Here is a 55184-nt window from a genome sequence, read left to right on the forward strand (position 1 = left end):
CCGCCGGCGACACCAGGGCCGATCTTGGCCATCTCCATAAGTGAATCCCACAGGCGGTCTGAATTGACGCGCATGTTCTCGCCAGGTGCTGCCACGGCGGTCTCCTCATCTTTTCAGGGCTTTACCGGTTGCGGCGAGCCCTTATGTTCCCGTGGTCAAATCCAGGCTTGGTTTTTTCTGGTGCCCTTCGATCAGCCGTTGCCTTTGGCGGTGAACTGGCTGATAATTTGACCGGTTGGTAAACATTACAACTTCCGTTGCGGCACTCAAGCCGGAAAAACAAAAAAACGAAGTTGTTGCCCAAGAAGATGGCTAGGCCAGATTTTGGGCAGATCGGTCTTTGTGCGACGGGACGCGCAGAACCGGCAGGGGGACAGATGGTACTACCGAGAGCGGCCAGGACCCAGAGGCGGACACGCATCCAGGAAGAGAAGGAAGAGCGCATCCTCGAGGCGGCGCTCGAAGTCTTCTCGGCCAGTGGTTTTCGCGGCGCGACCGTCGATCAGATTGCCGACGTCGCCGGCATGTCGAAGCCGAACCTGCTCTATTATTTCCGCACCAAGGAGGCGATGCACCGGGCGCTGATCGATCGGGTTCTCGACACCTGGCTCGACCCGTTGCGTGCCTTCGACGCCGAGGGCAACCCGGTCACCGAGATCCGCAGCTACATCCGGCGCAAGCTGGAAATGGCGCGTGATTTCCCGCGGGAGAGCCGGCTCTTCGCCAACGAGGTGCTGCAGGGCGCGCCCCATATCGAAGATGAACTGAAAGGGCCTTTGAAGACGCTGGTCGACGAGAAGGCCGAGGTGATCCGCGCCTGGGCCAAGGCCGGCAAGATCGCCAAATGCGATCCCTACCATCTGATCTTCGCGATCTGGTCGACGACCCAGCACTATGCCGACTTCGACGTGCAGGTGCGCGCCGTGCTTGGCCAGAGCAACGCCGGAGAGGGGCGGTTCGAGGACGCGGCGCGGTTCCTCGAACGGCTGTTCGTCGACGGGCTGCAGGTCAGCGAGCAGCCCGTCGCCTGAACCTCTGCGTTCGTCAATCCGGCAACAGCGCCATCAGCAGCAGCCCGCAGGCGGTCGTCAGCGCGCCCGCGAGCACGGGCAGGCTGGTCCAGCCGTGGCCGAGCAGGCCTTCCAAAAGAATGATGAAGCTCGGCGTCAGGTAGCCGTAACCAAGCACCTTCGAGGCCGGCAGCCGCATTGATGCGTATTGCAAAAGCAGGAAGGTGATCGCGGTCGTTACGACGGCAAGATAGAGGATCGCCATCCAGACGACCGGCGGCAGGCTGGCGAAATCGGCGGTGACGAGGCCGACGCCGCCCGGTACCAGCAGCCAGGGCACGGTGAAGACCGCAACCCAGAAACCGAAGGCAAGCGGGCTTTCCTCGCGGCCGAACTTGCGGATCAGCGGCACATAGACCGCATGGCAGACGACGCCGACAAAAAAGATCAGTTCGCCCTGGCCGACATCGAAGGCGAGGATTGCGCCGACATCGGCGCGAAAGATCACCCAGACGGCGCCAAGGGCGGCGATGGTGAGGCCGGCGAGCACGCCCGGGCGTGTGTGCTGCCCGAGCAGCAGATAGGCAAAGCCTGCGCTCAAAAGCGGCATCAGCGTAAAGACGGCACCGGTGGACACCGGATTGGTGAATTCCAGCGCCTTGAACATCGTCAGCATGTAAACCGCGATCAGGCCGCCGAGGATGACGAAGCGCCACGATTGCTTGGGAAAATGGAAGGGAACGCGGGCGTAACCGAAGGTGAGCAGACCGAGCACGACGACGGTCAAGAGGTAGCGCCACAGCGTCAGCGGTCCGGCGCCCATATGCTGGGTGGCGAGCCCGCCGAAGGAAAAGGACCCGGCGATCAGGACGGCGAAGGTCATCATCGCAACATGCGCCTTCAGCTTCTCTATGCCCTTTGCATGAACCTGATGAGCCGTCTTCGGGGATACGTCCTGTTTCATGCGGGCTTCCGGATTGGGGCGACGGCGAGAGCGGGAAGGATCCCCACTATTAGATCATTTCAACGCTTCATTGAAACCGTGAAATGACGCATTGCCTTGATGCCATGCAACGTCTGATGTGAAAACTGTTTCACGCTTTCAAGGGGTTGGACTACGCGTTCGACGGTGCCGGCTGCAGGGCCGTGGAGATTTGGGCTGCCTCCGCGACGATCCAGGTCTCAAGCGTCGCCTGTCGCCCCCTCAGGCTGATGTCGAGGCGCTCGTGCCCGTCGAGCGAAAGGCCGGCCCGGTTGATGAGCTCGGCCGAGACGGCAAGCTGAACGTCGTGTTCCTTGGCAAGGCCCTCGAGCCGGCTTGCGGTGTTGATCGTATCGCCGACCGCGGTCAGGGACGTTGCCTGGCCATAGCCGATTTCGCCGATGATGGCGGGGCCGGCGTGCAGGCCCATGGCGATGCGCAGCGGTTCGTCGAGTTCGCCGCGGAAGGTCTGGTTGAGCGTTTCGATGCCGGTGGAAATCCGTGCGGCTGCGGCGAGCGACTGCCGGCACGCTTCGGTGTAGGTGCTCTTCAGGCCGAAGATCGCCAGCGCGCCGTCGCCGATGAACTTGTCGATGACGCCGCCGGAATCCTCGACGGCCTCGCCCACCATCTCGAAGTAGCGGTTGAGCAGGAACACGGTGTCGAACGGCAGCTTGTGCTCGGCGATGCTGGTAAAACCGCGCAGGTCGCAGAAGAGCACGGCGATCCGCCGCTCGCGGCCTTCGCCGCCCTCGCGCCCGATCTGCTTCTTGATACCGAGGCTGTCGCTGTCGAGGATGGGTACGACGGTGACGTTGTGAACCGGGCGGAACTGGCAGGCAAGGCGGACATTGTCGGGCGCGCCGATGCGCGTCAGCGTCGCGAGCTCCGCATCTTCAGGGCCAGGCTGACCCTCCAGTCCCTGAATGACGCGCACGCGACAGGTCGAGCATCGGCCACGGCCGCCGCACACCGACACATGGGCGATGCCCGCGGCCCGGCTCGCCTCGAGCACGCTGAAGCCAAGATTGACGCTTGCGACCTTGCCGTCGGGATAGCGCACGCGGATCCGGCCGCCCCTCGGCAGCGCCCTCAGCACCAGCGTGCCGGCGATGAGCCCGGCGAATCCGAGGTAGAGGCCGAGACGGATGTCGTCGAGAAGGGTCAGATCGATTTCGGATTTCGCGCGCGCTCGGTCGCCGTAGCCGCCATGTTCGGCATACTCGGTTTCAAGGGAACGGGCGCCGCTGACAAAGCCAAGCAGCGCGAAGATCGGCACGAGGATCGCGACTGTGTAGAGCAGGATTTCGTAGCGCGGAAACCAGGTGCGGCCGCGCATCCAGAACCAGGCACCCAGGCACCCGTGGCCCCAGGCGAGCAGGAGTGCGGCCGACTGCCTCATCGCATTGGTCGAGCTCGACCAGAGGGCTCGCAGCATCGTCGGGTAGTCCGTATCGACGCCGGTAAACAGCGGCTCGACGCGGGCGGCGGTGACATGGCCGATCAGCAGGAAGGGCAGGCTGAGGCCGAAGACGATCTTCAACGCCTCGCGGGCGGGCATCCGCAGCGTCTGGCGGCGGTAGAGGCTGTCGAGTGCCATGGCGAAATGCAACAACAGCGCGCCGTATAGCAGAACCGTGCCTGGAACGCTGTGCCAGATGAGGTTGAAGGCCTTGCGGGCCGTTTCCATCGCCTCAATGGAAATCAGGCCGAGCGCGTGATTGAAAAAGTGCGCCAGGATGAACGAGCCGAGGATCGCCCCTGAAACGAGGTGATATCGCTTGCGTCGGTTGGCCGAGATAATCGTCAAGCAGTTCGTCCGGCTCTGCCGGCACTTTGTCCGGCTGCAGTTGGGAACATGTGGGTCTGCGCAACGGTGCCCGATTGGGCGCGCCCGCAGAGTGATTTCTCCTTATTATCCAGATCGACCGGGCCGACAACTTACCATTCCTACACAATCTGTTTCGTTTTTGTGTCCAGTCCGTTATCGGCGCGCGCCGCTTGCCCGCCGTGTCGAAAGCGGTCGGCAAAAACGAGGGCAGGCCTTACGCCATCATCGGCGCCAGCCGCTCGGCAAGCGTGTCGATCATCAGACGCAGTTTCGGCGGCATGTACTGCGTGCGCGGCCAGACGAGGTGGGCGCCGAAGGCAAGGGCTGGCACGTCGGTCAGGATCCGTACGAGGCGCCCGGAGGCGACGTGCTCACGCACCAGCCAGCAGGGCAGCCAGGCCAGGCCGAACCCGTTTGCCGCCGCATCGGCGATCGAGGTGAGATCGTCGAGCTTCAGGCGAGCGGGCGGGGTCACCTGCCGCGGGGCCATCCCCCTGATCGGAAAGGACCAGGACAGCGCGTCGCTGCTGCGCCGGTAGAGGATCGCCTGATGGCCGATCAGGTCGTCGATGCTCCCGGGCGTGCCGTGCTTGCCGAGATAGGCGGGAGAGGCGCAGACCGTCATTTTCTGGTCGGCGATCTTGCGCGTCATCAGGCCGGGATCATCGGGCAAGGGGCCTGTCCGAATGGCGAGATCGAAGCCGTCCTCGACGAGATCGACCCTTCGGTCGCTGAAATTGACGTCGAGTTCGAGTTGCGGGTGCTGCTCAAGCAGGTCCGACAACAGGGGCATGATGCATTGCCGCCCGAACACCACGGGCATGGAGATCCTGAGCCGGCCGCGGATTTCCTGCTTGCCCGATTCGAGCAGCGCTTCGCCGGTGCGGATCTCGCTCAGCGCCCTGAGGCAGCTTTCGTAAAACAGCTGCCCCTCGGCCGTCAGGCTCTGGGTACGGGTCGTTCGGTGAAAGAGGCGGACGCCAAGCCTTTGTTCGAGCTTGGCAATCGCCTTTCCCACCGCCGAGCGCGAGAGGTTCAGCCGCTCGGCCGCCGCTGAAAATCCGCCAGCCTCGGCCGCTTCGACGAAGGCGGAAATTCCTCCCAGGCGCTCCATGATTGTATCTCCTTGAGAACCAATATGGCGAAATCTTATCGCAACTGGAGAGAATAATTCAACGCTATGGTTGCTTCATCAGATCAATCCCAGTGAAAGGAAAGAGCCGTGGCGAGACTGATGAAGGAATGGGCGATCGACACTTTCGGCGCAAAGAACCTCAAGATCGCCGAACGCGCCGTGCCGGAGGCGGGGCCGGGTGAAGTGCTGGTGCGCACGACCGCCGTGTCGCTCAATTTCCGCGACAAGCTGGTCCTGGAAAACGGCATGGGCATGCCGCTTGCCTTCCCCTTCGTGCCGGGGTCCGACATGGCGGGCGTGGTCGAAGCGGTGGGGCGGGGCGTGACCCGCTTTGAGCCGGGCGACCGCGTCATCTCCGTCTTCGATCCGACCTGGATCGACGGCCGGAAACCGGGAACCGCCCGTCACCCGACGTCGTATGCCCTTGGCGGCCTGAACCCGGGTGTCGCCTCGCAATATGTCGCTTTCCCCGAGGACTGGTTCGTTGCCGCGCCCGAGAGCCTCGACGACGGCGAAGCGAGCACGTTGCCCTGCGCCGGGGTGACGGCCTGGTTCGCGCTGGTCGAGAAGGGCCGCCCAAAGGCCGGCGACCGTGTCGTCGTGCAGGGCACCGGCGGCGTGTCGCTGTTCGGGTTGCAGATCGCCAAGGCCCATGGCGCCGAGGTCATCGTCACGTCGGCGAGCCAGGACAAGCTCGAGCGTGCGCTGGCGCTCGGTGCCGATCACGGCATCAACCGACTGAAAGAAGACTGGGCGGAGCGTGTCCTTGAGATCACCGGCGATCACGGCGCCGATCATATCCTGGAGATGGCCGGCGGCGCCAATCTCGGCAAGTCGCTGCAGGCGGTGGCGGTGCAGGGCCGGATTTCGGTGATCGGGGTGTTCGAAGGTGCGGAGATCTCGGCTCCGGTGACGCCAGTTCTTTTGAAATCGCCCGTCATCCAGGGCATCGGCGTTGCCCATCGCCGGGCGCTGGAGGACCTGGTCGGAGCGATCGACCGGACAGGGATCAAGCCGGTCATCGATGCGCGCTACCCGTTCGAGCGCTTGAAGGACGCGCTGGCGCATCTCGATCGCGGCCCGTTCGGCAAGGTCGTCGTCGAGTTCTGACGGTACAAAAGAGAACGCCGCCGGATATCTGTTCCGGCGGCGTCTCCTGCAGTGGCGTGAGCCACTTATTCGGCGGCCTGGCGGGCCATCGGGTTGTTCGGGTGGGTCGTCCAGTTGGCATAGTTCGGATCGACCGGCTTGCCGGTGCGCTGGTCGAGCGTGCCGGCCGGCAGCTCTTCCATGGTGATGCAGTTTTCGACCGGACAGACGTTGACGCAAAGATTGCAGCCGACGCACTCGTCTTCCATCACCTCGAAGTGACGCACGCCGTTGACGAACTGCGTGATCGCCTGGTGCGAGGTGTCCTCACAGGCGATGTGGCAGCGCCCGCACTTGATGCAGGCATCCTGGTCGATCTTGGCCTTGGCGATGTAGTTGAGGTTCAAGTACTGCCAGTCGGTGACATTCGGCACGGCGCGGCCGGTGATGTCGTCGAGATTGCGGTGACCCTTGGCATCCATCCAGTCGGAAAGGCCCGAGATCATTTCCTGGACGATCTTGAAGCCGTAGGTCATCGCCGCGGTGCAGACCTGCACGTTGCCGGCGCCAAGCGCCAGGAATTCGGCCGCGTCGCGCCAGGTGGTGATGCCGCCGATGCCGGAGATCGGCAGGCCGTAGGTTTCCGGATCGCGGGCGATCTCGGCGACCATGTTGAGGGCGATCGGCTTCACCGCCGGGCCGCAATAGCCGCCATGGGTGCCCTTGCCGCCGACCGTCGGGTTGGGGGCGAAGTTGTCGAGATCGACCGACACGATCGAGTTGATCGTGTTGATCAGCGACACGGCGTCGGTGCCGCCGGCCTTGGCGGCGCGCGCCGGCTTGCGGATGTCGGTGATGTTCGGCGTCAGCTTGGTAATAACAGGCATGCGTGTGTACTGCTTGCACCAGCGCACGACCATTTCGATATATTCGGGCACCTGGCCGACGGCGGCACCCATGCCGCGTTCGGACATGCCGTGCGGACAGCCGAAGTTGAGCTCGATGCCGTCGGCACCGGTCTCTTCCACCAGCGGCAGGATCGCCTTCCACGCCTCTTCCTCGCAGGGCACCATGATCGAGGCGATCAGCGCCCGGTCCGGCCAGTTCATCTTCACCTGCTTCATTTCGCGCAGGTTCACATAGAGGTCGCGGTCGGTGATGAGTTCGATGTTGTTGAGCCCGAGAAGCCGACGGTCGGCTCCCCAGATCGCGCCGTAGCGCGGGCCGTTGACGTTGACGACGGGCGGGCCTTCCTCGCCGAGCGTCTTCCAGACGACGCCGCCCCATCCTGCCTTGAAGGCGCGCTCGACGTTGTAGGCCTTGTCCGTCGGCGGGGCGGACGCCAGCCAGAACGGGTTCGGGGATTTGATGCCGACGAAGTTGTTGCGAAGATCAGCCATTGGTTTCTCCTCCCGATCTCAAGCGACGGCACTGGCGCGCGGCGCGGCCGCGGCGAACGCCCGGTTGATCGATTCAGCGGCATCGCGGCCCATGGCGACGGCCGAAACCGTCAGGTCCTCGCCGCCGAGAACGCAGTCGCCGCCGGCCCAGACGTTGTCGATCGACGTGCGTCCTTCGGCATCGGCAACAATACGGCCGCCTTCGAGCTGCAGCGCACCGAGGCCGGCGCCGAGGAAGCTCTGGCCGATCGCCTTGAAGATCTGGTCTGCGGCAATGATACCGGTTTCCCCGGTTGCCGTCAGCTTGCCGTCTTCAAGCGTCGTGTACTCCAGCTCGATGCCGGCGACCTTACCGTCCTTCTCGGCAATGCGCTTGGGCTGCAGCCAGTGGCGGATGGTGACGCCCTTGGACGCCGCCAGATCCTGTTCGAACTCGGAGGCGTTCATGTGCTCCTTGCCGCGGCGATAACAGATCGTCACCTCCTCGGCGCCGAGCAGCTTGGCCTGGACGGCGGCGTCAACCGCGGTCATGCCGCCGCCAAGAACGACGACGCGGCGGCCGACCAGGATGTCGGCCTTGGTCTTCGACTGGCGAAGCGCGGCGATGAAGTCGACGGCATCCTCGACGCCTTCGGAATTCTCGCCCTCGAGGCGCAGTGCATTGACGCCGGCGAGGCCGAGGCCGAGGAAGACGGCATCATATTGCTCGGAGAGATCGGCAAGGGTGAAATCGCGGCCGAGAGCCTGGCCGTGTCTCACCTCGATGCCGCCGATCGACAGCACGTAGTCGACTTCCTTCTGGGCGAAGTCGTCGACCGATTTGTAGGCGGCGATGCCATATTCGTTGAGGCCGCCCGACTTGGGGCGGGCATCGTAGATGACGACGTCATGGCCCTTGACGGTCAGCCGATGGGCGGCTGCAAGGCCGGCGGGACCGGCGCCGACGACGGCAACCTTGCGGCCGGAGGCCTCCGCGCGGGTGTAGAACTGCTTGTTCTCGCGCATCGCCGTGTCGGTGGCGTAGCGCTGCAGGCGGCCGATCTCGACCGGGCGCTCCTCGGCGGTGTTGCGAACGCAAGCCTGCTCGCAGAGCGTTTCGGTGGGACAGACGCGGGCGCACATGCCGCCGAGAATGTTCTGGTCGAAGATCGTCTTGGCCGATCCGATCGGATTGCCCGTCGATATCTGCCGGATGAACAGCGGGATATCGATGGAGGTGGGACAGGCCGTCATGCACGGCGCGTCATGACAGAAGTAACAGCGGTCGGAAGCAACAAGGGCTTCGTGCTTGTCGAGCGCCGGATGCAGGTCGGAGAAATTGCTCTCGTACTCCCCGAGCGGCAGGCGGCCGCCGAGGATCCCAGATTGTGTCGTTCCCATTTTTGGCTCCCAATGTTTTCTCAGGATGATGGAACGGTAACACGCTTTATTTTTTTATCAAACGGTAAAAGATTGGAGCCGAAATGACCCGAAAGCCTTGTGATCCGGGACTTTGGGCCGGACCCGTCGTGCGTTGTTCTTCGTCGCTGTTTGACATGGCAGTGCAAATAGTGGCAGCAAATTAGAGCGGGGTGAGGAAAAGTGTGCGCGGTTTTCCGCCCGCACCCCGCTCTACTTACGAGGGGCGATCAGGATGCTTTTGGATCGACAGGATCCAAAAGCATCCTGATCGAGGGGGAACGGAGAATAGATATGGCGCGCAGGGGCGAGGCGAACAACAGGCTTGACGATGCTGCCCGGGCGGGCTGGTTATACTATGTCGCCGGCCGCACCCAGGACGAGATCGCGACCGTCATGGGAATTTCGCGCCAGTCGGCGCAGCGGCTGGTATCGCTCGCCATGTCCGAGCGGCTGATCAAGGTTCGGCTCGACCATCCGATCGCCGCCTGCCTCGAAGCCGCGGCAGGCCTGCGCGACAAATATGGCCTGAGATACGTGGAGGTGGTGCCGAGCGACCCGGGTTCCACCTCGACGACGGTCGGCATCGCCGAAGCCGGCGCTGCTGAAATCGAGCGTTGGCTGAAGTCGCCGGAGCCGCAGGTATTGGCGATCGGCACGGGACGCACTCTAAAGGCGGCGGTCGACCAGTTGCCGCCGATGGAATGTCCCCAGCACCGAATCGTCTCCTTGACCGGCAACATCGGTCTCGATGGTTCCGCCGCCTATTACAACGTCATCTTCAGCATGGCCGATGCGGTGAAGGCCCGCCATTTTCCGATGCCGCTGCCGGTGCTTGCCGCCTCTGCCGAGGAGCGCGAGGTGCTGCACAGCCAGAGCCTGGTGCAGGTGGCACTGAAGCTCGGCGCCGAGGCCAATGTCGCTTTCGTCGGCGTCGGCGAGCTCGGCCCCGATGCGCCGCTCTGTCAGGACGGGTTCCTGGCACAGGACGAAATGGCTGGCCTCACGAAAGCCGGGGCGGCTGGCGAGATCTGTGGCTGGATGTTCGACCACGATGGCGCGCTGCTTTCGGGCAGTTTCAACGAGCGGGTCGCCTCGGTCCCCCTGCCTTCGCGCGACAAGGCCTCGGTCATCGGCCTTGCCAAGGGCCGGCGCAAATACGATGCGCTCCGGGCGGCAGTGAAAGGCGGCATCATCAACGGTCTCATCACCGATGAGGCGACGGCGAGCTATCTCCTCAACGCCTGATCGCAGCGCGTGCTTTTGAAAAGGCCGGCCTCGTGCCGGCCTTTCGCATGTGCGAAAAGAAAAAATCGGCAATCAAAACAATCTTCTAATGTTTCTGTGTGCGGCGCAGCAACGAATGCGCATTGACAATTCGTCACGAGAAATGAGTAATTGCCCATGAGCAAGGCAAATGCTCATTTTCTTCTGGGAGGAAGTCGATGAATTTGAGAACTTTCCTGCTGGGCACGTGCTCGGCAGTCGCGATGTCGGGTCTGGCCCAAGCAGAAACCCTGACGATTGCGACCGTGAACAACGCCGACATGATCCGCATGCAGAAGCTGACGGATGATTTCACGGCCAAGAATCCGGACATCCAGGTCGAGTGGGTGACGCTCGAGGAAAACGTCCTGCGCCAGCGCGTGACGACGGATATCGCCACCAAGGGTGGGCAGTACGACATCATGACGATCGGCACCTACGAAGCGCCGATCTGGGCGAAGCAGGGCTGGCTGGTGCCGCTCGACAACCTTGGCGCCGACTATGACGTCGACGACCTGCTGCCGGCGATCCGCTCGGGCGTGAGCATCGACGGCAAGCTTTATGCGGCACCGTTCTACGGCGAAAGCTCGATGGTGATGTACCGCAAGGACCTGTTCGAAAAGGCCGGGCTCACCATGCCCGACGCGCCGACCTGGGACTTCATTGCCGACGCGGCTCGTAAAATCACCGACAAGAACGCCGAAGTCTATGGCATCTGCCTGCGCGGCAAGGCCGGCTGGGGCGAGAACATGGCCTTCCTGACGGCGACCGCCAACGCCTTCGGCGCCCGCTGGTTCGACGAGAACTGGAAGCCGCAGTTCGACCAGCCGGAATGGAAGAACGCGCTCGACTTCTACGTCAAGCTGATGAACGACGCCGGACCGCCCGGCGCCTCCTCCAACGGCTTCAACGAGAACCTGTCGCTGTTCCAGACCGGTAAGTGCGGCATGTGGATCGATGCGACGGTGGCCGCATCCTTCGTCACCAACCCGAAGGAATCGACCGTTGCCGACAAGGTCGGCTTCGCGCTCGCTCCCGACACCGGGCTTGGCAAGCGTGGCAACTGGCTCTGGGCCTGGAACCTCGCGGTCCCCGCGGGCTCGCAGAAGGTGGCAGCGGCAGAGAAGTTCATCGCCTGGGCAACCGGCAAGGACTACCTGAAGCTCGTCGCCGACAAGGAAGGCTGGGCCAACGTTCCTCCGGGCACGCGCACCTCGCTCTACGCCAACCCTGATTACCAGAAGGCGGCGCCGTTTGCGAAGATGACGCTCGACTCGATCAACGCGGCTGACCCGAAGAACCCGGCTGTAAAGCCCGTTCCCTATGTCGGCGTGCAGTTCGTTGCGATCCCGGAATTCCAGGGTATCGGCACGGCGGTCGGGCAGCAGTTCTCCGCAGCACTTGCCGGCCAGACGAGCGTCGACCAGGCGCTTGCCAGCGCCCAGCAGCTCACCGAGCGTGAGATGACCAAGGCCGGCTACATCAAGTGAGGCTCCCAAGGGCCCGGGGTGCTGGCCGAGAATGGCTGGCGCCCCGGTATTTCTCCTCCGGGGCGCTCTCCCGGGGGATGTTACGCGGCGCGTGCGGTGACCCCACGCGCGCCCGGTCCGAGCTCTCGATAACGCGTTGAATTCCATCATTTGGGGGACGCCATGGCGACCTTGCACACACGCTCCGCCGCGCGGCTGATGATCGCGCCTTCGGTGCTTCTGCTTCTGGCCTGGATGATCGTTCCCCTGGCCATGACGATCTACTTCTCGTTCCTGCGCTACAATCTCCTGATGCCGGGCATGGAAGAGTTCGCCGGGTTTTCGAACTACAGTTACTTCCTCACCGATCCGGCCTTCTTCCAGGCGATCTTCAACACGCTCGCGATCGTGCTCGGGGTGCTGTTCATCACCGTCGTCGGCGGCATCGCGCTGGCGCTGCTTCTCGACCAGCCGATGTTCGGGCAGGGGATCGTGCGCATTCTGGTGATCGCGCCCTTCCTGATCATGCCGACGGTGGCAGCGCTCATCTGGAAGAACATGTTCATGAACCCGGTCAACGGGCTGTTCGCGTGGATCGCGAAGCTCTTCGGGCTCCAACCCTTCGACTTTCTCGCCAATGCGCCGTTGATGTCGGTGATCCTGATCGTCGCCTGGCAGTGGCTGCCCTTTGCGACGCTGATCCTTTTGACGGCGTTGCAGTCGCTCGACGAGGAACAGAAGGAAGCGGCACAAATGGATGGCGCCGGCGCCTTTAGCCGCTTCATCTATCTGGTGTTGCCGCATCTGTCCCGCGCCATCACCGTCGTCATCCTCATCCAGACGATCTTCCTGCTCTCGGTCTTTGCCGAGATCCTGGTGACCACCAATGGCGGCCCGGGCACGCAGAGCACCAACCTGACCTTCCTCGTCTATGCGCAGGCCCTGCTGCAATTCGACGTGGGCGGCGCGTCCGCCGGCGGCATCATCGCCGTCATCCTCGCCAACATCGTCGCGTTCTTCCTGATGCGCATGATTGGCAAGACGCTGGAGGCTTGAGAACCATGGCACGCAACGTCTCCACCCAAAGAAAGATCGTCGTCACCGTCGTCGCCTGGACGATTGGCATCCTGATCTTCTTCCCGATCCTCTGGACGTTCCTGACGAGCTTCAAGACCGAGGCGGAAGCGATCGCCTCGCCGCCGTCGCTGTTCTTCTTCGACTGGACAACGGAGAACTATCACGAGGTTCAAAGCCGCTCGAACTACTTCCTGCACTTCATGAACTCGGTCGTCATCTCCTTCGGCTCGACGCTGATCGGGCTCATCATCGCCATTCCATCCGCCTGGGCGATGGCGTTCTCGCCGACGAAGCGCACCAAGGACGTGCTGATGTGGATGCTCTCCACCAAGATGATGCCGTCGGTCGGCGTGCTGGTGCCGATGTATCTGATGTTCCGCAACACCGGGCTGCTTGATACGCGCACCGGCCTCGTCATCGTGCTGACGCTGATCAACCTGCCGATCATCATCTGGATGCTCTACACATACTTCAAGGAGATCCCCGGCGAGATCCTGGAAGCCGCCCGCATGGATGGCGCCTCGCTCTCCAAGGAGATCATCTACGTGCTGACGCCGATGGCGATCCCCGGCATCGCCTCGACGCTTCTGCTCAACATCATCCTTGCCTGGAACGAAGCGTTCTGGACGCTGAACCTCAGCGCCGCCAAGGCAGCGCCACTAACGACCTTCATCGCCTCCTATTCAAGTCCGGAAGGCCTGTTCTACGCCAAGCTCTCGGCCGCCTCGACCATGGCGATCGCCCCCATCCTCATACTCGGCTGGTTCTCGCAAAAGCAGCTCGTGCGCGGCCTCACCTTCGGCGCGGTCAAATAAGGGATACGACAATGGGAAGCATTACACTCAGCAAGGTATCGAAGGTCTTCGGCGCCCATGCCGTCATCCCGTCGATCGATCTCGACATCAACAACGGCGAGTTCGTCGTCTTCGTCGGACCGTCCGGTTGCGGAAAGTCGACGCTGCTCCGGCTGATCGCCGGTCTCGAAGACGTCAGTGACGGCGATATCGTCATCGACGGCAAGAACGCCACCGAGCTGCCGCCGGCGCAACGGGGCCTCTCGATGGTTTTCCAGTCCTATGCGCTCTATCCACATATGAGCGTGCGCTCGAACATCGCCTTTCCCCTGAAGATGGCGGGCGAAGACAAGGCGGTGATCGACAAGAAGGTAACGGACGCCGCCCGCGTCCTGAACCTCACCGACTATCTCGACCGCAAGCCTCGCCAGCTTTCGGGCGGCCAGCGCCAGCGCGTCGCCATCGGGCGTGCGATCGTGCGCCAGCCGAAAGCGTTCCTGTTCGACGAGCCGCTGTCGAACCTCGACGCAGCGCTGCGTGTCAACATGCGGCTGGAAATCAGCCAGCTGCACCAGGACCTGAAGACGACGATGATCTACGTCACCCACGACCAGGTGGAGGCCATGACCATGGCCGACAAGATCGTGGTGCTCAACCGCGGTCGCATCGAGCAGGTGGGCTCGCCGCTCGACCTCTACCACAAGCCGGACAATCTGTTTGTCGCCGGCTTCATCGGCTCGCCGCGCATGAACATCGTCACCGGTCCTGCAGCCGCCGCCTACCAGGCGCACACCATGGGCATTCGCCCTGAACATCTGGTGCTTTCGAAGGACAGCGGCACCTGGCAGGGCACGGTCGGTGTCGCCGAACACCTCGGCTCCGACACGTTCCTGCACGTCAATGTCGACGGTGGTGTCGGCACGGTGACGGCGCGGGTCAGCGGCGATTTTGCCGTCACCCACGGTGACCGCGTGTTCCTGACGCCGGATCCGCAGCGCGTGCACCGGTTCGATGACAAGGGGCTCGCAGTTCGATGAAACGGCTCGAGGGAAAGAGCGCGCTGATCACCGGGTCGGCGCGAGGGATCGGTCGCGCCTTCGCGGAGGCCTATATCGGCGAGGGCGCCACGGTCGCGATCGCCGATATCAACATCGAGCGGGCGCGCGAGACGGCGGCCGAGATCGGCGCCGGCGCCTATGCGGTCGAGATGGACGTCACGCAACAGGCCTCGATCGACGAGGCGATCGCCGCCGTCGTCCGGCAGGCGGGTGGGCTCGACATCCTCGTCAACAACGCCGCACTCTTCGACCTTGCGCCGATCGTCGAGATCAGCCGTCAGAGCTACGACCGGCTGTTTGCGATCAATGTTTCGGGAACGCTGTTCACGATGCAGGCCGCAGCCCGGCAGATGATCGACCAGGGCCGGGGCGGCAAGATCATCAACATGGCAAGCCAGGCGGGCAGGCGAGGCGAGGCGCTGGTTGCGGTCTACTGCGCCACCAAGGCGGCCGTCATCAGCCTCACCCAATCTGCCGGCCTCGGCCTCATCAAGCACGGCATCAATGTCAATGCGATCGCACCCGGTGTGGTCGACGGCGAGCACTGGGACGGCGTCGATGCGCTGTTTGCCAAGTATGAAAACCGCCCGCTCGGCGAAAAGAAGCGGCTCGTCGGTGCCGAAGTGCCGTTCGGGCGCATGGGAACGGCAGAGGACCTGACGGGCATGGCGATCTTCCTCGCTTCGGCCGAGAGCGATTACGTCGTGTCGCAGACCTACAACGTCGACGGCGGCAACTGGATGAGCTGAGCCTGCGCCAGCCGGTGAAGCTTCGAAAAGGATACGGGATCATGACGACCAAACTCTCCCTTGCCGCCCTCGATCAGATCAGGGCCAGGGCCGGCGTGCCCAGCTACGACCGGTCGCAACTGACGGCGGGCATCGTGCATTTCGGCGTCGGCAACTTCCACCGGGCGCATCAGGCGGTTTATCTCGACGATCTCTTCAACGCCGGTCACGACCGCGACTGGGCGATCGTCGGCGCCGGAGTTCTGCCCTCGGATGCGGCGATGCGCGGCAAACTCGCGGCGCAGGATTTCCTGACGACGGTGGTCGAGCAGGACAACAACCGCACCGGCGCCCATGTCACCGGCGCGATGATCGACTACCTGGAGCCCGGCGACATCAAGGCGATCGTCAGCCGTCTTTCCGATCCGGCGATCCGGATCGTGTCGCTGACGATCACCGAGGGCGGCTACTTCATCGACCCGGCGTCGGGCGTCTTCAACCCGACCCACCCTGCGATCGTCGCGGACGCTCAGGACCCGGCTGCGCCGAAGACGGTGTTCGGGCTCATCGTCGCCGGCCTGAAGGCGCGCCGGGCTGCGAACGTGCCGCCTTTCACGGTGATGTCCTGCGACAACATTCCGGGCAATGGAGAGGTCACCCACGCGGCGGTCTCCGGACTTGCCCGCCTCGTCGAACCCGCCTTTGCCGACTGGATCGACGCCAATGTCGCCTTTCCGAACAGCATGGTCGACCGCATCACGCCGGCAACGGGCGCGCGCGAGATCGGCATCGTCGCCGACGACTATGGCATCGAGGATGCCTGGCCGGTGTTTTGCGAGGAGTTCAAGCAGTGGGTGCTTGAGGACCATTTCCCGCTCGGCCGCCCGGCGCTGGAAAAGGTCGGCGTCCAGTTCGTGCCCGATGTCGCGCCCTACGAACACATGAAGATCCGCATCCTCAACGGCGGCCACGCGGCGATTGCCTATCCCGCAGCACTTCTCGACATCCATTTCGTGCACGAGGCGATGGAGGAGCCGCTGATCCGGGCCTTTCTCGCCAAGCTCGAGCACGACGAGATCATTCCGGTCATCCCGCCGGTGCCGAACACCGATCTCGGCGACTATTACAAGCTGATAGAGACGCGCTTTTCCAACCCGAAGATCGGCGATACCATTCCGCGGCTCGCCCAGGACGGCTCCAACCGCCAGCCGAAATTCATCCTGCCGTCGACGGCCGACCGGCTGGCGCGCGGCGAGGATGTCGTCGGGCTGTCGCTCGTGTCGGCGCTGTGGTGCCGCTATTTCGAAGGAACCTCCGACAGCGGCAAGGCGATCGCCTTCAACGACCAGAGTGCGGACCGCCTGCACCAGGCGGCCGTTGCCGCCAGGGACGACCCGATGGCGTTCCTGGCCCTTGGCGATATTTTCGGCGACGTCGCGCGCTCCGAGCTTTTCCGAAGCCGTTTCGCCCATGCATTGAAAACGCTGCGGGAAAAGGGTACGCGGGCTACGCTCCAGCTTTATCTGGACGGACAGCTCGGGGGATGAAGGGCAATGGCGGACGCGGCGTCGAGGCTGGTGATCTTCGATTGCGACGGGGTGCTCGTCGATAGCGAACCGATCTCGCTCGAAGTGCTTGTCGACGTGCTGTCGGCCGCCGGCGTTACCATGACCACCGAGGAGGCGACCGAACGCTTTCTCGGGCGCAGCCTGAAAAGCATGTCGGCCATCCTGCACGACGAGTACGGGCTTGCGACCGACGACGCCTTTCTGGAAGGCATGCGTCTTCGCCTCTACCAGCGCTTCCGCACCGAGCTGCAGCCGATCGCCGGTATCCGGCGGGCGGTCGAAGGGCTCGAAGGCGCCTGTTGCGTCGCCTCCTCCAGCCAGCCCGAACGCATCCGGCTGTCGCTCTCGGTCACCGGGCTGATCGACCTCTTCGAGCCCAACATCTTTTCCGCCACCATGGTCAGGCATGGCAAGCCGGCGCCGGATCTCTTCCTGCATGCGAGCCGTCAGATGGGCTATCGGCCGGACGATTGCATCGTCGTCGAGGACAGCCCGGCGGGCATCGAGGCGGCGAAGGCCGCCGGCATGCGGGTGTTCGGCTTTGCCGGCGGCAGCCATGCACGCACCGACAAGCATCGGCAAAGTCTTGCCGCTCTCAATCCCGACGTGCTGTTTGACGACATGGGCGAATTGTTACAGTTTGTCGGTCGGTAACAGGGATGAGATGAGAGCGGGACGAGGAGACATGTGCGCGGCTTTCCGCCCGCATCCCGTTCTCAGTCATGACAATCGATCACGGTTGCGAACATGGGCCGCACCGGTCCGAAACCACCGTGATCCAGGGGGCGGGGACTTCCATTGATGCGTGAATTCGTCGTTGCGGTCGATGTCGGGACCGGCAGTGCGCGTGCCGGTATCTTTGACGGCAAGGGCAGGCTGCTGGCGCGCGCCGACCTGCCGATCGCCATGAACCGGCCGGAAGAAAACCATGCCGAACATGATTCCGAGGATATCTGGCGGGCCGTCTGCGGCGCGGTCAAGGCGGCGCTGACAAAGGCCGGCGTGGCGGCGGACCATGTCGCGGCCATCGGCTTCGACGCAACCTGCTCACTGGTGGTGCGCGACCTTGAGGGCAAGCCGCTTTCGGTCAACCGCAAGGGCGACGGACGCTGGGATACGATCGTCTGGCTCGACCACCGGGCGCTTGCCGAAGCTGATTTCGTCACCTCGACCGGCCACCCGGTGCTCGACTTTTCCGGCCGGGTGATGTCGCCGGAAATGGAAATGCCGAAGCTCATGTGGCTGAAGCGCCATTTGCCGGATCAGTGGCGGAAGGCCGGCTTCTTTTTTGATCTCGCCGACTATCTCTCCTGGCGGGCGACGGGCAGTGCCGCCCGGTCGCGCTGCACCCTGACGGCCAAATGGAATTACCTGGCGCACGAGAAGCGCGGTTGGCAGCCCGACTATCTGGCAAGGATCGGTCTTGAGGATCTGATCGAGCGGGGTGGGCTGCCCGAAGAGACCTTGCCGATCGGTGGATCGGTCGGCAGCTTGAGCGCTGCGGCTGCAGCCGAACTCGGCCTCGACGAAGGATGCCAGGTGGCGCCGGGGCTGATCGATGCCTATGCCGGAGCGCTCGGTGTCGTCGGCGGATTCATCGGCAAGCCGGAAAAGCTCGAACGGCAGCTCGCCCTGATCGCCGGCACGTCGAGCTGTATCGTCGCCTTTTCCAAGGAGATGAAGCCGGGCTTCGGCATGTGGGGGCCCTATTTCGAGGCGGTGCTTCCCGGGGCGTGGCTGATCGAGGGCGGACAATCGGCGACCGGCGCGCTGCTCGACCACATCGTGCGACTGCATGGCGGTGGTCTGGAGCCGACGGCCGAGACCCATGGCCGGATCATTGCCCGCGTGCAGGAGCTCAGAGCCGAGCAGGGCGTGGCCTTTGCCGACCGGCTGCATGTCCTGCCCGATTTTCACGGCAACCGTTCGCCGCTCGCCGATCCGCACGGGCTCGGCGTCATCAGCGGCCTGCCGCTCGATTCCTCCTTCGATGCGCTTTGCCGGCTCTATTGGCGCACCTGCGTCGCGATCGCGCTCGGCATCCGCCACATCCTGGAGATGATGCGGGAGGTCGGCTACCAGCTCGACACGCTCCACGTCACCGGTGGCCATGTGCGCAATGCGCTGCTGATGGAACTCTATTGCGACGTCACCGGCTGCCGCGTCGTGGCTCCGGATGCGCCGGACGCCGTGCTGCTCGGAACGGCGATGGCGGCCGCCGTCGCTGGCGGCATGCACCCGGATCTCGCATCCGCGGGCGCGCAGATGGCATCGGGCGGGAACGAGCGATTGCCCAATGCGGCGGTCCGCGACGCCTATGACCGCGACTATCGCCGCTTCCTAGCGCTCTATCGCCACCGCCAAGAGCTCGACGGTATGGAATGAGGCAAAGTGACAGGGAGCGCGGCCGGCGATGGAACCTTTTTCGCAGCCGTGCATTCTCTCTTTGACCGGACGGTGGCGCGCATCGCCCCCAATGCGGCGCCGGAGGCAGACCGCCGGCCTACAACTCACACTCCCCGAGTGAGTTGCACATACCAGCCAGTGCCTTCCCTCGGCACTGGCTGTTGTGTTTCCGGGGCTCCCCATCGCAGCAATATTTGAAAGCGGGCGCAACGCCTTGGCGAAGACGGCACCGACAAAAAAAACGCCGGTGGGCGTGCCACCGGCGCGAGTTGAAGCGGCGATCCGACCTGTCAGGCCGGGCTGTCAGGTCATTTCGCCGTTCTTCTGGAGCAGCGAAATGACCTGTCCGCTCAGGCCGCCGCCTTTGTCGATTCGTTGAAGAACAGTGCCTGGCTGATCAGGGCCTTGACCATGTCCGGGTTGAACGGCTTGGTGACGAGGAAGGTCGGTTCCGGGCGTTCACCGGTCAGCAGTCGTTCCGGGAAGGCGGTGATGAAAATCACCGGGATGGCGCTGGTCTTGAGGATGTCGTTCACGGCGTCGATGCCGGAACTGCCGTCAGCGAGCTGGATGTCGGCAAGCACCATGCTCGGACGGGTCTTCTTGTAGAGTGCGATCGCCTCGTCGCGCGTGCGGGCAATACCGGTGACGCGGTGGCCGAGGCTTTCGACCATCTGCTCGATGTCGATCGCGATCAGCGGCTCGTCCTCGATGATCATGATATCGGTTGCGACCTGGCGCGAGATTTCCTGCGAGGCGCGGTCGAGCAGGCTGCCGACCTTGTCAGTGGAAACATCGAGAACTTCGGCTGCTTCCTCCGGCCGGAATCCCTCGACGGACACCAGAAGGAAGGCCTGGCGGGCAAGCGGGGATACCGTGGCCAGATTGATCGAGGCGCGCTGTTCCCAGGCAAATGGCGAGACAGGCTCCGGTACAAGCACGGACGACGAGCCGAAGAGCGAGGTGAAAAGGCGGAACAGCCCGACACGGTCGTTGCTCGCCTCGGGGAAAATCGACGTGTCGGCGATCAGCGCTTCGAGCACGGCGGCGACATAGGCGTCGCCCGACGTCTGCGAGCCGGTCAGAGCGCGCGAGTAGCGGCGCAAATACGGCAGAAGCGGTGCGATCCGCGTGGACAATGTCATAGGGTGAACTCCCTCAGGTATCTTATTGCGGTGACGTTGCGACAACGTTCATCGTAAAAAAAGGTTCCGCGAGGGAACATTTCATTTTTCAGCTGCGTTAAGGCGACAATGGACACACGAAGGCGATAGTTGAAAATGATACATAAAAAAGGGGCAGGGCGGGCAGCCGGCACGACCTTATGGACAGAGGACCCAAATGCGCAGATCGCAGCCAAGCTGAAAGCGCTCTATCAGTCCGTACAGGAAGAGGCGATTCCCGCCCGATTTCTCGATCTTCTGGAAAAACTCGACGCAGCCGAGCAGCAATCGGCGCTGCAGGGCAGGGAGTGAATACCGGAATGTCGTCTGAAAATAATGATTTCAAGAGAGAGATGCTGGCCGCTCTGCCGAGCCTGCGCGCCTTTGCCATGTCGCTGATCGGTCGCCATGACCGCGCCGATGACCTGGTTCAGGACACGATCATGAAGGCCTGGGCGAAGCAGGATCACTTCGAGATGGGCACCAACATGAAGGCGTGGCTGTTCACGATCCTGCGCAACGAACTCTACAGCCAGATGCGCAAGCGCGGTCGGGAGGTGCAGGACAGCGACGGCCATTTCACCGAGTCGCTCGCGCACCACCCCGAGCAATACGGCTCCCTCGACCTGCAGGACTTCCGCAAGGCGCTCGAGACCCTGCCGCCGGACCAGCGCGAGGCGATCATTCTCGTTGGCGCATCGGGCTTTTCGTACGAAGAAGCCGCGACGATCTGCGGCTGCGCGCTCGGGACAATCAAGAGCCGGGTCAATCGGGCGCGTCAGCGCCTGCAGGACATCCTGCAGGTCAAGGGTGAAAACGACTACGGGCCAGACGAGACGTCTGCCCCGATCACCTCGCGCGCTTTCGTTTCCTGAACGAACATTTCGCTGGGACACCGTTGCAAAAGCAGCGGTGTCCTGCTTTCACTGGCGGGTGAGCCCGAAGCGAACGACCGTGATGGTAACGGCTGACGGATGCGCAGCCGATGATTTTGGGTCTGGACGTCCCAAGCCAAGCGGGATGTGGCGAGTGTCCGCAGACTTGCTCATCCCGGTCAGATTGGGGACTGAGACCAAATGCGCGTTAGGACAGAAACGACCGACCCGCTGGCGACGAGGCCGCTCGACGCACCTGAACGGCTGGGCGTTCTGCATGCGACAGTGCCCGACATGTCCGTGCCGGATCAGGATTTCGACGGCATCGTGGAAATCGCTGCGGGGCTTTTCGATGCCCCGATCGCACTGGTCACCCTGATCGATCGTGAATGGCAGTGGTTCAAGGCCGCGATCGGCACCGTCGAGACACGCGCGTCTTCACAGGACTCGTTCTGCGTTCACCTCGCCGCTGCCGGTGAGGAAGCCGACGCTGGCCTCGTGGTTCTCAACGCGGCGCTGGACCCACGCTTTATGAACCGGCCGATGGTCGCCGGGCCACCGTACCTGCGCTTTTACGCGGGCTCGCCGATCGTGATCGATGGACAGACGGTCGGCACCGTGTGTGTTCTCGACGTCGAGCCGCGCGATGGCGTCGCCGGGCCGCTCGTGCAGCAATTGCGCCGCCTGGCGGATCTGGCGGCGTCCCTGTTCAAGCTCAAGGATGAGGCGCGGCGACGGGCGCTCAAGGAGGCGGCCCTGTCGCGCGAGGAGCAGCGTCATGCCATGGCGCTCGAGGCGGCCAACATCGGCAGCTGGTTGTGGGACATCCGCTCCGGTACGATTGCCGGCAACAGCGCCATGAAGCGCATGTTCGGCTTGCCTGCCGCTGCTTCTGTCGGTGCCAGGGAGATTTTCGGCGCCATCAGTGTGGAAGACCGCGGGGCAACGTTCTCCAAGCTTCGCCAGGCGATGAAGGCCGACGAGGAATATGACGGCATGTTCCGCATCGGTGATACCGGCCGCTGGCTGCTCGGGCGGGGCCGGGTGCACGAGCGTGACGCCAAGGGCAATCCCCTGACCTTCATCGGCGTGACCATCGACGTTACCGACCAGCAAACCTCGGTGCAGCGGACTCGGCTCCTGCTGAAGGAACTCAACCACCGGGTCAAGAACACGCTGGCGATGCTGCAGTCGCTTGCCCGCCAGACGCTCCGCCAGACCAGCGATCCGGCCGAATTCATGACCGCGTTTGCCGGCCGGCTGCAGGCGATCTCGGAGGCGCACGGGTTGCTGTCGGATCACGAGTGGGGCACCATCCGGCTCGCCGACCTGATCGCCAAGCAATTGCTGCCGCATGTCAATTGCTATGCCGAGCAGATCGAGATCCACAAGGACGAGATATCCCTCGGACCAGACCAGGCGGTGGGCCTCGGGCTGGTTCTGCACGAGCTTGCGACCAACGCCGTCAAGTACGGGTCGCTGTCGGTGCCGAAGGGAAAAGTGGTGCTGACGGCGCGCAAGATGCTCGAGGACGGAGACCAGGTTCTTCACCTCACCTGGACGGAAGTCGGCGGGCCGCCTGTGCGCGAGCCCAAGCGCCGCGGCTTCGGCTCGATCCTCATCGAGCGCAGCCTCGACAAGGTTTTGGGAAGTTCGGTCAAGGTCGAATACCTTGCGGCCGGCGTTACCGCGCTCATCCGGTTGCCGCTTTAGCGCCGAAACCGCTTCCAACTCTGTACAGGCGGTTATGCCGAGGCGCTTGCACCCCGGGCGCGAAATTCGGTGCCCTGGTCAAGGGCACCAAGGTCAATGTCAATCGTCGTCGCGCCTTGCGCGCCGCTTGCCGGTGCCGACGAGCGCGCCGATCGCAATGGCTGTGGCGACGGCAAGGAGCGGTTGCTTGCGCAAAATGCCGGCTGCGGCAAGCATCGTGAGGTTGGTTTGCACTTGCCTGCGTCGCCTGCGTTCCTCGGCGAGACGTCGGTCGCGCTCCTGCAGCATCACCGAAATGCCGAACAGCACCAACGCGGTCACCGCCAGCGCAATGGCGATCGCGGCAGCGGCGGCGATCGGTGAGTATCGGTCGCTCAGATACAGAAACGTGGCCGCAAGGCCAAACACATAGGCCGTGGCCAGCAGCAGGCCGATGATCGCCCACAGAAAAGCGTTGCGTTTCAGGCGAGCGGTCGTTGCGCCGATATCGGCGGCCAGGAGCGCTGAAAGTGCTGCCGTCAATGGTCCCATGCAATACCCCCGATCATCGGCATGAATGGGCGGTTTGGCCGCCGCCCATCTGCCCAAGTGCCCACGGTGTTCAGCGGCGAAGAAGCGCTGCGACCGCGAGCCCGATCAGGGCGGCGGCGCCCAGCGTTGCGATCGGGTGTTCACGAACGGCCTGGCGGACCTGCTTTTCGGTCCCGGCGTAGCGTCCACGAATTTCCGCCAGCAGTTCCTCGCCATTGGCCAGAAGCTCGCTCACGCTCGCTTCCGCCTGTTCGCGCGCATCCTGCGCCTTGCTGCGGGCCTGTTTCGTGGCCGCCGAGCCGCGATCGGCAAGCAGGGCGACCAGCGTTGCCACATCATCGCGAAGCTCGCTCAGCTGTTCCTCGACGGAAATATCGGCAAGTTTGCCGTTCTTCGACGAACGCGAACTCGAACCGGAGAAAAGACCTGGTGCCATGATGGGTACTCCCTTTCACACAGGCGCCGGCCGCAAGCGGTCGGCGCTACCTTGAGGAACCGGCGGGCACAACCACAGGGCCCGTGCCGGCGTTCGGGAGAACAACGCGCGACTGCGGAAATTGTTTCGATAATTCTTGATGTTGGGGTTTGAGCGACGAACCGGAGAACGCCCGCATGGGCGCCGGCCCCCGCGGAGGGCTCAGAGCGATGCCGTTTGTGGCAGAACGAACGGCACGTGCGCTGCAGGTACGGCGCCGACCTGCATGCGGCAACCGAAAACCGCTTCCATCGTCTCGTCGGTCAAGACCTCGCGCGGCGTGCCGCAGGCGCGGACCTTGCCGGCCTTCATCATCACCATGCGATCGGCGAACATGGCCGTCAGGTTGAGGTCGTGCATGACTGCGATGACGCCGCCGCCGCGCTCGCAGAAACGGCGCGCCAGCTGCATGATGCCGAGCTGATGGCGGATATCGAGGCTCGATACGGGCTCGTCGAGCAGAAGGTAGCGCGGCTCGCCGTCGCTCACCGGCTCGGTGATCTGGCAAAGCACCCGGGCAAGCTGCACGCGCTGCTGCTCGCCGCCGGAAAGCTCCTGGTAGAACCGCCCGGCAAAGCCGGCGAGATCGACGGCGTCCAGCGCCTCGGCTGCGATCCGGTCATGAACGGCGGCGTCGGCGTTCGCGCCGGCGGAGAGCCCCAGCCGGACGACCTCCCGCACCGTGAAGGGAAAGGAAATGACGGTCGACTGTGGCAGCACGCCACGCATGGACGCCAGTTCCCACGGCTTCAGGCCGCGCAGGTCGCGGCCATTGATGCGGATCGTGCCGCCGGCCGGCGCCAGTTCCCCGGAAATCGCCTTCAATGTCGTGGTCTTGCCGCAGCCATTGGGCCCGACGATCGCCGTCAGCGCTCCGGGCAGGGCTTCCAGCGAGACGCCGTTGATGACCTGGCGTCCGCCGAGGCGAACGGTGAGATTGGAAACGTGGATCATGACGTCGTTCACAGTCCCATATTCGAGCGGCCGCGCAGCAGGATCCAGAGGAAGAACGGCGCGCCGATGAAGGCTGTGACGATCCCGATCGGCAGTTCCGCCGGGGAGACGATGGTGCGCGCGATCATGTCGGCCAGGATCAGAAGCGTGCCGCCCAGGAGTGCCGAGGCCGGCAGAAGATAGCGATGATCGGGGCCGATGACGAGACGCAACAGATGCGGCACGACAATACCCACGAAGCCGATGCCGCCGCTGACGGCAACCGACGCGCCCGTGGCTGCCGCAACGCTGACGATTGCGACGTTCTTCAGCCGCTGGACCGGGATGCCCATATGGAAGGCAGCCGCCTCGCCAAGCGTAATCGCATTCAGCCCACGCGCGAGAAACGGCGTCACCGCGAGGGAGATGAGGATGATCGGGGCCGAGGCAAGAATCTTCGTCCAGTTTGCGCCGGCCAGGGAGCCGAGGCCCCAGAAGGTGAGGTCGCGTAACTGCTTGTCGTCGGCCATGAAGACGAGCACGCCGGTCACGGCCCCCGTCAGCGCAGCCAGCGCGATGCCGGCGAGCAGCAAGGTGGCGATCGACGTCTGGCCACCTCGGGTGGCAATGCGGTAGAGCAGCAACGTCGTGACAAGCCCGCCGGCGAACGCCGCGACAGGCAACGCGTAGAAGCCGAACAGGGCAAACAGCGGTCCGAAGGTCGCCGTGCCAAGCACGATCAGCAGGACGGCGCCGAGGCTCGCGCCCGAGGAGACGCCGACAAGTCCCGGATCGGCAAGCGGATTGCGAAACAGTCCCTGCATGACGACGCCGGAGACGGCGAGCGATGCGCCGACGAGCATGCCGAGCACGGCGCGCGGCAAGCGGATGTCGAGAATGATGATGCGGTCGCGCACGCTCAAGGCCTGATCGGCTTCGCCGATCAGCCAGTACCAGACGTTCGACAGCGACGCGTCGGCGGCCCCGGTCATGATCGAGCCGACGAAGGTGGCGGCAGCAAACACCACGAGCACAACGATCAGCAGGCGCGCCAGTCGCGAACGATTGCCGGCCTGCCACTCGCTGCGAATACCGGCGGCGAAAGTCGTCAGGCGCATGCCGTTACCCAATGCCTCACTGCGAGGCATTGGCCTTCTTTCCGTAGATTTCTGCGTTCAATTCGCGCACCGCGCTGGCCGTGCGCGGGCCGAAGCCGAGCAGATGCAGGCCGTCCATGCGCACGAGCGCCTTGTCCTTGGCGGCAGGCGTGAGGCTCAACGCCGGCAGCGCGAAGAGTTCGGCGGCCTTGGCAGAGTGTTCGCCGCCGCGATCCATCATCAGCACCACATCGGGCTTCGCCTCGATGATGGCCTCGTCGGTCAGCGCCTTGTAGCCGGGAAAGGTGCCGACGGCGTTGACCGCGCCCGCGAGCTCGATGATGCCGTTGGCTGCCGTGCCCGTGCCAGACGCCATGACCTTGCCGCCCTGGGTGCTGAGGACGAAGAGGACGCGCTTGCGCTCGTTTTGCGGCCGGGCTGCAGCCTCGGTAACAGCGGCGTCGAGGTCGGCTTCGACGCTCTTTGCCAGCGCTTCGGCCTTGTCCTGCGCACCGAGGAACGCGCCGACGGCGCGGATTTTCGCGGGGATGGCGGCCTTGTCATAGGTGTCTGGCACGCTTTCAAAGGCGATGTTCGCCTCCTTGAGCACTGCGAGGGCTTCCGGTGGGCCGCTGCCCTCGACGGCGATGATCGCGCTCGGATTGACAGCGATGATGCCCTCGGGCGCCAGCTGGCGCATGTAGCCGACATCCGGAAGCTTTTTCGCCGCTTCCGGATAGGTGCTCGTGGAGTCGCGACCGACCAGGCGGCCTTCTTCTCCAAGGGCGTAGACGATCTCGGTAATCGCTCCACCGACCGACACGACGCGCGATACGTCGGCCTTCTGCATGGTCTCGGCCACGGCCGGCCGGATGAAGGACGGCGAACCGGGCACGAACGCCGGCAGGAGGAAAGGCGCCGACAAAGCGAAAACCGTGAGCGCCAGATCCCGGCGACGAAGCCGGCGGAAGTCGAGACCGTTAATCATGTTCGGTATCCTCAGGCGGCAACCGTGGTGTCGAGGCGCGACATGCCCTCGGCGATCGAACGCCATTCCGGGCGTTCAGCGAAACCTTCCTTCCGCTTGCCGAAGAACTGTATGATCATTTCACCCTTGGCGTCGAGCGCCTCGATCGAGGTGACATGACCATCGGCGGTCGGCTTGCGGACGGCCCAGAGCTCGGCGATATGGTCGGTGCGCAGATGCAGGTGGAAGGTCGGATCCATCACGTTCAGCCAGGGGCCCATCATCGCGATCTTTTCGATCGGGCCGGAATGGATCTGGATCATGCCGCGATTGCCGACGAAGCACATGATCGGCAGTTCGACCTTGGCGCTCTCCTGCATCATGGTTTGGAGGCTGGATGGGTCGAGCTTCCAGGCGAAGTCCTCGCCGATGTTGGTGAGCGCCTGGCGGCGGCCGATCTTCAGCTTGCGCAACATGCCGTGGAACTGATGCGTGTCCGTCATCTTCGTCCAGCGATCGCGCAGTTCCTCGATGTCGACGACCGTTTCCGGCTTATCGTCGCCGGCCGGGATGCTCGCGTCGGCGGTGAAGTCCTGGGTCTGATCCTCAAGGCGGAAGTCCTCGACGATCTTGTCATAGGCCGCGACATCAGATGCGGCGCGCAGATGCACCTTGTGAACGGCATTGCCCCACTTGTCGAAGAACTGCAGGCTCTTGCGGGCTTCGCCGCTGTCGTCGGTCTTGGTGACGGCGAAGGCGTGGGCCCAGGCGCTCGGGAAGACGCGAAGGTCGATCTGTTCGCCAAGCACGATGCTGGCCATTTCGCCGGTGGTGATCTTCTCGTAGACGCCGATCTTCTCGTGCACGGCGCTTTCATTGCGGGTCAGCGCCATAACCTCGCCGAGTTCCTCGACGCGCGACAGGAACCGGTTGGCGTCGGCATCGATGCGCACGGCGGTCAACCCACACTCGGCGGCAACGAGAGCGGCTTCAGAAACGCCGAGCTGGGCTGCGATATCACGCTCGCGCATCTTCGGGTTTTCGGCGCGGTAGGCGCGGATTTCGGAAGGGGTAGGGCGAAGGCTCTCGGTCATGTTCGTCTGCCTATTTGTTCAGGATCAGTTTGCCCTGGCGGGTGATCTTCATGCGATAGATCGCGCCGTCGTGGGAAATGAGAATCTCGTTTTCAGAGCCGAAGAGCTCGCGACTTTCGATCATCCGTTGCGCGCGTGTCGCCTGGGTCGGCGGGTCGATCGGGCGGGCGGGATTGTTGTCGTTGGTCACTGCGGTTCGGCCGTTTCGAGTGTGCAGGCTGCGTTGATTTCCCCGCATTTCCTGCCGTGCAATTCGATTACTATCTTGACTTCATTACTCATATTTATTTATGGACGCAATACCGGACTTATATTCTCAAGTTAGTTGTTGCCGGCTTGTGGACAAGGGCGTGCGGACGGCGTTCGGTGGTGCGCTCAATCCTTTGGAGTGGTGTCGTTATGAAGTTTTCCAGCCTCCCGATTGTTTCCGCTGTTTTGCTGGCGCTCGTTGCCGCAAGCCCTGCCAAGGCGCAGGAGGCCGCAGCGACCGGAGGTCTGACGATCGAACTCAACGAGGTCGCCCCGTCGCAAAAAGGCTGCAAGCTTACCTTCGTCGCGGGCAATGCGTTCGCCCAGTCGCTGAGCAAGGTTTCCTTCGAGTTCGTGATCTTTGATCAGAAGGGGCTCGTCGAGCGCATGGCCGTGCTCGACTTCCGCGACCTTCCGGCCGGCAAGACCAAGGTTCGCCAGTTCGATCTTCCCGGAACCAATTGCGATGCGGTGAAGAGCCTTTTGATCAACGACGCGCCGGCCTGCGTCGGTGACGGGGTCGAGCCGGCCGCCTGCATGACCGGGATCAAGACCGGTTCGAAGTCGGCAGTCGAACTCAAGGGTTGAGGCGCGGCCGCGCACTCTGAGCAGGATTTGCGCCATGTGGGGCGCGAAGGTTAGGCAGTCATGAAGCGTATCGTCATCTGGACCGGGGCCGCGGTTTTCTCGCTTGCAACGCATGGCGTCGTGCTTGCGACGTTGTTCGGGTCCTCGCCGCCGGAGGACGAGCCCGCCCTGATGATTGGCGGCGTGACGACCGAGGTCGCCATTCTCGGTGACGCGTTCGCGGACACGCTGCAGGCCGGCGACCCCTCCGAGATTGTCGAGCCGACCGAAGACCTGCCCGACGAGGTGAAGCCGGAAGAGATCACGCCGATCGAGGACGTTACATCGACCACCCCGGAAATCGTCGCCGAACAACCGCACGATTTGGTTGCCACGGAAGCAGACGTCATTCTGCCGGCCGAGGAGATGCCGACCTTGCAGGTGGCCGAAGCGGTCGTGACCGCGAGCGTCGCGCCGGTCGAAACCGTCGTGCCGGAAGAAAAGCCGGAGATCGAGGAGCCGAAGAAGGAAAAGGTTGAAAAGCCTGAACCGAAGAAAGAGCCGGTCAAGAAGAAAAAAGTGACCCGCAAGAAGACCGGCGAAAAGGGGGAGCAGGCGCAAACCCAGGTCAAGGGACAGGCGGACGGCCAGATCAGCGGCAACACGACGGCGGCCACCGGCCAAGGGCAGGCGGCAGCGGTTATCGGGAATGCCGGCGTGGAAAACTACAAGGGCAAGGTCCGATCGAAGGTTCAGCGCGTATTTCTGAGGAAGTCGCGCGGGATCCGCAGTGGCGAGGGCAGTGCTGCGACCGTCGCGTTCGTCGTCGCGGCCAATGGCGGCCTGGCAAGCGTCAACCTTGTCCGCAGCTCCGGGTCCGATCGCCTCGACAAGGCTGCCATCGATTCGGTCCGCAGCGCCGCCCCTTTCGCGGCGATCCCGGCCGGTTCGGGCAGGAGCAGCTGGAGTTTCACCGTTCCCATGTCCGTCAACTGAGGGTAGCGCGCGGTCCCCGCTGCGCGCTGACGGAGAGGTGATTTCGGCCTCTAAAAAATATGATGAAAAAACTCATGTTTATACTTTACTCTGTTTCTCAAGTTTAATAGGTTGCCCTCGTCACGCAGCCGATGGGGCGTGTGTCGAGAGATGTCCCGATGCGACCAAAGGCCCGTGAAGGCTTGTCGCACGATCAGACGGAGAGGATTGCATGCGCGGCAAGCGTCACCAGAATGCGGCAAAGAATGGCAAGGGTCGCTCGGGCTCGGAACCGGCAGACACCCGCCAGCAGGCCGGAAAGGCGACGCTCGAAGGGCGCAGCTTCCTTTATGTCGGCGGCCGCGATTGTCAGGTGGCGCACTTGCGCGAAATCGCCAGCTCCTTCGGCGCCGAACTGCTTCATCACGACGGCGGCCTGCGCGAGGCGGTCTCGCGCATCGACCGGGTGCTTCCCTCCGTCGACTGCGTCTTCTGCCCGATCGACTGCATCAGCCATGACGCATGTCTTCGTGTGAAGACCGGCTGCAAGAAGTGGGGCAAGGCCTTCGTGCCGCTGCGCAACGGCTCGAAGTCGAGCCTCGAGCGGGCGCTGCAGGACCTGACCACCAGCCGCGACGAGCGATAATCTCCCTTCAAGCAATTCCAAGCAGACAAGAGCTTTCCAATGAACGAAGAACGTCCTGACCTGTGCATGATGATCGGTCTGCACAAGCTGGCCGCGCAGCAGGGCGATGGCCTGGTGCCCGAACTCTACGAGATCCTGACGCGCCGTGCGCGCATGCTGGACGAACATGCGAACGTCGCCGAGTTTCCGGCGTGGCAGGCCCGCCCGCCGGTGCGCGATCCGCTCGGACTTGCGGAGCCGAAGGAAGGCACTATTCTCGCCTTTCCCGGTGCCGCCAACGACGCCAACCGGAAAAAAGAAAGCGCCTAAAGCGCATCGCGAACTTTCAGATTTGCGCTCGCTTTAAGTTGTTGATTTGTCGCATGTCGTTATCGCAAGAGAGCTGCACACTTTTGCGCGACGTGCTCTAGGAGCTCCCGATGTTTGTCGCCATGAACCGTTTCCGCATCGCCATCGGCCATGAAGAGGCTTTCGAAGCCGTGTGGAAGGGGCGTGACTCCAGTCTTTCGGACATGCCGGGCTTTGTCTCCTTCCATCTGTTGCGCGGCGACAGCGTGGCGGAGGAGGGCTATACGCTGTTCGTGTCGAACTCGGTCTGGAAGGACAGGGACGCATTCTCGGCCTGGACGAAGTCTGAGAATTTTCGCGCCGCCCACAGAAATGCCGGCGACAACAGGGCAATGTACCTCGGCCCGCCGAAGTTCGAAGGCTTCTCCGCCGTCGAAGGCGCGTGATCCGGGGCAACCCGCTTTGATTTAATCCTGTTCGTCTCCCGCATGGACCATGCGGGAGGCGAATGCGTCTAGGGTTACGCCGTCTTTTTTGGCATGAACGCGCCGAGCGAGATGGCGAGCCAGCCGGCCATGATCGTCGTGCCGCCGAGCGGGGCCGACATCGGGAACAGGCCGTGGCCTGCGACATGGCGCATGGCGAGATCGGCCGAAAACAGTGCCGTCCCCAGGGCGATCAAGAGAGCCGCGACGGCGGCCGTGCGGAAATTCGGCCAGGCGGCGTAAAGTGCTACGAGCGTCGGTGCATGCGCCAGGCACATGGCGGAAATTCCGGCGAGCAGGCGCGGGTCGGTGCCGTGCGAGGCGCCGGCGGCGCTGACGACGCCGGTCAATCCCATCAGTCCGGCGACAAAGAGCGTCGTTGCGCGAAATCCGCTGTGCGACATCTGACATTATTCCTTGTTCTGCATATGAAAAGCGAGGCGGGTGATCGGCTCGAGGATGATGTCTCTCAGCTTCGGGTGGGCGACGGCTTCCTCGAGCGCGCGGGTGAAGCACAGCAGCCATTCGTCGCGTTCCGCAGGGCCGATCTCGGCGACGAAGTGACGGCGACGCAGCATCGGGTGGCCGCGCTTCTCGACGTAGATCGGCGGCCCGCCGAGCCAGCCGGTGAGGTACTCGTAGAACTTCTCTTCACTGCCCGAAAGATCCGGCGGATGCACGGCGCGGCAGCGTGCCGCTTCTGGCAACGTATCCATCAGCTCATAGAAGCGGCGCGTGAGCGCGCGCACCGTCGGATCGCCGCCGATGGCTTCGTAGAGGGTGGTGGTTTCGGTTTCCGCCATGATCGCGTCCTTCGTTGCTGCGGTCGTAGCGCGCGACGACCTGTCCGACAACGGTTTTCGGGGTTGCCGGTTTGCGGCGTTTCATCGCGGATTGCCTCTGGTCACTTGACAAACCGTCCAGACGGTATCTTTATGCGTCTATGACCGAAGCCCATCGCCGCAAGAAACAGCCGGAGCAGGTGCGCCAGCAATTGCTGGAGGTTGCTGCACGCCTGTCGCACGAGCAGGGGGTTGCCGGCATCACGCTGGATGCCGTCTCGCAGGCGGCCGGCGTCAGCAAGGGCGGGCTTTTGCACCATTTCCCGAACAAGCTCGCGCTTCTCGACGGGCTGTTCGACGATCTGGTGACCCGTTTCGACCGCGAGATCGAGGCGGCGATCGCGAGCGATCCGGTGGCGAAAGGGCGCTTTACACGCGCCTATATCGACGTCTGCTTCGCGCTCGATCCGGCAACCGACGTACCGGGTTGGCGCATGCTGACGATCGCACTCATTGCCGAGCCGCATCTGAAGGCGCGCTGGCGCGACTGGGTGAGGCGTCGGTCCGTGGAGTTCGCCGACACCGATGGCTCGACGGGTTGCGTGCTGGCGCGTTTTGCCTGTGACGGCGTGTGGCTGGCCGACCTGATGCAGAGCCACGAGCTCGACGCCGCGGCGCGGGCCGGCCTGGTCGAAAGCCTGAAGGGGCTATCGGTTCAATAACGCATTCCGTTTCTCAGCGACACGGTAACGCAATCGACGTCTTTGAAAATCACGCAACTGCGGACGGAGGGCCTCCGAGCTCTCTCCCGGAACTGCCCTCGTTCGGAATGGAGACCATCATGAACCCCGCCATGCTCTACAGCGTCCTGGTCGCGGCAATCATCTTCGAGGTGCTCGGCACTTCGGCAATGCAGGCGGCGCAGCATTTTTCCCGGCTGGGGCCGACGGTCATGATGGTGGTCTGCTACGCGATCGCCTTCTTCTTCCTGTCCTACACCCTGCGTTTCATCCCGGTCGGAATTGCCTATGCGGTGTGGAGCGGGCTCGGCATCGTCCTGATATCGCTGGTCGGCTATGTCGCCTTCGGGCAGAAGCTGGATCTCGCAGCGATGCTGGGGCTCGGCCTGATCATCGCCGGGGTGGTGGTTCTCAACCTCTTCTCAAAATCCACCTTCCACTGACGTCCGCCGCTCAAGGGGCCTGCGGCGGCGGCGCCGTGGATTCGCGCAGGATCAGTTCCACCGGCCAGAGTTCGTGCACCTCTTCGGCCGGTTTGCCTGACAGCAGCTGGAGCACCAGGTCGGCCGAGCGCACCCCGGCGGCACGCATCGAGGAACGGGTCGCCGAGAGCGACGGCACCATGTTGTCCGCCGTCAGGTAGGGGAAAACGTCGTCATGGGCGATGACCGAGACCTCGCGACCGATCTCGAGGCCGATCGAGCGGGCCGCCCTGTAGATGCCGAGCGCCGTCATCATCGAGCCCGCGACGAAGGCGGTCGGGCGAGGGGTCTGCTCGAGGAAGGAGCGTGCGAAGCGGAAGCCGAGTTCGTCGGTGAAGTTGCCGTGGACGACCAGCCGCGGATCGAAGGGGATGCCGCGCGCCTCCAGCGCGTCGCGATAGCCCTTGTCGCGGTGAAGCGAAAACGTGCGACCCTGCCGGCCGTTGATCATGGCGATGCGGCGATGGCCGAGATCGATCAAATGCGAGGTCGCGCGGCGGATCGCACCTTCGTTGTCGATGTCGAGCCAGGCATGCGGCACGTCGATGTCGGAGCGGCCGTGGACCAGGAAGGGCATGCCGAGCTTGTGCAGAAGCGCGATGCGCTCATCGTTCGGCTCGGGCGAATGCACGATTACGGCATCGACGCGGCCGCTGACGGCCAGCCGGCTGTAGAGCTGGATTTCGCCCGTCGGGTTCTTGTCGTCGATCGGGCTGACGAGGATGTCGATGTCTTCGCTGCCGAGCCGTTCCGCCAGCCCCCCCATGAATTCGGAGAAATGAAACTCGCCCGACCGGCCCATGACGACGCCGATCGCGCCGGCGCGGCCGGTGACGAGGCGCACGGCGTTGATGTTGGGGCGATAACCGAGGCGTGCCGCCTCCTCGGTGACCCGCTTGCGCGTCTTTTCGCTGACCTCGGGATAGCCGCTCAGCGCGCGGCTGACGGTGGTCGGCGAAAGGCCCAGTTGCTGCGCGAACTCCCTAAGCTTCATTCGATCTGCATATCCTCAACCTGGCCCGCTCCCAGAAATATACACCTTCCGGTGCCGTAACAATCGCTTTGTCGTGCGCGCCAACGGCGTCGGCTGCCTTGTTCGATTTAACCAAACCGTTTTAAATTATGACATCGCCCCTTCGATTTTATGAGTTCTCACGTTTCGCAGCCGAATGGCCTCAGCGCAAACACACTCGTTGAAATATATAGATATTTTCCAATTTTACACAGTCATAACCGGGTTTCCAGCAAGTGGATTGACAGATTTTATGTCTTCTGCCAACTTTTGGTCAGCCAAACCGTTTTCGAATTTGCGGAGGAGCAATCGAGCGGTTGAGGGATGAGGAGGAGCCGAACCATGAAAACCACGCTGAGTGTCTTAAGCTTTTGCGCCGCGATCGTTGCCGCCGATGCGGCAACCGCCGCCGAGATATCGCTGGCAGCCAACACGACGGGCAAGAACGTCAATTTCATCCGCGAGCAGCTCGACATCTTCGAGAAGCAGACGGGACATAAGGTCAGCCTGGTCACCATGCCGCCGTCGAGCAGCGAACAGTTCAGCCAGTACCGGCTGTGGCTCGCCGCTGGAAACAAGGATGTCGACGTCTACCAGACCGATGTCGTCTGGGCGCCGCAGCTGGCCGACCAGTTCGTCGATCTGAGCGAAGCGGCGAAGGACGTCGTCGGTCAGCACTTCCCCTCGATCATCGCCTCACAGACGGTCAATGGCCGCCTCGTGGCGCTGCCGGCCTTTACCGATGCACCGGCGCTCTATTACCGCAAGGACCTCCTCGAAAAATATGGCAAGACACCGCCGAAGACCTGGGACGAACTTGCCGCTGTCGCCAAGGAGATCCAGGAGAAGGAGCGGGCAGCCGGAAAGCCCGATCTCTGGGGCTATGTCTTCCAGGGCAACGCTTATGAAGGGCTGACCTGCAACGCGCTCGAGTGGATCAAGTCTTCCGGCGGCGGCCAGATCGTCGAGCCCGACGGCACGATCTCGATCAACAACGAGAAGGCGGCCGCGGCCATCGATCGCATCAAGGGCTGGATCGGTACGATCTCGCCACAGGGCGTGCTTGCCTATCAGGAAGAGGAATCGCGCGGCGTCTGGCAGACAGGCAATGCCGTGTTCATGCGCAACTGGCCCTATGCCTATGCGCTCGGCAATGGCGACGACAGTGCGGTCAAGGGCCAGTTTGCGGTCGCGCCGCTGCCGACTGCGACCGATGGCGACCTGCCATCTTCCACGCTCGGCGGCTGGAACCTTGCCGTATCCAAATACTCCGACGACCAGGACGCTGCGATCGCGCTTGCGAAGTTCCTTTCCTCGGCCGAGGTACAGAAGCGCCGGGCGATCGAGCTCTCGAACCTGCCGACGGTTGCCGCCCTTTACGACGATCCGGAGGTCGCCAAGGCCCAGCCGTTCATGCCAGCCTGGAAGCCGATCTTTGAAAGCGCCGTGCCGCGCCCGTCGGCCGTCACCAAGGTCAAGTACAACGAGGTCTCGGCCAAGTTCTGGGGTGCGGTCCACAATTCGCTTTCCGGCAACGGCACGGCGGCGGAAAACCTCGAGCTGCTGGAAATCGAACTCACCGAGATGAAGGGCGACAGCTGGTGATCCTCCCGGGGGGCGAGGGGAGTGCCTGTCAGGCCTCCCTTCGCTCCACCTGATCAACCCGCATTCCTCTCCGATCAGCCACCGGCAGCGCGCCGAATGGAAGGGTGAGCACAGACATGACCGATCTTTCTCTCGCAGATCCGCCTTCCGCGCTCGGGCAGCAGACCCGGATCCGCTCCGACCTCAACGCCGAGCGGGTCCGCTCCGCCTGGATGTTTCTCGCGCCGACCCTTTTGGTGCTGGCGCTCGTCGCCGGCTGGCCGCTTGTTCGTACCGTCTATTTCAGCTTCACCAACGCGTCGCTGACCAATCTCGAGGGTGCCGAGTTCGTCGGCTTCAAGAACTATTTTACCTGGATCACGCTGAAGAGCGGACGCACGGTCTATAACGGTCTGCTCGCCGATCCCGCCTGGTGGAACGCGGTCTGGAACACGCTGACGTTTTCAGCCCTTTCCGTCACCATCGAGACGGTGCTCGGGCTGATCGTCGCACTGGTACTCAACGCCCATTTTCCGGGGCGCGGGCTGGTGCGTGCGGCGATCCTCATCCCCTGGGCGATCCCGACCATCGTCTCGGCCAAGATGTGGGCCTGGATGCTCAACGACCAGTTCGGCATCCTGAACGACCTGTTGCTCGGCCTTGGCCTCATCAGCCACAAGATCGCCTGGACGGCCAATCCGGAGACGGCGATGGTCGCGGTTTTGATCGTCGACGTCTGGAAGACGACGCCCTTCATGGCATTGCTCATACTTGCGGGCCTGCAGATGGTGCCGACGGATATCTACGAGGCGGCCAAGATCGATGGCGTCCATCCGCTAAAAGTCTTCTGGCGCTTGACGTTGCCCTTGATCCGACCGGCGCTGATGGTCGCCGTGATCTTCCGCATGCTCGATGCGCTGCGTATCTTCGACCTGATCTACGTGCTGACGCCCAACAATTCCCAGACCAAGACCATGTCGGTGCTGGCGCGCGAGAACCTCTTCGACTTCGACAAGTTCGCCTATGGCGCCACCGCCTCGACGATGCTGTTCCTGATCATCGCGGCGATCACCGTCGCCTACATGTGGTTCGGCCGCGTCAATCTCGAGGGGGGAGAGCGCTGATGGTTACCACCCTTGCCAGGCGTACGGCGTTTTATGCCCTCGTCGCCGCTATCGTCGTCATGGCCGTGTTCCCGTTCTACTATGCGGTGCTGACGAGTTTCAAATCCGGTACCGCGCTGTTCCGGGTCGATTACTGGCCGACCGAAATCTCGTTCGACAACTATGCCGGCATCGTTACGAGCAGCGGCTTCCTGCGCAATCTTGCCAATTCGCTGATGGTCGCGACCATTGTCGTCGCCGTGTCGTTGCTGCTCGCGGTCACGGCTGCCTATGCACTGGCGCGGGTCAGGTTTCGCGGGCGCGGGCTGCTGCTCTTGACGATCCTGTCGGTGTCGATGTTCCCGCAGATCGCCGTGCTTGCGGGCCTGTTCGAGCTGATCCGCGCGGTCGGGATCTTCAACACGCCCTTGGCGCTGATCTTTTCCTACATGATCTTCACGCTACCGTTCACGGTGTGGGTGCTGACCACCTTCATGCGCGACCTGCCGGTTGAAATCGAGGAAGCGGCGATCGTCGATGGCGCGACGCCGTGGGTCATCATCACCCGCGTATTCATGCCGCTGATGTGGCCGGCGCTGGTGACGACCGGGCTGCTCGCCTTCATCGCCGCCTGGAACGAGTTCCTGTTCGCGCTGACCTTCACCTCATCAGACAGTCAGCGCACGGTGCCGGTCGCGATCGCGCTTCTGTCGGGCAACAGCGAGTACGAAATCCCGTGGGGCAACATCATGGCCGCATCGATCATCGTCACTGTGCCGCTGGTGATCCTGGTGCTCATCTTTCAGCGGCGGATCATCTCCGGGCTCACGGCCGGCGGCGTTAAAGGATAGAGCGGGATGAGGAAAAGTGTGCACGGTTTTCCGCCCGCATCCCGCTCCAATCTCGTGGAATCGAGGAGAGAAACATGACTGAGCTTCAATTGCGCAACGTGCGTAAATCGTTCGGCGCCTTCGAGGTGATCAAGGGTGTCAGCATGGACATCCGGGCCGGCGAGTTCATGGTCTTTGTCGGACCGTCGGGCTGCGGCAAGTCCACGCTGCTGCGGCTGATCGCCGGGCTCGAAGAGATCACGACGGGCACGCTTTCCTTCGACGGGCAGGTGGTCAACCAACTGACGCCGTCGAAGCGCGGCATCGCGATGGTGTTCCAGTCCTATGCGCTTTACCCGCACATGACGGTGTTCGAGAACATGTCCTTCGGCATGCAGCTTGCCGGCAAGGACAAGGAGCAGTGCAGGAAAAGGGTCGAGGCGGCGGCCGAGATGCTGCAATTGACCCCCTATCTCCAGCGCCTGCCGCGCCAGCTTTCCGGTGGCCAGCGGCAGCGCGTGGCGATCGGCAGGGCGATCGTGCGCGATCCCAAGGTCTTTCTCTTCGACGAGCCGCTTTCCAACCTCGACGCAGCGCTTCGCGTCGCGACCCGCATCGAGATCGCCAAGCTGCATCGCAGCATGCACAAGACGACGATGATCTATGTCACTCACGACCAGGTCGAGGCGATGACACTGGCCGATCGCATTTGCGTGCTACGGGATGGCGTGGTCGAACAGATCGGCACGCCGCTCGAACTCTACGAGAGCCCAAATTCGGTGTTTGTTGCCGGTTTTATCGGCTCGCCGAAGATGAATTTTCTGACCGGCGCACTTGCCTCATCTTATGATGCCCACACGATCGGCATTCGCGCCGAGCATCTGGAGATCCGGGCGGTAGACGGCAGGTGGTCGGGAACGGTGGTGCATTCCGAGATGCTCGGGTCCGACAGCTACATCTATCTCGATATCGGCGCCGGCGAACCGGTCATTGTCCGGGAAGGCGGCACGTCGCGTCACCGGCCGGGCGAGACGGTTCAGATCTCGCCGGTCGGCGACAACATCCACCGCTTCGGTGCTTCGGGACAGGCGCTTGGCCGCGCCCCCATGAGAGGAGCGGCCTGACCGGCCATCCCCTTAACGAGCGGTTTAACTTCGGGGTCGCCAGTTCGTGGCGGCCCCATCCATCGTAAGAGCACATGCCCGAAAGGGCGGAACACCCAAGGAGTATGACCGTGCCTATCAGAACAGTTGTTTGGGGCGAGAACATCCACGAGCAGACCAACGAGATCGTCCGCAGCATCTACCCGAATGGGATGCACAACACGATCGCGGCGGCGCTGAACACCGAAGGCGGCATCGAGGCGACGACGGCGACACTGCAGGAGCCGGAGCATGGCTTGAGCGTCGAGCGTCTCGCCAATACCGACGTGCTTTTGTGGTGGGGCCACAAGGACCATGGCGCCGTCAGTGACGAGATCGTCGAGCGGGTTGCCAAGCGTGTCTGGGAGGGCATGGGCCTGATCGTGCTGCATTCCGGCCATTTCTCCAAGATCTTCAAGCGCCTGATGGGCACCCCTTGCGCGCTGAAGTGGCGCGAGGCCGGCGAGCGTGAGCGCGTCTGGGCGATAAACCCGCGCCACCCGATCGCCGAAGGCATCGACGAGAATTTCGTGCTCGAAAACGAAGAGATGTACGGCGAGCAGTTCTCGGTGCCGGAGCCGCTCGAAACCGTGTTCATCTCGTGGTTTGCCGGTGGCGAAGTGTTCCGTTCGGGTCTCACCTGGCGCCGCGGCGCGGGCAACATCTTCTACTTCCGTCCGGGCCATGAAACCTACCCGACCTATCATGACGCAAACGTCCAGAAGGTGCTGCGCAACTCGGTGAAGTGGGCTTACAACGCCGACAACCGCTATACGGCGATCCACGATGCGCCGAACGTGCCAGTCGAAAAGGCGCTGGAGCCGATCGTCGAGCGTGGCCCGCGGCTGCACCAGGCCGGCGAAGCAGGATACAGGTGAGCATCATGCGTCTTCTTGTTGTTGGAACCGGCGGCATGGCGAACAGCCATGCTCAGGCCTTTGCCAAGATCGACGGCGTCGACATGGTCGGCGCCGTCGATGTGGATCCCAAGCGTGCAGAGGCCTTCGCCGAAAAGCACGGCATCGCCAACGCCTTCACCTCGCTCGACGAGGCGATCGCCTGGGGCAAGTTCGATGCGGCGACGAACGTGACGCCTGACAAGGCGCACCACCCGACGACGCTCGCTCTCATCGCCGCCGGCAAGCACGTGCTTTGCGAGAAGCCGCTTGCCGAGAACTACGCCAAGGCGGCGGAGATGGCTGATGCCGCCGAGCGTTCCGGCCTGGTGACGATGGTGAACCTCACCTACCGCAACGTCGCGCCTTTGCAGAAGGCACGGGCGATGGTGCTTGCCGGCGATGTCGGCAAGCTGCGTCATCTCGAGGCGTCCTACCTGCAGAGCTGGCTCGTCTCGAAGGCCTGGGGCGACTGGGCGACGGAATCGCAATGGCTCTGGCGCCTCTCGACCAAACACGGCTCAAACGGCGTGCTCGGCGATGTCGGCATCCATATCCTCGACTTTGCCGGCTACGGCGCCGGGACCGATGCGTCGCGCGTTTTCGCGCGGCTGAAAACCTTCGACAAGGCGCCCGGCAACCGCATCGGCGAATACGACCTCGACGCCAATGACAGCTTCGTCATGACGGCGGAGTTCGGCAACGGCGCGATGGGCGTCGTCCACGCCAGCCGCTGGGCGACCGGGCATCTGAACGAATTGCGTCTGCGGCTCCATGGCGACAAGGGCGCGCTCGAAGTTGTGCACACGCCCGATGGCTCGACGCTGCGCGCCTGCCTCGGCGCCGATGTCGAAAAGGCGACCTGGCGCGACGTCGATGCAGGCACCGTTCCGACAAACTACCAGCGTTTCGTCGCCGCCGTGCGCAAGGGCAAGACCGAGGAGCCCGGGTTCCGTCACGCGGCGAACCTGCAGAAGGTGCTCGACCTCGCGATGGTGACGGAAGCCGAGCGGCGCGAGCTGCCCGTGTAGGGCGTCCTGCCTTCGCGTCGGATCACTTCAGGGCAACAGGGACGCTCTAGATGCTAGAGCGTCCCTGTTGCGTTTCAACGAACTCACGCCGCCCTAGCGGTAATGACGGTCGGGGATGTTGCTTTTGGCAGCTCCCCCGCTTTCCGGCGGAACCCAGGGGGTGACCGAGCCGACGGTGTTTTCCATCGATTGACCCAGACGCTGCAACTGCCCATCGTAATTCCTGCGGGTGTTGGGATCGAAGATCATGATCGGCGTTGAAACCGCAAGGCTCGCAGCATTGCCCACCGTCTGCGTGGCGCCGAGCGTGACGGCGCCGATGCGTTCGCCGAGCCCGACATCGGAATCGGTCACCGTCTGTCCGGCGATCAGCCGGTTGCCGAGCAGGCGCACGACCTCGGGGCTTTCTGCGAATTTGCCATGGTTCAGCTTGTCGCCGCCCTTCAGCGCCGTCAGGTCGATGACGCTGATGCCGGCCTGTTCCAGCTGCGTGCGATAGGGTTCGGCGGTCGGATCGATCTGGCCAAGCCGGTCGACATTGCCGGAAATGCGCCTCGACAAGGTCAGCGCCCGGTCGTCGCGCGATACGAACAGCGTGAATTTCGGCCGCTTCGTACCCATGGCGCGGATCTGCTGGCCGAAGACGTCGACGTCGAGATCGGGCGACGCGAGGATGACGTCGGTGATCTTCGGCGCAATGCGGCCGTCGCGGATCGCCATCTGGCGCAGCGCCTCGACCGTGACCCACGAGCCCATGGAATGGGCCATGACCGTGATCTCGCCGACCTCAGGATTGCTTGACGCGCGCCGAAGCAGCTCCTCCAGCGCATCGCGCGAATAGTTGGTGCTTTCCTTGTCGTAATTGTAGTCGAAGATGCTGGCGCGCGAGGGCCAGGTGAAGATGACTGGTGCGACGTCGGTGCCGCTGTCGTGCACGATCTGGGCAAAACGATAGACGGCGTCCTCGTAGCGGTTGTTGAAGCCATGAACGAAGATCAGCACGCGCCGGGTCTTCGGCAGATGACCTTTCACCCAATTCTGGACGTCGTTGCCCTCATGGAGCGGCGTGACGCTGACGGTGGAAAAATCGCGCTCCGGATTGGCCGGGAGCTTCGTTGGCCATTGCACCTGGCCGACCTTGCGGTTTTTCTCCGGGGGAATCGAGACGGCGATTTCCGTCAGCGAAAGCTCGGCCGAGCGTTCGCCGCTGAAAAGCACGCCAGGCTCTGGGGAGGGAGCACGGGTGGTGGCCACCAGCAGGTCGACCTTGGAGGCTCCACCTGTCGTGCCCGAGGGCACGAGAACGCCAACGGGGCGGCCGGCACAGGCCGCAAGGGTAGCCGCCAGGAGCAGCGTCGCGGCGACGCGGACCCAGCGCCCCTTCGAGCCCGCGATAGAAAACGAACGCACCACCGACCTCCCTATGCCGCATCATGCAGCGCGATGTCCGACCACGGACCTCGTCATCTCCTTGCATCAGAAACGTCGGATTTTCATCCCTCGGCATGCGTTCGAAGCGTGGTGCCGCCCCGTTTGCCGGCGGCTATGCGGCAATCATGCAACATTTCGCTACAGGCAGGCCTGGGTAAAACCCCCGGATATTCATTGAAAAGGCTTTGGGCTTTCACTAGCATCGCGACGACTTCTCTCAGGTGTCGTCCAAGATGACGCATCCGATCTCCCTGAAATGAAAAAGGAAATTCAGGAATGCAGGCGGTTTTCGATGGCCACAACGACGTGCTTCTGCGCCTGTGGCAGAACGCCCGAAAGGGCGGCGATCCGGTGCGCGAATTCGTCGACGGCATCGACCAGGGCCACATCGATGCGCCGCGCGCCAAGGCGGGCGGTCTCGTCGGCGGCCTCTCGGCGATCTACGTTCCCTCAGGCGATCTGATCCTGCAGCCGCCGGACGAAAACGGCTATTACCAGACGCCGCTTTCAGCGCCGCTCGAGCACCTGCCGTCGCTCGCGATCGCAATCGAACTTGCGGACATCGCCGTGCGGCTGGATCAGGCCGGCGCCTGGAAACTCTGCCGCTCGACCGCCGAGATCCGCAAGGCGGTCGAGAAGGGCGTCTTTGCTTCCGTGCTGCACATGGAAGGCTGCGAAGCGATCGGCGCCGATTTGTCGTCGCTCGAGACCTTTTATGCCGCCGGCCTCAGGTCACTCGGACCCGTCTGGAGCCGGCACAACGTCTTCGGTCACGGCGTGCCTTTCTCCTACCCGATGTCGCCGGACACGGCGCCGGGGCTGACCGATGCCGGTTTCGAGCTCGTGAAGGCCTGCAATCGCCTCGGCATCCTGATCGATCTCGCGCACATCACCGAGAAAGGCTTCTGGGACGTGGCAAAGACCACCGACCAGCCGCTGGTCGCCAGCCATTCGAACGCGCATGCGCTGACGCCGGTCGCGCGCAACCTGACCGACAAGCAGCTCGACGCCGTCAGGGAAAGCAAGGGTCTCGTCGGCCTCAACTACGCGACGACGATGCTGCGTGCCGATGGCCAGGAAAGCGCGGCAACGCCGCTTTCCGACATGGTTCGCCACGTCGACTACCTGGTCGAGCGCATGGGCATCGATTGCGTCGGGCTCGGTTCGGATTTCGACGGTGCGACGATCCCCGAGGAGATCGGCGACGCTGGCGGCAATCAGGCGCTCGTTGCAGCGCTTCGGAGCGCCGGATATGGTGACGCCGAACTGGCGAAGATATGCCGGGAGAACTGGTGGAGAGTTCTGGGACAGGCTTGGCACGAAGCCGCCTGAATCATGAAGAAGAGCCCGTAAGGGGCATAACGAGGGAACTGCAAAAATGATGCACAAGCTCAACGGACGTCTTCGTCTTCTGACCGCTTCGGCGGCGCTTGCCATGGTGATGGCAGCGACAGCGCCGGCTTTTGCCGAGACGCCGAAGGACACGCTGGTCGAAGCTTTCGCGATCGATGACGTCATCACCATGGATCCGGGCGAAGCTTTCGAACTGACCGCTGCCGAAATCACCGGCAACACCTACAGCCTGCTGGTGCGCCTCGACATCAACGACACCTCCAAGGTCGTCGGCGATCTCGCCGACAGCTGGACCGTGTCCGACGATGGCCTGACCTATACCTTCAAGCTGAAGTCCGGTCTGAAGTTTGCGTCCGGCAATCCGGTGACCGCTGAAGACGTTGCCTGGTCGTTCGAGCGCGCCGTGAAGCTCGACAAGAGCCCGGCCTTCATCCTTACCCAGTTCGGCCTCACGGGCGACAACGTGACGGAGAAGGCCAAGGCTGCGGACGAGCAGACCTTCGTCTTCACCGTCGACCAGCCCTATGCGCCGAGCTTCGTCCTGAACTGCCTGACGGCAACCGTTGCCGCCGTGCTCGACAAGAAGCTCGTGCTCGAAAACGTCAAGCCGGTCACGCCGACCGACGACTACAAGTACGACAACGACTTCGGCAACGAATGGCTGAAGACCGGCTATGCCGGTTCCGGTCCGTTCAAGCTGCGCGAATGGCGCGCCAACGAAGTCATCGTGCTTGAGCGCAACGACAACTATTATGGCGAACAGGCCAAGCTTGCTCGCGTCATCTATCGCCACATGAAGGAAAGCTCGGGCCAGCGCCTGGCGCTTGAAGCCGGCGATATCGACGTTGCCCGCAACCTCGAGCCGGGCGATCTCGATGCCGTCTCGAAGAACGCGGATCTTGGCGCCACCAGCGCGCCCAAGGGCACGGTCTATTACATCAGCCTCAACCAGAAGAACGCGAACCTCGCAAAGCCGGAAGTGCGCGAAGCCTTCAAGTACCTGGTCGACTACGATGCGCTCGGCTCGACGATCATCAAGGGCATCGGCGAGATCCACCAGAGCTTCCTGCCGAAGGGCGTGCTCGGCGCACTCGACGAGAACCCCTACAAGCTCGACGTCGCCAAGGCGAAGGAACTCTTGGCCAAGGCCGGCCTTGCCGACGGTTTCACCGTCACCATGGACGTGCGCAACGGCCAGCCGGTTACCGGCATTGCCGAATCCTTCCAGCAGACGCTCGGCCAGGCCGGCGTGAAGCTCGAAATCATCCCGGGCGACGGCAAGCAGACGCTGACGAAGTACCGTGCGCGTAACCACGACATGTATATCGGCCAGTGGGGCATGGATTACTTCGATCCGAACTCCAACGCCGAGACCTTCACCAGCAACCCTGACAATTCCGACGAAGGCAAGAACAAGACGCTTGCCTGGCGCAATGCCTGGGACGTTCCGGAGCTGACGAAGAAGACCAAGGAAGCCCTGCTCGAGCGCGACAGCGCCAAGCGTGCCGAAACCTACAAGGAACTGCAGAAGACGGTGCTTGGCGAAAGCCCGTTCGTCATCATCTTCCAGCAGACCGAAGTCGCCGGCTACCGCGGCAACGTCAAGGGCCTGAAGCTCGGTCCGAGCTTCGACACCAACTTCGTCGCCGGCATCACCAAAGAATAAGCCGTCTCGAAGGAATAAACCGAAAGGAACGTTCCCTTGAGCATGAGCGGAACAGGGACCGTGGACGGGCGCAAACGCGCCCGTCCCGGCAAGATCGTGGCGGCAGTGCTGCGTTTTCTCGTGGTCGTGCTGACGACCTATCTCGGCCTTCTGGCCGTCACCTTCTTTATCGGCCGGGTGATCCCGATCGATCCGGTTCTCGCCGTCCTCGGCGACCGGGCGCCGTCGCATGTCGTCGAAAGGACGCGCGAGGCGATGGGGCTGAACCTGCCCCTCTACCAGCAGTTTTTCATCTATGTCCGCCAGGCGCTCACGGGTGATTTCGGCGTATCGGTGCTAACGACCAATCCGGTCATGACCGACATCCGCCGCGTCTTCCCGGCGACGATGGAGCTTGCAACGCTCGGAACCCTGATCGGCGCCATCTTCGGCGTGCCGCTCGGCGTGCTCGCCGCCGTCAAGCGTGGCAGTCTTGCCGACCAGATCGTGCGCGTCATCGGGCTTGTGGGCTATTCCGTGCCGATCTTCTGGCTGGCGCTGCTGTCGCTGCTCGTCTTTTACGCGCGGCTGAAGTGGGTCGCCTATCCCGGCCGCATCGACATCGTCTTCGAATATACGTTCACGCCGATCACCGGCTTCTATCTGTTCGACGCGCTCTGGCAGCGGCAATGGGACGTGCTGTGGGACGTGTTCCGCCACATCATCCTGCCGGCCTCGCTGCTCGGCTATTTCTCGCTTGCCTATATCAGCCGCATGACCCGCAGCTTCATGCTCAACGAGCTGCAGCAGGAATACATCGTCGCAGCCCGCGCCAAGGGTCTGTCGGAGACGCGGATCATCTGGGGGCATGCGCTCCGAAACGCCGCCGTGCCGCTCGTAACGGTGATTGCGCTTTCCTATGCCGGCCTGCTCGAAGGCTCGGTGCTGACGGAGACGGTTTTTGCCTGGCCAGGCCTTGGCCTCTACATCACCAATTCGCTGCAGAATGCCGACATGAACGCCGTTCTCGGTGGCACCATCGTCATCGGTTCGGTCTTCATCGGTATCAACCTTCTGTCCGACCTTCTCTACCGGACGCTCGACCCGAGGACGCGCCAGCGATGAGTACCGTTACCCAGACACGTCCGATGACGCGGCGCGAATGGCTTCTGTCCGATCGTCCGCAGTCGCGAACCCAGGCTCGCCTTGGCCGCGCCTACATGACCTGGCAGCGCTTTGCCGCCAACAAGCTCGCCGTTCTCGGTCTGTTGATCCTGTTGGCGCTGGTCTTCGTCGCAGCCTTTGCCGATGTCCTGGCGCCGCATTCGCCCTATATCGGCGATCTCGCCAATGCGCGGCTGATGCCGCCAGGAAGCCCCGGATACCTGCTCGGCACCGACGATCTCGGCCGCGACATTCTCTCGCGGCTGATCCATGGTTCGCGACTGACGCTCGCCGTCGTCCTTTTGGTCGCCATCATTGCCGCACCGGTCGGTCTGATCGTCGGGGCTGTCGCCGGTTATGCCGGCGGCTGGGTCGATGCCGTGCTGATGCGGATCACCGACATCTTCCTTGCCTTCCCGAAGCTGGTTTTGGCGCTTGCCTTCGTCGCTGCCCTCGGCCCGGGCATCGAGAACGCCGTTATCGCCATCGCGATCACCTCCTGGCCGCCCTATGCGCGCATCGCCCGCGCAGAAACGCTGACGGTGCGCAATTCCGACTACATTGCCGCTGTGCAGCTCATGGGCGCGTCGCCGACCCGCATCGTCTTCCGCCACGTCATGCCGATGTGCATGTCGTCGCTGATCGTGCGCGTCACGCTCGACATGGCCGGCATTATCCTGACCGCCGCGGGCTTGGGCTTCCTCGGCCTTGGCGCGCAGCCGCCGCTGCCGGAATGGGGCGCGATGATCGCATCGGGTCGCCGCTTCATCCTCGACCAGTGGTGGGTGGCGACCATGCCCGGTATCGCGATCCTGATCGTGAGCCTCGGCTTCAACCTGCTTGGCGACGGCCTGCGCGATGCGCTGGATCCGCGGGAGAGCGGCCAATGAGTGCGCTTCTGACGGTTGAAGACCTCAAGGTCTCGTTCCCGACCCGCACCGGCCTCGTCGAGGCCGTGCGCGGTGTCTCCTTCACGCTCGGCCGCGAACGCCTCGGCATCGTCGGCGAGAGCGGTTCCGGCAAGTCGCAGACCGGCCGGGCGATCATGGGGCTGACGCCTTCGCACGCCGAGGTCACGGCAAAGCAACTGTCCTTCGACGGCATCGACCTGCTTTCCGCCACGCCAAAGGTGCGCCGAGACCTCCGGGGCAAGCGCATCGCGATGATCCTGCAGGATCCGAAGTATTCGCTGAACCCAGTCATGAGCATCGGCAAGCAGATCGTCGAGACGCTCAGGCAGCATGAGAGCGTCAGCCGCAGCGAAGCCCGGGAGAGGGCGCTCGACATGCTCGCGGCTGTCCAAATCCGTGACCCGAAGCGCGTCTACGATCTCTATCCGCACGAGGTATCGGGCGGCATGGGCCAACGAGCGATGATCGCGATGATGCTGGTTGCCGGCCCGGAGCTCTTGATTGCCGACGAGCCGACCTCGGCGCTCGACGTCACGGTGCAGCTCGAGGTGCTTGGCATTCTCGACAAGCTGGTTGCCGAGCGCGGCATGGGCCTGATCTTCGTGTCGCACGATCTTCGCCTGGTGTCGTCCTTCTGCGATCGGGTCATCGTCATGTACGCAGGCCGGATCGTCGAGGAACTGGCGGCTTCGGAACTTGCCAATGCCAAGCATCCCTATACGCAGGGGCTTCTGAACTGCATGCCGGCGATCGGCTCCGATCGCCATCCCCTGCCGGTCCTCGACCGCAAGCCGGAGTGGGCCCAATGACATCAGCCGTTTCCGTTTCAAACGTCGTCGTTACCTATGACGAGTTCAAGGCGCTGGACGACGTCAGCGTCGAGATTGCGCCGGGCGAATCCTTCGGCCTCGTCGGCGAATCCGGGTCGGGCAAGTCGACCCTGCTGCGCGCGGTCGCCGGTCTTGCGCCGGTGACATCAGGTGCCATCCGCGTGCACGATCGGGTGCTCAAGGGCGCCAAGCGCGACAAGGCCTTCTACCGCGCGGTGCAGATGGTCTTTCAGGACCCCTACGGTTCGCTGCACCCGCGCCAGACGATCGACCGGCAGCTGCTGGAACCGCTCGCGATCCATGGCGTGGCGGATGGCGAACGCCGTATCCTGAGGGCGCTCGACGAGGTCGGTCTTGGCTCCGGGTTCCGCTTCCGCTACCCGCACCAGCTTTCAGGCGGCCAGCGGCAGCGCATCGCCATTGCCCGGGCGCTCATTCTCGAACCCTCGATCCTGCTGCTTGACGAGCCGACGTCGGCCCTCGATGCCTCGGTCCAGGCCGAGGTCTTGAACCTGCTTGAGCAGGTGCGGCGCGACCGCAAGCTGACCTTCCTCATGGTCAGCCACGATCTCGGCGTCGTTACCCATATGTGCGACCGGCTGGCGGTGATGCAGGGCGGGCGCGTCGTCGAACGGCTGTCTTCGGCAGATCTCGTCGCAGGGCGGATCGGTGAGGATTATACCCGCAGCCTGATGGTGGCGAGCAAGGGCTTCCAGCGCAAGGAGGCAGCGCCAGCCGCCTGACGGAAGCATGAGCGGGGCGCTCCCGCTCATTCGTCACCTGCCAGTCGCGCCTTGCCGCGTGTCTCCCGGTCAGGCGCTTGCGCGCCAGACCGAGGTGGAATTGGTGATGACCTTCTCGATGCGGCGCTGCTCGCGCCACTCCCGCCCCATATCCTTGATCACGGGACTTGCCTCGGGTGAGAAGATGTAGTTTCGGCGGTTGGCGACATAGGCTTCCATTGCCGGGTTGACGCCCGAGTAGAACTGCTTCTCCGGATCGCGTGAAAGGTCCATCAGCCCGGCGCAATGCCGCGCAAAGTCTCCCCTGAGGAGGGACGGTGAGGTGGTGAACTTCGGGAAGGTGCGAAACAGCGGGATCTTGATCCCGAACAGATGGGTGTATTCGTTGCGCCGGTGGAAGTGGCCCTTGCGACGGATGTTCCAGTTCTGGTCCGCCGTGTGGAACGACACCTGCGCGATCCTGTCGTCGGAAAATGGCGCAAGCAGCTCGCGGCCCATGTTCTTCAGCGACGTCCAGTCATCCTCGAGATGGAATATGTAGTCGGCGCTCGATGCGGACCACAGTCTTGCGACTGCTGCGCAGAAGCCGGGGCTTTCCGGCTGGAAAATCGTGCCATCGGGGAAATGTTTGCGGAAGATTTCCACGCAGGCGCGATGGTCGTCCTCCGTCCCGAACACGGGGTCGAGATTGAGATAGGCGCCGCGCAGGTCGAGTTTATGGAAAATCTTCTCCGCGAAGCTCTCGAGCGTCTGGGCAAACAGATCCGGGCGCCGCGTCGCGACAATGCATAGGTCAATAGTGGACATAGCACCTCCTTAAGGTGTGCTTTTTTCAACCGTCAAGACCCACGCGTGCTTCAATCTCCCTTCAATCGTGCCGAATTTACGGCAAAGTGGCCGAAGATGACAAAAATGGTCGATTTTTGATGCCCAACCGAGAAAACCGGGCTGGGCGTCCACAGTTTATGACATTGAAAATCAGAAGACTTTGAGCTCGGGAATGGCGACGACGAAGCGGCCGCCCCAGTCGCGGATCGCGGAATTATCGGCGACGATCTCGGCCTTGAGGTTCCACGGCAGGATGACCAGATAGTCCGGCCTTGCATCTTCGATGAGGGTCGGCGCGTGCACCGGAATATGGGTGCCGGGAAGAAGCTTGCCTTGCTTGAGGTCGTTCCGGTCGACTGCAAAGGCGATCTCGCTCGGCGACAGGCCACAGACGTTGAGGAAGGTGTTGCCCTTTGCGGCGGCGCCATAGGCTGCGACCGTCTTTCCTTCGGCCTTTGCGTTGGCCAGGAAGTCCTGGAAGCTTTTGCAGACCGCGGCGATGCGGTCGTCGAAGGCCTGGTAGGTCTCCATCCGCATCAGCCCCGCGAGCGCTTCGGTTGCTCGGATCCTGTCGAGTTCAAGCGTGGTCGCGCGGGTGCCGGATCTGAGCTGGGCGAAGACGCGCAGCGAACCGCCATGCGTGGGCAGTTCCTCGACGTCGAAGACCTTGAGCCCGGAGCTTTCGAAGATGCGTTCGACGGCGGCCAGCGACAGATAGGAATAGTGCTCGTGGTAGATCGTGTCGAACTGCACTTCTTCCATCAGGCGCAGGAGATGCGGGAACTCGAACGTCGCCACGCCATCGGGCTTCAGGAGAATGGCAAAACCTTCCACGAAATCGGCGATGTCGGGCACGTGGGCAAGCACGTTGTTGGCGGCCGTCAGATCGGCGCGGATGCCGCGCTCGACGAGGTCCGTGGCGGTCTTGCGGCCGAAGAAGGCAACTTCCGTCGGGACCTTGCGCTCTTCGGCAAGGCGCGCCGCATTGGCGGCGGGCTCGACACCCAGCACCGGAATGCCTTTCTCGACGAAGTACTGCAGCAGGTAACCGTCATTCGAGGCGACCTCCACGACTTGCGCGTTTTCATCGAGCCCAAAGCGTTCCGACATCGTCTCGGCGTAGCGGCGGGCGTGCGCAAGCCAGCTCGACGAGAAAGAGGACAGGTAGGCGTATCCGTCGGTGAAGATCTCGTCGGCCGGCACGGTCTCTGTCGTCTGCACCAGCAGGCACTCCGAGCAGACCATCGCCTTCAATGGAAACGAACGTTCGCGGGCGATGGCTTCCTGCGTCGGCTCAAGGAACGAGTTTGACCACGGGGTCGAGCCCAGGTCGGCAACGACGGTCGAAAGCGGGGTCGAGCAGAAACGGCAATTGTGGGACATCGAAGTCGTTAGCCTCTCATGAATGCATCGATTTGGCTGAGTGTCAGGTCACGGGCGTCGCCACCCCGGCGCCAGCCGTCGTACCAGCGGGCGGTCCAGTCGATCGCCTCGTGCTGCGAGAGGCGTGCGGCCCAGGAGAGGGTGCGTCCCGCGAGCGCCGGGTCGAGGCCCAGCGTCTTCATCTCGCGCGGTTGATCCTCGGACGAGGTGTCGCGCCATTCGGCGGGCAGTCCCATCGCCGTCTGGATCGCGGCGGCCACGTCGCGCACCGGGATCTGGGGCTCACTCGGGGAGGGGCCGAAGTTCAAGGCGCCGACATCGGTTTCGCCGGCGTGAAGCGCTTCGGCAAAAACGAGATAGCCGTTGAGGCAGTCAAGCACGTGCTGCCACGGCCGGGTCGCCATCGGGCTGCGGATATCGAGGGTCGAGCCCGATTGCGCGGCACGGACGATATCGGGCACCAGTCGGTCGACCGAGAAATCGCCGCCGCCGAGCACGTTGCCGCCGCGAGCGGTCGCCAGCCGGACGCCGCGTTCGCGCAGGAAGGAATCCCGCCAGGTCGACACCACCAGTTCGCAAGCGGCCTTCGAGCCGGAATAGGGGTCGTGGCCGCCGAGCACCGCGTCCTCAGGAAAATGCCGACCGCTTTCGTCATTGCGATAGACCTTGTCGGTGGTCACGACGACGACGGTCTTCAGCGCCGCGCACGCACGGGCAGCGTCCAGCAGGCGCACGGTTCCCATGACGTTGACGTCGAAGGTGTCGGCCGGCCTGCGATAGCTTTCGCGCACCAGCGGCTGGGCCGCCATGTGGAGAAAGATCTCCGGCTCACAGTCACGGATCGCCGCGGCCAGAGCGTCCCCGTCCCTGATGTCGCCAAGGTGGTCGCCGGCGTTGTGCCCGGGTCCGAGCAGGCCATGGAGGGACGGCTCGGCCGCGGGCGGCAGCGCATATCCCGTCACGCTCGCGCCCATCTGGCGCAGCCAGAGCTGTGCCCAGCTGCCCTTGAAACCGGTGTGGCCGGTCAAGAAAACCCGCTTGCCGGCCCAGAAGGACGGGGTCGCACGTCGGGTCATGCCCAGACTTTCCAGGGGGCGGTACCACTTTGCCAGAGGTCTTCAAGCTGGTTCTTGTCGCGCAGCGTGTCCATCGGCCGCCAGAAACCGCCATGCTCGAAGGCCATCAACTGGCCTTCCGCCGCCAATCCCTCCAAGGGCTCCGCCTCGAACGGTGTGTGGTCACCCTCGATCCGATCGAGCACCGATCGGTTGAGAACGAAGAAGCCGCCGTTGATGTGGCCGTTGTCGCCGGCCGGCTTCTCGATGAAGCTGCGCACCCGCCCGTCGCTGACGGCAAGCGCACCGTAGCGGCCCGGCGGGATGACGCTGGTAACGGTCGCCTGGCGGCCATGGTGGCGGTGGAAGTCGGTCAGCGCCTTGATATCGATGTCGGCGACGCCGTCGCCGTAGGTCAGGCAGAACGTATCGCCGAGATGGTCGGCGACACGCTTCAGGCGCCCACCGGTCATGCTGTCGGTTCCGGTGTCGACCAGCGTCACGCGCCACGGCTCGGCCTTGTTCGAGTGAAACAGGGTTTCGCCCGTCGCCATGCAATAGGTGACGTCGGAAGAGTGCAGCACGTAGTTGGCAAAGTATTCCTTGATCATGTAGCCCCGGTAGCCGAGGCAGATCACGAAATCCGAAAAGCCATAGTGGCTGTAGATCTTCATGATGTGCCACAGGATCGGCCGCCCGCCGATTTCGATCATCGGCTTTGGCCGGAGATGGCTCTCCTCCGAGATGCGCGTGCCGTAACCACCCGCGAGAATGACGATTTTCATGCGACCGCCCCGTATTTGCGCCGACCCATACCCGGCGCATTTCAAAGTCCTAATATCCTGGTGACCTTGCGCGGAGGTGGTCTCCGTGCTGGGGCCTTCAGGCGGCGAGGCAGCCACGCAGGACGTCGACAACGCGGCCGATCTCCTCGGCCGTCATGTCGTGATAGCTCGGCAGATTGATCGCCCGGCCGGGAAGGTCGTAGGCCGTGGTGTTGGCCGGCACGCCTTCAAATGGCGGCAGCGAACTCAACGGCCAGAAGAACACGCGCGCGTCAATGTTTTCGGCAGCAAATGCGTCCTGGAGTTTTTCCCGGGTTACGCCGGTTTCCGGCGCGAAGACGACGGTGGGCATCCAGAAGCCGTTCTGCGTTCCTTCCGGCTCCGGGTTCATCGCAACCGCGTTCACGCCGGCAAGGAGGTCCCGGTAGGCGTAGAAGATGGCGCGCTTGCGTTCGACCAGTTCGCCGACCCGCTCGATCTGGGCGAGACCAACGGCCGCCTGCAGGTTCGACATCTTGTACTTGAAGCCGATTTCGTCCGGCCAGAACTGCTTTTTCTGCCCGCGGGCGCGGCCGTGATTGGAGAGCGTCAGCACCTTTTCGTGGAGCTTGGCGTCACTGGTCACGAACATGCCGCCTTCGCCTGTCGTCACCGTCTTGGTGCCATGGAAGGAGAAGGCGCCGAAAGCGCCGAGCGAGCCTGCCTTGCGTCCACGCCATTCCGATCCGAGCGCTTCGGCCGCATCCTCGACAACCGGAATGCCGTGTCGCGCGCCGATGTCCAGCAGCCGGTCCATGTCGCAAAGGTTGCCGTAGATATGGACGGCGATGATCGCCTTGGTTCGTGGCGTGATTGCCGCTTCGGCCCTTTCCGGATCGATGCACCAGCTGTCTGAAAGCACGTCGACGAAGACAGGCTTTGCCCCGAGATGAACGATCGGGGCGGCAGACGCCGTCCAGTTGGTGTCGGCAAGGATCACTTCGTCGCCGGGGCCGACGCCGAGTGCGGCAAGGCCCATATGCAGTGCGCCAGTGCAGCTCGACGTCGAGATCGCGTGCGCGGCGCCGAGATGGGTCGCAAACGCGGCTTCGAACCGATTGATGTAGTCGTAGCAGCGCTCGCCCCAGCCGTTGGCCGCCGCGTCCGTTGCATAGGCCACCTCGCGGTCGGTGATCGAGGGCTTGGTGTAGAGAATGCGCGGTTTCATGCGGTAGCCAATCGATTGAGGCGAGGATGGTGCTTCGTCAAAGCCAGACGTGGTCGAGCCCAGTTCGCTGCAGCCAGGGCTGGGCGGCGATCGCGTCGCGGGCCTTCAGCGGATTGAGGCCGATGAACAGCGCTTCGGCTCCCTCGGGCAGGTCCTCCGGGGGGAGGACCGGAATGCCGAAATGGGTGGTGCCGCGCAGGTTTTCGTTGCGATCGAGGAAGGCCACGACATCGACGTCCTGACCGATCCGGCAGTAGATCCAGCTTCCGTAGAATCCGGCGCCATAGATCGCGACTTTGCGCCGGGCGTAGCGTTCAACTCCGCCCTCAAGCGCTTCGGATGCGCGCTCCCAGAAGGCGCAGATCTCGCGTGCCTCGGTCGCGGCTTCGTCGGCCGATTTTGAGGTGCGGGCGGTTTCAACGGCCGTATCGGCGCGCCTTGCCACAACGAAGAAGGCGCCGGGGAACGAGGTCTTGTCGATCGTCGTCAATTCGAACCCGGCGCTTGCAAGGGCATGCGCAAGCGAGGCTTCGCTGAAGTGATTGAGGTGATCGGCGACCGCCATGTCACCCGGATTTCCAGCGACGTCCGGCATCGAAAACAGGACGCTGCCGCCAGCGCGAAGCAGTGCGTGCACGTCGCGCAGAAAGCCGACCGGATCGGCCACGTGCTCGATGACGAAATGGCTCATCACCGCATCGAACGTTCCCTTCCAGGCCTCCGGCACCGCGTAGGTCGCTTGCGCCGCTTCCGGCACCCAGCCCTGCCAGGCGGGGGCATAGTCCGAACTCACCTCGAAGACGGAAGGGCGCAGGTCGCCCCGGGCAAGAACCATCTTGCGCAAGGTGTCCGCCTTGGCCGCGCCGAAGTCGAGGATCGAGGCACCTTCCGGCAGATCCAGCAGTCGCAGCGACAGGGCGGCCTGATGGTCGGTCCGGTAGATGATCGTGCCGTCAGCTGCGACCGCGAAGATCTGGT

56 protein-coding genes (1 of these 56 running past the window's edge) are annotated in these 55184 nt (G+C 63.4%); 33 read left to right on the forward strand and 23 right to left on the reverse strand.

The genetic code is table 11. The features are described 5' to 3' along the window. The first annotated feature begins 377 nt into the window (after positions 1–377). A complete protein-coding gene (locus tag VGO12_RS11480) occupies positions 378–1031 on the forward strand; it encodes a TetR family transcriptional regulator C-terminal domain-containing protein (protein WP_327512876.1) in 654 nt (217 codons plus the stop codon). A gap of 13 nt (positions 1032–1044) precedes the next feature. On the opposite strand, the gene VGO12_RS11485 is transcribed toward VGO12_RS11480, so the two are convergent. From VGO12_RS11485 to VGO12_RS11495, 3 genes are all read right to left on the reverse strand, one after another. Beyond that, positions 1045–1974, reverse strand: coding sequence for a DMT family transporter (locus tag VGO12_RS11485; protein WP_327512878.1), 930 nt, complete (start codon positions 1972–1974; stop codon positions 1045–1047). A 151-nt stretch (positions 1975–2125) separates the two neighbouring features. Beyond that, positions 2126–3802 (reverse strand): adenylate/guanylate cyclase domain-containing protein, encoded by a 1677-nt coding sequence (locus VGO12_RS11490; RefSeq protein ID WP_327512879.1) that lies wholly within the window; start codon positions 3800–3802, stop codon positions 2126–2128. Between the two features lie 235 nt (positions 3803–4037). Continuing rightward, positions 4038–4937: a LysR family transcriptional regulator gene (locus VGO12_RS11495; RefSeq protein ID WP_327512880.1), complete on the reverse strand. Its 900-nt coding sequence runs from the start codon at positions 4935–4937 to the stop codon at positions 4038–4040. A gap of 120 nt (positions 4938–5057) precedes the next feature. Here VGO12_RS11495 and VGO12_RS11500 point away from each other — a divergent pair, with 120 nt between their 5' ends. Beyond that, positions 5058–6068, forward strand: a complete 1011-nt coding sequence (locus tag VGO12_RS11500; protein ID WP_414650708.1) for a zinc-dependent alcohol dehydrogenase family protein — start codon at positions 5058–5060, stop codon at positions 6066–6068. A gap of 65 nt (positions 6069–6133) precedes the next feature. On the opposite strand, the gene preA is transcribed toward VGO12_RS11500, so the two are convergent. Next, entirely contained in the window at positions 6134–7447 is a 1314-nt protein-coding gene (gene preA / locus VGO12_RS11505; protein ID WP_034794108.1) for an NAD-dependent dihydropyrimidine dehydrogenase subunit PreA, read from the reverse strand. An 18-nt stretch (positions 7448–7465) separates the two neighbouring features. Then, positions 7466–8827: an NAD(P)-dependent oxidoreductase gene (locus tag VGO12_RS11510; RefSeq protein WP_327512882.1), complete on the reverse strand. Its 1362-nt coding sequence runs from the start codon at positions 8825–8827 to the stop codon at positions 7466–7468. Positions 8828–9139: 312 nt separating this feature from the next. On the opposite strand from VGO12_RS11510, the gene VGO12_RS11515 reads away from it, so the two are divergent. The 9 genes from VGO12_RS11515 (at position 9140) to VGO12_RS11555 (ending at position 19190) form a co-directional block, all read left to right on the forward strand. Beyond that, on the forward strand, positions 9140–10093 hold the full coding sequence (locus tag VGO12_RS11515; protein ID WP_327512883.1) for a sugar-binding transcriptional regulator: 954 nt from the start codon (positions 9140–9142) through the stop codon (positions 10091–10093). A gap of 197 nt (positions 10094–10290) precedes the next feature. Next, positions 10291–11601: a sugar ABC transporter substrate-binding protein gene (locus VGO12_RS11520; protein ID WP_327512884.1), complete on the forward strand. Its 1311-nt coding sequence runs from the start codon at positions 10291–10293 to the stop codon at positions 11599–11601. A gap of 162 nt (positions 11602–11763) precedes the next feature. Continuing rightward, positions 11764–12636 (forward strand): sugar ABC transporter permease, encoded by an 873-nt coding sequence (locus tag VGO12_RS11525; protein ID WP_327512885.1) that lies wholly within the window; start codon positions 11764–11766, stop codon positions 12634–12636. 5 nt (positions 12637–12641) lie between these two features. Further along, the gene (locus tag VGO12_RS11530) at positions 12642–13472 is read left to right on the forward strand and encodes a carbohydrate ABC transporter permease (RefSeq protein WP_327512886.1); all 831 of its coding nucleotides are present in this window, start codon (positions 12642–12644) and stop codon (positions 13470–13472) included. An 11-nt stretch (positions 13473–13483) separates the two neighbouring features. Then, complete coding sequence (locus tag VGO12_RS11535) at positions 13484–14488, forward strand: ABC transporter ATP-binding protein (protein WP_327512887.1); 1005 nt, start codon at positions 13484–13486, stop codon at positions 14486–14488. Continuing rightward, the gene (locus VGO12_RS11540; protein ID WP_327512888.1) at positions 14485–15258 is read left to right on the forward strand and encodes an L-iditol 2-dehydrogenase; all 774 of its coding nucleotides are present in this window, start codon (positions 14485–14487) and stop codon (positions 15256–15258) included. Before VGO12_RS11535 ends, VGO12_RS11540 begins: the two co-directional genes overlap by 4 nt. 41 nt (positions 15259–15299) lie before the next feature. Continuing rightward, on the forward strand, positions 15300–16784 hold the full coding sequence (locus tag VGO12_RS11545) for a mannitol dehydrogenase family protein (RefSeq protein WP_327512889.1): 1485 nt from the start codon (positions 15300–15302) through the stop codon (positions 16782–16784). Positions 16785–16790: 6 nt separating this feature from the next. Next, complete coding sequence (locus VGO12_RS11550) at positions 16791–17459, forward strand: HAD family hydrolase (protein WP_327512890.1); 669 nt, start codon at positions 16791–16793, stop codon at positions 17457–17459. Positions 17460–17606: 147 nt separating this feature from the next. Beyond that, positions 17607–19190 carry an FGGY-family carbohydrate kinase gene (locus tag VGO12_RS11555; protein WP_327512891.1) on the forward strand — a complete coding sequence of 528 codons (1584 nt, stop codon included), beginning with the start codon at positions 17607–17609 and terminating at the stop codon, positions 19188–19190. 371 nt (positions 19191–19561) lie between these two features. On the opposite strand, the gene VGO12_RS11560 is transcribed toward VGO12_RS11555, so the two are convergent. Next, positions 19562–20356, reverse strand: coding sequence for a response regulator (locus VGO12_RS11560; RefSeq protein ID WP_327512892.1), 795 nt, complete (start codon positions 20354–20356; stop codon positions 19562–19564). A gap of 135 nt (positions 20357–20491) precedes the next feature. On the opposite strand from VGO12_RS11560, the gene VGO12_RS11565 reads away from it, so the two are divergent. From VGO12_RS11565 to VGO12_RS11575, 3 genes are all read left to right on the forward strand, one after another. After that, positions 20492–20686 (forward strand): NepR family anti-sigma factor, encoded by a 195-nt coding sequence (locus VGO12_RS11565; RefSeq protein ID WP_327512893.1) that lies wholly within the window; start codon positions 20492–20494, stop codon positions 20684–20686. An 8-nt stretch (positions 20687–20694) separates the two neighbouring features. Continuing rightward, a complete protein-coding gene (locus tag VGO12_RS11570; protein ID WP_327512894.1) occupies positions 20695–21249 on the forward strand; it encodes an RNA polymerase sigma factor in 555 nt (184 codons plus the stop codon). 201 nt (positions 21250–21450) lie between these two features. Further along, positions 21451–22962 (forward strand): sensor histidine kinase, encoded by a 1512-nt coding sequence (locus VGO12_RS11575; RefSeq protein WP_327512895.1) that lies wholly within the window; start codon positions 21451–21453, stop codon positions 22960–22962. A gap of 99 nt (positions 22963–23061) precedes the next feature. Here the strand turns inward: VGO12_RS11575 and VGO12_RS11580 are convergent, their stop codons facing one another. The 7 genes from VGO12_RS11580 to hemP all read right to left on the reverse strand — a co-directional run bounded on the left by VGO12_RS11580 (position 23062) and on the right by hemP (position 28183). Next, positions 23062–23493, reverse strand: a complete 432-nt coding sequence (locus VGO12_RS11580; RefSeq protein WP_327512896.1) for a hypothetical protein — start codon at positions 23491–23493, stop codon at positions 23062–23064. A 70-nt stretch (positions 23494–23563) separates the two neighbouring features. After that, positions 23564–23929, reverse strand: coding sequence for a hypothetical protein (locus VGO12_RS11585; RefSeq protein ID WP_327512897.1), 366 nt, complete (start codon positions 23927–23929; stop codon positions 23564–23566). A 201-nt stretch (positions 23930–24130) separates the two neighbouring features. Beyond that, complete coding sequence (locus VGO12_RS11590) at positions 24131–24922, reverse strand: heme ABC transporter ATP-binding protein (RefSeq protein WP_327512898.1); 792 nt, start codon at positions 24920–24922, stop codon at positions 24131–24133. An 8-nt stretch (positions 24923–24930) separates the two neighbouring features. Then, entirely contained in the window at positions 24931–26049 is a 1119-nt protein-coding gene (locus tag VGO12_RS11595; RefSeq protein WP_327512899.1) for an iron ABC transporter permease, read from the reverse strand. After that, positions 26036–26986 (reverse strand): hemin ABC transporter substrate-binding protein, encoded by a 951-nt coding sequence (locus VGO12_RS11600; RefSeq protein ID WP_327512900.1) that lies wholly within the window; start codon positions 26984–26986, stop codon positions 26036–26038. The genes VGO12_RS11595 and VGO12_RS11600 overlap by 14 nt, the downstream gene beginning before the upstream one ends. An 11-nt stretch (positions 26987–26997) precedes the next feature. Continuing rightward, positions 26998–28059: a hemin-degrading factor gene (locus VGO12_RS11605; protein ID WP_327512901.1), complete on the reverse strand. Its 1062-nt coding sequence runs from the start codon at positions 28057–28059 to the stop codon at positions 26998–27000. A 10-nt stretch (positions 28060–28069) separates the two neighbouring features. Continuing rightward, positions 28070–28183 (reverse strand): hemin uptake protein HemP, encoded by a 114-nt coding sequence (gene hemP / locus VGO12_RS11610; RefSeq protein ID WP_327512980.1) that lies wholly within the window; start codon positions 28181–28183, stop codon positions 28070–28072. Positions 28184–28458: 275 nt separating this feature from the next. On the opposite strand from hemP, the gene VGO12_RS11615 reads away from it, so the two are divergent. The 5 genes from VGO12_RS11615 (at position 28459) to VGO12_RS11635 (ending at position 31230) form a co-directional block, all read left to right on the forward strand. Then, positions 28459–28896, forward strand: coding sequence for a hypothetical protein (locus VGO12_RS11615; protein WP_327512902.1), 438 nt, complete (start codon positions 28459–28461; stop codon positions 28894–28896). Between the two features lie 60 nt (positions 28897–28956). Further along, the gene (locus tag VGO12_RS11620) at positions 28957–29871 is read left to right on the forward strand and encodes a TonB family protein (RefSeq protein ID WP_327512903.1); all 915 of its coding nucleotides are present in this window, start codon (positions 28957–28959) and stop codon (positions 29869–29871) included. Between the two features lie 211 nt (positions 29872–30082). Further along, positions 30083–30496, forward strand: coding sequence for a DUF2325 domain-containing protein (locus VGO12_RS11625; protein ID WP_327512904.1), 414 nt, complete (start codon positions 30083–30085; stop codon positions 30494–30496). Positions 30497–30535: 39 nt separating this feature from the next. Next, complete coding sequence (locus VGO12_RS11630) at positions 30536–30805, forward strand: hypothetical protein (RefSeq protein ID WP_327512905.1); 270 nt, start codon at positions 30536–30538, stop codon at positions 30803–30805. 110 nt (positions 30806–30915) lie between these two features. Beyond that, positions 30916–31230, forward strand: coding sequence for an antibiotic biosynthesis monooxygenase (locus tag VGO12_RS11635; RefSeq protein WP_327512906.1), 315 nt, complete (start codon positions 30916–30918; stop codon positions 31228–31230). 74 nt (positions 31231–31304) lie between these two features. Here VGO12_RS11635 and VGO12_RS11640 read toward each other — a convergent pair whose 3' ends face one another. Both VGO12_RS11640 and VGO12_RS11645 read right to left on the reverse strand, forming a co-directional pair. Further along, positions 31305–31673 carry a DUF423 domain-containing protein gene (locus VGO12_RS11640; RefSeq protein ID WP_327512907.1) on the reverse strand — a complete coding sequence of 123 codons (369 nt, stop codon included), beginning with the start codon at positions 31671–31673 and terminating at the stop codon, positions 31305–31307. A gap of 6 nt (positions 31674–31679) precedes the next feature. Beyond that, positions 31680–32072, reverse strand: a complete 393-nt coding sequence (locus tag VGO12_RS11645) for a globin (RefSeq protein WP_327512908.1) — start codon at positions 32070–32072, stop codon at positions 31680–31682. Positions 32073–32212: 140 nt separating this feature from the next. Here VGO12_RS11645 and VGO12_RS11650 point away from each other — a divergent pair, with 140 nt between their 5' ends. Both VGO12_RS11650 and VGO12_RS11655 read left to right on the forward strand, forming a co-directional pair. Next, positions 32213–32773, forward strand: coding sequence for a TetR/AcrR family transcriptional regulator (locus VGO12_RS11650; RefSeq protein ID WP_327512909.1), 561 nt, complete (start codon positions 32213–32215; stop codon positions 32771–32773). A 119-nt stretch (positions 32774–32892) separates the two neighbouring features. Beyond that, positions 32893–33234, forward strand: coding sequence for a DMT family transporter (locus tag VGO12_RS11655; protein WP_327512910.1), 342 nt, complete (start codon positions 32893–32895; stop codon positions 33232–33234). A 10-nt stretch (positions 33235–33244) separates the two neighbouring features. Here VGO12_RS11655 and VGO12_RS11660 read toward each other — a convergent pair whose 3' ends face one another. Then, positions 33245–34267 carry a substrate-binding domain-containing protein gene (locus VGO12_RS11660; RefSeq protein WP_327512911.1) on the reverse strand — a complete coding sequence of 341 codons (1023 nt, stop codon included), beginning with the start codon at positions 34265–34267 and terminating at the stop codon, positions 33245–33247. Between the two features lie 360 nt (positions 34268–34627). On the opposite strand from VGO12_RS11660, the gene VGO12_RS11665 reads away from it, so the two are divergent. From VGO12_RS11665 to VGO12_RS11690, 6 genes are all read left to right on the forward strand, one after another. Further along, entirely contained in the window at positions 34628–35890 is a 1263-nt protein-coding gene (locus VGO12_RS11665; protein WP_327512912.1) for an ABC transporter substrate-binding protein, read from the forward strand. 116 nt (positions 35891–36006) lie between these two features. Further along, positions 36007–36993: a sugar ABC transporter permease gene (locus tag VGO12_RS11670; protein WP_327512913.1), complete on the forward strand. Its 987-nt coding sequence runs from the start codon at positions 36007–36009 to the stop codon at positions 36991–36993. Beyond that, positions 36993–37823: a carbohydrate ABC transporter permease gene (locus VGO12_RS11675; RefSeq protein WP_327512914.1), complete on the forward strand. Its 831-nt coding sequence runs from the start codon at positions 36993–36995 to the stop codon at positions 37821–37823. The genes VGO12_RS11670 and VGO12_RS11675 overlap by 1 nt, the downstream gene beginning before the upstream one ends. 74 nt (positions 37824–37897) lie before the next feature. Then, on the forward strand, positions 37898–38926 hold the full coding sequence (locus tag VGO12_RS11680) for an ABC transporter ATP-binding protein (protein ID WP_327512915.1): 1029 nt from the start codon (positions 37898–37900) through the stop codon (positions 38924–38926). A gap of 104 nt (positions 38927–39030) precedes the next feature. After that, the gene (locus VGO12_RS11685; protein ID WP_414650707.1) at positions 39031–39822 is read left to right on the forward strand and encodes a ThuA domain-containing protein; all 792 of its coding nucleotides are present in this window, start codon (positions 39031–39033) and stop codon (positions 39820–39822) included. A 5-nt stretch (positions 39823–39827) separates the two neighbouring features. Next, positions 39828–40871 (forward strand): Gfo/Idh/MocA family oxidoreductase, encoded by a 1044-nt coding sequence (locus tag VGO12_RS11690; RefSeq protein ID WP_327512916.1) that lies wholly within the window; start codon positions 39828–39830, stop codon positions 40869–40871. 93 nt (positions 40872–40964) lie between these two features. Here the strand turns inward: VGO12_RS11690 and VGO12_RS11695 are convergent, their stop codons facing one another. Beyond that, positions 40965–42266, reverse strand: coding sequence for an alpha/beta hydrolase (locus VGO12_RS11695; protein ID WP_327512981.1), 1302 nt, complete (start codon positions 42264–42266; stop codon positions 40965–40967). Positions 42267–42578: 312 nt separating this feature from the next. On the opposite strand from VGO12_RS11695, the gene VGO12_RS11700 reads away from it, so the two are divergent. From VGO12_RS11700 to VGO12_RS11725, 6 genes are read left to right on the forward strand one after another with little or no spacing between them, the layout of a single operon-like run. Continuing rightward, a complete protein-coding gene (locus tag VGO12_RS11700) occupies positions 42579–43634 on the forward strand; it encodes a dipeptidase (RefSeq protein ID WP_327512917.1) in 1056 nt (351 codons plus the stop codon). Positions 43635–43680: 46 nt separating this feature from the next. Beyond that, positions 43681–45321 (forward strand): ABC transporter substrate-binding protein, encoded by a 1641-nt coding sequence (locus VGO12_RS11705; RefSeq protein ID WP_327512918.1) that lies wholly within the window; start codon positions 43681–43683, stop codon positions 45319–45321. Positions 45322–45363: 42 nt separating this feature from the next. Then, positions 45364–46425, forward strand: a complete 1062-nt coding sequence (locus VGO12_RS11710; protein WP_327512919.1) for an ABC transporter permease — start codon at positions 45364–45366, stop codon at positions 46423–46425. Continuing rightward, a complete protein-coding gene (gene nikC, locus VGO12_RS11715; RefSeq protein WP_327512920.1) occupies positions 46422–47354 on the forward strand; it encodes a nickel transporter permease in 933 nt (310 codons plus the stop codon). The genes VGO12_RS11710 and nikC overlap by 4 nt, the downstream gene beginning before the upstream one ends. Next, a complete protein-coding gene (locus VGO12_RS11720) occupies positions 47351–48184 on the forward strand; it encodes an ABC transporter ATP-binding protein (RefSeq protein WP_327512921.1) in 834 nt (277 codons plus the stop codon). The genes nikC and VGO12_RS11720 overlap by 4 nt, the downstream gene beginning before the upstream one ends. Continuing rightward, positions 48181–48948: an ABC transporter ATP-binding protein gene (locus VGO12_RS11725; protein WP_327512922.1), complete on the forward strand. Its 768-nt coding sequence runs from the start codon at positions 48181–48183 to the stop codon at positions 48946–48948. The genes VGO12_RS11720 and VGO12_RS11725 overlap by 4 nt, the downstream gene beginning before the upstream one ends. 69 nt (positions 48949–49017) lie before the next feature. Here VGO12_RS11725 and VGO12_RS11730 read toward each other — a convergent pair whose 3' ends face one another. The 6 genes from VGO12_RS11730 to VGO12_RS11755 all read right to left on the reverse strand — a co-directional run. Next, a complete protein-coding gene (locus VGO12_RS11730) occupies positions 49018–49755 on the reverse strand; it encodes a hypothetical protein (RefSeq protein WP_327512923.1) in 738 nt (245 codons plus the stop codon). Between the two features lie 171 nt (positions 49756–49926). Continuing rightward, positions 49927–51159, reverse strand: coding sequence for a class I SAM-dependent methyltransferase (locus VGO12_RS11735; protein WP_327512924.1), 1233 nt, complete (start codon positions 51157–51159; stop codon positions 49927–49929). Between the two features lie 8 nt (positions 51160–51167). Further along, positions 51168–52235, reverse strand: coding sequence for a CDP-glucose 4,6-dehydratase (rfbG, locus tag VGO12_RS11740; protein WP_327512925.1), 1068 nt, complete (start codon positions 52233–52235; stop codon positions 51168–51170). Continuing rightward, positions 52232–52999, reverse strand: coding sequence for a glucose-1-phosphate cytidylyltransferase (rfbF, locus tag VGO12_RS11745; protein WP_327512926.1), 768 nt, complete (start codon positions 52997–52999; stop codon positions 52232–52234). Before rfbF ends, rfbG begins: the two co-directional genes overlap by 4 nt. 97 nt (positions 53000–53096) lie before the next feature. Beyond that, a complete protein-coding gene (locus tag VGO12_RS11750; RefSeq protein WP_327512927.1) occupies positions 53097–54206 on the reverse strand; it encodes a DegT/DnrJ/EryC1/StrS family aminotransferase in 1110 nt (369 codons plus the stop codon). A 37-nt stretch (positions 54207–54243) separates the two neighbouring features. Then, positions 54244–55184 carry the 3' portion of a class I SAM-dependent methyltransferase gene (locus tag VGO12_RS11755; RefSeq protein WP_327512928.1) on the reverse strand. The gene runs 211 nt beyond the window's last position, so only the last 941 of its 1152 coding nucleotides appear in the window; its start codon lies off the right edge, out of view — the gene reads right to left on this strand; the stop codon is at positions 54244–54246.

The organism is Ensifer sp. (genome assembly GCF_035999135.1).
In the GTDB taxonomy this organism is placed as follows: domain Bacteria; phylum Pseudomonadota; class Alphaproteobacteria; order Rhizobiales; family Rhizobiaceae; genus Ensifer.

What these genes read in the sequence shown, in the direction of transcription:
- VGO12_RS11480 (WP_327512876.1), top strand. Translation starts at nt 378, where the DNA reads ATGGTACTACCGAGAGCGGCCAGGACCCAGAGGCGGACACGCATCCAG.
- VGO12_RS11485 (WP_327512878.1), bottom strand. Translation starts at nt 1,974, where the DNA reads ATGAAACAGGACGTATCCCCGAAGACGGCTCATCAGGTTCATGCAAAG.
- VGO12_RS11495 (WP_327512880.1), bottom strand. Translation starts at nt 4,937, where the DNA reads ATGGAGCGCCTGGGAGGAATTTCCGCCTTCGTCGAAGCGGCCGAGGCT.
- VGO12_RS11500 (WP_414650708.1), top strand. Translation starts at nt 5,058, where the DNA reads ATGAAGGAATGGGCGATCGACACTTTCGGCGCAAAGAACCTCAAGATC.
- preA (WP_034794108.1), bottom strand. Translation starts at nt 7,447, where the DNA reads ATGGCTGATCTTCGCAACAACTTCGTCGGCATCAAATCCCCGAACCCG.
- VGO12_RS11510 (WP_327512882.1), bottom strand. Translation starts at nt 8,827, where the DNA reads ATGGGAACGACACAATCTGGGATCCTCGGCGGCCGCCTGCCGCTCGGG.
- VGO12_RS11515 (WP_327512883.1), top strand. Translation starts at nt 9,140, where the DNA reads ATGGCGCGCAGGGGCGAGGCGAACAACAGGCTTGACGATGCTGCCCGG.
- VGO12_RS11520 (WP_327512884.1), top strand. Translation starts at nt 10,291, where the DNA reads ATGAATTTGAGAACTTTCCTGCTGGGCACGTGCTCGGCAGTCGCGATG.
- VGO12_RS11525 (WP_327512885.1), top strand. Translation starts at nt 11,764, where the DNA reads ATGGCGACCTTGCACACACGCTCCGCCGCGCGGCTGATGATCGCGCCT.
- VGO12_RS11530 (WP_327512886.1), top strand. Translation starts at nt 12,642, where the DNA reads ATGGCACGCAACGTCTCCACCCAAAGAAAGATCGTCGTCACCGTCGTC.
- VGO12_RS11535 (WP_327512887.1), top strand. Translation starts at nt 13,484, where the DNA reads ATGGGAAGCATTACACTCAGCAAGGTATCGAAGGTCTTCGGCGCCCAT.
- VGO12_RS11540 (WP_327512888.1), top strand. Translation starts at nt 14,485, where the DNA reads ATGAAACGGCTCGAGGGAAAGAGCGCGCTGATCACCGGGTCGGCGCGA.
- VGO12_RS11545 (WP_327512889.1), top strand. Translation starts at nt 15,300, where the DNA reads ATGACGACCAAACTCTCCCTTGCCGCCCTCGATCAGATCAGGGCCAGG.
- VGO12_RS11550 (WP_327512890.1), top strand. Translation starts at nt 16,791, where the DNA reads ATGGCGGACGCGGCGTCGAGGCTGGTGATCTTCGATTGCGACGGGGTG.
- VGO12_RS11555 (WP_327512891.1), top strand. Translation starts at nt 17,607, where the DNA reads ATGCGTGAATTCGTCGTTGCGGTCGATGTCGGGACCGGCAGTGCGCGT.
- VGO12_RS11560 (WP_327512892.1), bottom strand. Translation starts at nt 20,356, where the DNA reads ATGACATTGTCCACGCGGATCGCACCGCTTCTGCCGTATTTGCGCCGC.
- VGO12_RS11565 (WP_327512893.1), top strand. Translation starts at nt 20,492, where the DNA reads ATGATACATAAAAAAGGGGCAGGGCGGGCAGCCGGCACGACCTTATGG.
- VGO12_RS11570 (WP_327512894.1), top strand. Translation starts at nt 20,695, where the DNA reads ATGTCGTCTGAAAATAATGATTTCAAGAGAGAGATGCTGGCCGCTCTG.
- VGO12_RS11575 (WP_327512895.1), top strand. Translation starts at nt 21,451, where the DNA reads ATGCGCGTTAGGACAGAAACGACCGACCCGCTGGCGACGAGGCCGCTC.
- VGO12_RS11580 (WP_327512896.1), bottom strand. Translation starts at nt 23,493, where the DNA reads ATGGGACCATTGACGGCAGCACTTTCAGCGCTCCTGGCCGCCGATATC.
- VGO12_RS11585 (WP_327512897.1), bottom strand. Translation starts at nt 23,929, where the DNA reads ATGGCACCAGGTCTTTTCTCCGGTTCGAGTTCGCGTTCGTCGAAGAAC.
- VGO12_RS11590 (WP_327512898.1), bottom strand. Translation starts at nt 24,922, where the DNA reads ATGATCCACGTTTCCAATCTCACCGTTCGCCTCGGCGGACGCCAGGTC.
- VGO12_RS11595 (WP_327512899.1), bottom strand. Translation starts at nt 26,049, where the DNA reads ATGCCTCGCAGTGAGGCATTGGGTAACGGCATGCGCCTGACGACTTTC.
- VGO12_RS11600 (WP_327512900.1), bottom strand. Translation starts at nt 26,986, where the DNA reads ATGATTAACGGTCTCGACTTCCGCCGGCTTCGTCGCCGGGATCTGGCG.
- VGO12_RS11605 (WP_327512901.1), bottom strand. Translation starts at nt 28,059, where the DNA reads ATGACCGAGAGCCTTCGCCCTACCCCTTCCGAAATCCGCGCCTACCGC.
- hemP (WP_327512980.1), bottom strand. Translation starts at nt 28,183, where the DNA reads ATGATCGAAAGTCGCGAGCTCTTCGGCTCTGAAAACGAGATTCTCATT.
- VGO12_RS11615 (WP_327512902.1), top strand. Translation starts at nt 28,459, where the DNA reads ATGAAGTTTTCCAGCCTCCCGATTGTTTCCGCTGTTTTGCTGGCGCTC.
- VGO12_RS11620 (WP_327512903.1), top strand. Translation starts at nt 28,957, where the DNA reads ATGAAGCGTATCGTCATCTGGACCGGGGCCGCGGTTTTCTCGCTTGCA.
- VGO12_RS11625 (WP_327512904.1), top strand. Translation starts at nt 30,083, where the DNA reads ATGCGCGGCAAGCGTCACCAGAATGCGGCAAAGAATGGCAAGGGTCGC.
- VGO12_RS11630 (WP_327512905.1), top strand. Translation starts at nt 30,536, where the DNA reads ATGAACGAAGAACGTCCTGACCTGTGCATGATGATCGGTCTGCACAAG.
- VGO12_RS11635 (WP_327512906.1), top strand. Translation starts at nt 30,916, where the DNA reads ATGTTTGTCGCCATGAACCGTTTCCGCATCGCCATCGGCCATGAAGAG.
- VGO12_RS11640 (WP_327512907.1), bottom strand. Translation starts at nt 31,673, where the DNA reads ATGTCGCACAGCGGATTTCGCGCAACGACGCTCTTTGTCGCCGGACTG.
- VGO12_RS11645 (WP_327512908.1), bottom strand. Translation starts at nt 32,072, where the DNA reads ATGGCGGAAACCGAAACCACCACCCTCTACGAAGCCATCGGCGGCGAT.
- VGO12_RS11650 (WP_327512909.1), top strand. Translation starts at nt 32,213, where the DNA reads ATGACCGAAGCCCATCGCCGCAAGAAACAGCCGGAGCAGGTGCGCCAG.
- VGO12_RS11655 (WP_327512910.1), top strand. Translation starts at nt 32,893, where the DNA reads ATGAACCCCGCCATGCTCTACAGCGTCCTGGTCGCGGCAATCATCTTC.
- VGO12_RS11660 (WP_327512911.1), bottom strand. Translation starts at nt 34,267, where the DNA reads ATGAAGCTTAGGGAGTTCGCGCAGCAACTGGGCCTTTCGCCGACCACC.
- VGO12_RS11665 (WP_327512912.1), top strand. Translation starts at nt 34,628, where the DNA reads ATGAAAACCACGCTGAGTGTCTTAAGCTTTTGCGCCGCGATCGTTGCC.
- VGO12_RS11670 (WP_327512913.1), top strand. Translation starts at nt 36,007, where the DNA reads ATGACCGATCTTTCTCTCGCAGATCCGCCTTCCGCGCTCGGGCAGCAG.
- VGO12_RS11675 (WP_327512914.1), top strand. Translation starts at nt 36,993, where the DNA reads ATGGTTACCACCCTTGCCAGGCGTACGGCGTTTTATGCCCTCGTCGCC.
- VGO12_RS11680 (WP_327512915.1), top strand. Translation starts at nt 37,898, where the DNA reads ATGACTGAGCTTCAATTGCGCAACGTGCGTAAATCGTTCGGCGCCTTC.
- VGO12_RS11685 (WP_414650707.1), top strand. Translation starts at nt 39,031, where the DNA reads ATGACCGTGCCTATCAGAACAGTTGTTTGGGGCGAGAACATCCACGAG.
- VGO12_RS11690 (WP_327512916.1), top strand. Translation starts at nt 39,828, where the DNA reads ATGCGTCTTCTTGTTGTTGGAACCGGCGGCATGGCGAACAGCCATGCT.
- VGO12_RS11700 (WP_327512917.1), top strand. Translation starts at nt 42,579, where the DNA reads ATGCAGGCGGTTTTCGATGGCCACAACGACGTGCTTCTGCGCCTGTGG.
- VGO12_RS11705 (WP_327512918.1), top strand. Translation starts at nt 43,681, where the DNA reads ATGATGCACAAGCTCAACGGACGTCTTCGTCTTCTGACCGCTTCGGCG.
- VGO12_RS11710 (WP_327512919.1), top strand. Translation starts at nt 45,364, where the DNA reads ATGAGCGGAACAGGGACCGTGGACGGGCGCAAACGCGCCCGTCCCGGC.
- nikC (WP_327512920.1), top strand. Translation starts at nt 46,422, where the DNA reads ATGAGTACCGTTACCCAGACACGTCCGATGACGCGGCGCGAATGGCTT.
- VGO12_RS11720 (WP_327512921.1), top strand. Translation starts at nt 47,351, where the DNA reads ATGAGTGCGCTTCTGACGGTTGAAGACCTCAAGGTCTCGTTCCCGACC.
- VGO12_RS11725 (WP_327512922.1), top strand. Translation starts at nt 48,181, where the DNA reads ATGACATCAGCCGTTTCCGTTTCAAACGTCGTCGTTACCTATGACGAG.
- VGO12_RS11730 (WP_327512923.1), bottom strand. Translation starts at nt 49,755, where the DNA reads ATGTCCACTATTGACCTATGCATTGTCGCGACGCGGCGCCCGGATCTG.
- VGO12_RS11735 (WP_327512924.1), bottom strand. Translation starts at nt 51,159, where the DNA reads ATGTCCCACAATTGCCGTTTCTGCTCGACCCCGCTTTCGACCGTCGTT.
- rfbG (WP_327512925.1), bottom strand. Translation starts at nt 52,235, where the DNA reads ATGACCCGACGTGCGACCCCGTCCTTCTGGGCCGGCAAGCGGGTTTTC.
- rfbF (WP_327512926.1), bottom strand. Translation starts at nt 52,999, where the DNA reads ATGAAAATCGTCATTCTCGCGGGTGGTTACGGCACGCGCATCTCGGAG.
- VGO12_RS11750 (WP_327512927.1), bottom strand. Translation starts at nt 54,206, where the DNA reads ATGAAACCGCGCATTCTCTACACCAAGCCCTCGATCACCGACCGCGAG.